Here is a 57,671-nt window from a genome sequence, read left to right as displayed (position 1 = left end):
GTGAGCATGATCTCGGCGATTTCCTTCACCTCGTCCTTCGTCAATTGACGGAAGACGATGATCTCGTCGAGACGGTTCAAGAACTCTGGGCGGAAGTATTGCTTCAGTTCTTCGTTCACCAGCGAACGAATGCGGGTGTATTGTGCCTCTGCTTCGCTCTCTTGAGTGTCCAAGAAGCCAAGCCCGGTTCCACCTTTCTCAATCACCTTAGAACCGATGTTGGAGGTAAGAATCAACAGCGTGTTCTTGAAGTCTACCGTGCGTCCCTTGGCATCGGTCAGGCGACCGTCTTCCAAGATTTGCAGCAGCATATTGAATACATCTGGGTGGGCTTTTTCGATTTCGTCGAATAGCACCACGGTGTAAGGACGACGACGCACTGCTTCGGTGAGCTGACCGCCTTCGTTGTAACCGACATACCCTGGAGGCGAACCAATCAGTTTGGAAACGGTGTGGCGCTCCATGTATTCGGACATATCCAAGCGAATCATCGCGTCTTCCGAACCGAAGAAGTAAGCAGCTAAAGACTTTGCGAGTTCTGTCTTACCTACGCCCGTCGGTCCTGAGAAGACAAAGCTGGCAATCGGTCGGTTGGGGTTCTTTAAGCCGACCCGTGCCCGACGAATGGCTCTGGAAACTGCTTTGACGGCTTCTTCTTGACCGATGAGCCGATTATGCAGGGTGTCTTCCATGTGCAGCAGCTTCTCGGATTCGGATTCGGTGAGCTTGTTCACCGGCACCCCAGTCCAAGAGGCGACAATGTGGGCAATATCTTCCTCGGTGACGACGGGGGAAACATCATCGCGTTTGTCTGATTCGGTCTTTTTGGTTTGAGCGATCGCCCGAATTTCGGCTTTGATTTCCATTTCGCGATCGCGCAGTTCTCCTGCCCGGTCGAAGTCTTGACTCCGCACCGCGTCATCCTTATTCTTGAGAACCTGACGCAGTTCTTTATCCAATTCCTTCGCGGCGGGTGGCAACTGAGAGTTGAGCAGGCGCACACGGCTTCCGGCTTCATCAATCAGGTCAATCGCTTTATCCGGCAAGTAGCGGTCGGAAATATAACGATCTGAAAGTTTGGCAGCAGCTTCCACGGCTGTATCTGAGATTTTCAGTTTGTGGTGTTGCTCGTAGCGTTCGCGCAATCCGTACAAAATCTCAATGGTTTCGGCAACTGTCGGCTCACCCACCATCACCGGCTGGAATCTACGCTCTAGAGCGGCATCCCGTTCGATGTGCTTGCGGTACTCATCCAGCGTGGTTGCGCCGATGCACTGCAATTCCCCTCTCGCCAAGGCGGGTTTAAGGATATTTGCCGCGTCTATCGCACCTTCTGCGGCACCTGCACCAATCAGGGTGTGAACTTCGTCAATTACCAGGATGACATTTCCGGCGCTGCGGATTTCATCCATGATTTTCTTCAAGCGCTCTTCAAATTCACCCCGGTATTTAGTGCCCGCTACCAGCAAGCCAATATCCAGCGTAACTACGCGCTTTTCTTCTAGGATGTCGGGAACATCGTTGTTAGCGATGCGAGTCGCTAACCCTTCGGCTATAGCTGTCTTACCAACTCCGGGTTCCCCAATCAGTACTGGGTTGTTCTTCGTGCGGCGTCCCAGGATTTGGATTACCCGTTCAATTTCTTTCGCCCGACCGACTACTGGATCGAGTTTGCCTTCCCCTGCCATCTGGGTCAGGTTAGAGCCAAACTCATCTAATGTAGGTGTCTTGGTGCGCCCGCTACTTTGCCCCGCAGAGACTTCTGCCGTCTCTCCCAGCATTCTAATCACTTGCGTCCGCACTTTCGTGAGGTCAACACCTAAGTTTTCCAACACTCTGGCGGCGACTCCTTCTCCTTCCCGGATCAGACCCAGTAGCAGGTGTTCCGTCCCAATGTAGTTATGCCCTAGTTGGCGAGCTTCTTCTAGAGATAACTCCAGGACGCGCTTAGCTCTGGGGGTGAACGGAATTTCTACCGCCACAAAGCCAGAACCGCGACCGATAATTTTTTCCACCTCAATCCGAGCATCCTTGAGGTTGACGCCCATAGATTTCAGGACTTTGGCGGCGACGCCGGTTCCTTCTCCAATTAGACCCAGGAGGATCTGCTCCGTACCGACGAAGTTGTGTCCCAGGCGACGAGCTTCTTCCTGGGCCAGCATGATTACCTTAATGGCTTTTTCTGTGAAGCGTTCAAACATGGCGGATTTAGTTTCCCCTGCTGCGTGCCTGTAATGGTGATTCTAGCATAGGGTTTTTCTACGCCTGTCACATTGAAGATAGATGAAATCTATCCCGCGATATTTTTCTGACTTTGTTGGTAGACCTGAGCGATCGCTACTATCTAAAGTTAGAAAATTGGCGGGGCGAGAAAGCGAGTAAATTGACAGATTGGCAAAAAGCGCCAGTTGAACCACCATGTGCCCTTCAACCTTATAACCGAACCTGATAACCGTCAACCTTCTATCCTTTAAATTCATCGGCTTCTAATAACTGCCAGCCAGAGTAACCGAAGCGATCGCTAATTGTGGAATGCCAGTCGCTTAAGGTTTGCTGAAATTCGGGTGTTTGAAGACCGCTGCGCCACAAAATCAAAGCATCTTCGCCAGTGTCTTTGTAATAACGCCGACGCCTGCCGACTTCCTGAAACCCAAATTTCTCATAGAGAGACTGGGCAGGTCGATTCGATGCTCTCACCTCCAGCGTTGCCCACTCCAATCGGCGTTTCCAGGCTTTTTTGAGCAGGGCATAAAGCAGTGCCTGCCCCAAACCCTGACCCCGATAGTTTGGATGCACTCCCAAAATCGTAATGTGCGCCTCCTCCAAAATTGCCCAGAGGCATCCGATGCCCACCAGCGATCGCTCTAAAGGCGAATCCCCTTCCGTACTGAGTGCGGTAGGGGCGAAGTTTTCCCGCCCATACTGAGTGGATTGACTAATTACTCGCTCCTTGCCGCTAACTTCTTCTATAACCAGCAAGTCACTATTGGGACTTTCTAACTCTCGCTTGTAACCATCTAGAGTCCAGAGTTGACCAAAACACAGTTGGTCTAGTTCCACTACCGCCAAGAGCTGCTCTGCTGTCAGCGGCTGAAGTTGTAAAAAAGTCACAGTTTTCAATTGTAGACTGAAAAACGAGACGCATTCACGCCTGTTAAGCATCCAAGGACAACTATTAGATCATGCTATCGACTCAACCAGTCGGAGTTCAAAATTCTGGACGGCAATATTTACCGCCTACGCCTACAACCCGTACAGACGCAAATCATCGCGTCAGTGTAGAAACTCGCTCACCGAATCAGGAACTTTTACCCCTGACATCTGGGGTTAACAACCGCGACTGCCTGGAAATTGGTGGTTGTGACGTAACGAAACTCGTGCAGCAATTTGGTTCACCTCTCTATATTTTGGACGAAGAAACGCTGCGGACAGCTTGTCGTCAATATCGGGATGGTTTTAGCCGCTATTATGGCGGTGAGTCTCAGGTGCTGTATGCTTCTAAAGCCTGGAGTTGTCTAGCCGTTTGCGCGATCGCGGCGAGTGAAGGCTTGGGGATCGATGTCGTGTCTGGCTGCGAACTCTACACGGCGCTGCAAGCTGGCGTCAGTCCCGACAAAATTTATTTTCACGGCAATAACAAATCCCGTGAAGAACTGACTCTAGCTGTCGAAACCGGCTGCACGATTGTAGTAGACAACTGGCTAGAGTTACGCACCCTCGCTGATTTTGGATCGAGACAAGCGGGTAAGGAATCAGAGGTTATTGAGTCCCCAGAGCAATTTAATCATCCCAAATCCCAAATCCGGATCGTGCTGCGGTTCACCCCTGGCATCGAATGTCATACTCACGAATACATCCGCACCGGACACCTCGATAGCAAATTTGGCTTCGATCCTAACCAATTAGAGGAAGTCTTTGCCTTGCTCGGCCAGCAGTCAACCTTGGATTGTATCGGGTTGCACGCCCACATCGGTTCCCAAATCTTTGAGAAGCAACCCCATCACGATCTCGCGGGGGTTTTGGTGGAGTGGTTTAAGAAAGCTGCAAACAAGGGATTACCCGTCAAAGAATTAAATGTGGGAGGTGGCTTAGGAATTCGTTACACCGAATCAGACGATCCACCCAGTATTGACGAGTGGGTAAAAACCGTCAGCGATGCCATCACCGAAGCCTGCCAATCCCAACAAATCCCCTTACCTAAATTATTGTGCGAACCAGGGCGATCGCTCATTGGGACTGCTTGCGTCACCGCCTACACCGTAGGCTCATCAAAAGTCGTTCCCGACATCCGCACCTACCTATCCGTTGATGGCGGAATGTCTGACAATCCCCGTCCTATCACCTACCAATCCCTCTATCGAGCCGTCGTTGCCAACCGGATGTCGGCACCTTTGACGGAAACCGTCACCCTTGCCGGTAAACACTGCGAATCTGGAGACATTCTGATTAAAGAAGCATCCCTGCCGAAAACTGAGCCGGGAGATATTCTCGTCGTCATGGGCACGGGTGCCTACAATTACAGCATGGCTTCTAATTACAATCGCCTGCCTCGTCCGGCAGCGGTTTTAGTAGGTCGAGGAGAAGCTAATCTGATTTTGCAGCGGGAAACCTACCAGGATTTAATTCGGCAGGATCGCCTACCTGAGCGATTAGTAGTTAGTTAGATGGGTAATTTTTTTATTTTGCACCAATGCCGTCAACTAAAATCCCTGCCCCTTAATCCCCCTTAATTCAAGGGCTACCGTGTACACACAAGTGGCTTATTTTGCAAGGGGCGCTCCCAGACAAGAGCAAGAACAGCCCTTTCCCGATTCTGGGAAGGGGAGCCATATTCAAAGCCCCTCTCCGTGTCGGAGAGGGGTTTGGGGATAGGTCTGCCGACTTGTGTGTACACGGTAGATTCAAGGGGGAGGGCACAAGCTTTCCCCTTTAAACGCGGGGAATACAGCGGCTGGCAATTGGGTGCCGTACATTCTGACCTCTCCCCAACGCCTCTCCTCTTAAAAGAGGGTTAGGGAGAGGTAGGGAAGGGGCCAGGGGGTTAGGTCTGTATTTCACTTAGATGAAAATCGCTATTATAGTCGATTGATGCAAGATGTCAGTAATCGGAACCCACGATTCACTATCTAATTAGCGACTACCCAAGGTGGCGCTTTAGCTAAAATCGAGCCTTAAGGGCAAAAGAAAGTAAAAAATAGAAACAGCAATTAGCGATTAACTGTTTAGGTGGGACGTAACCACAGGTACACTAGATTTAGACTCTAAACAGATAACTTAAAGTTAATAGCTAACCGCTCTCCTGGCTTTTTGCCTTTAAACTCGCCCGTATCCAGCAAACTTCAGCAAACCTGATAAAAGTTCAATGAATTCGGGTCCCGGTCAAGACCCTTCCGCAACTTCGACCTTGTTGCTTCAAAGCCTTGATATTGTTTTAGTTCTCATCCTCACGTATCTGGTGCTACTCTTTATCGGGGAGCGTCGCACATTGTGGATGGTACGGGGTTTGATTGTCTTAATGCTAGCCTCAGCGGTGAGTAATCGCCTGGGGCTAGTACTGTTGAGTTTTGTGCTGGAAAAGTTGGTAGTTGGCTCGGCTGTGGCGATGGCTGTCATTTTCCAGTCAGAATTTCGTCGGTTTCTAGAACAATTGGGCAGGGGAGAACTGATGCAGTTGCTGCAACCCTCCCGACGAGCAATTCCCAAAGCGGATAGTGTTATTGATGAGATTGTGGATGCGGTCAAAGAATTGTCCCAAAACCGCACGGGTGCGTTGATCGTACTGGAAACGACGGGACCAATTGATGAGCGGGATTTTTCCGTTCAAGGCGTCAAGTTAAATGCTGAGGTTTCTAAGGAACTCCTACAGACCATCTTTCAAACATCTACGCTACTGCACGACGGCGCAATATTCATTAGTGGCTCCCGCATTGTTGCCGCTGGGGTGATTCTGCCCCTTTCTGAGCGCACGGCGTCGCGGCAGCTGGGGACGCGGCACCGGGCGGCAATGGGAATTACGGAGCGAGTCGAAAATTGCCTATGTATCGTTGTATCTGAAGAAACAGGCTCTATTTCCTTGGCGGAGCGGGGGAGCCTGAATCGCCCCCTAACCAGCAGTAAACTGAAAGAACTCCTAGAGGCGCGATTCTCCACGTCAAGCGAAGAGAGAGCCGTCGCCCCCGGTCTACGCAGTTTGGGACGTCAGATTAGCGATCGGGGAAAGGCACTGGTTTCGCGTTTGCTTCGTCTTCCACCACCGGGTTCTCGTGACAAGAAATGACTTCAAAATCAACTGTCTTACAAAATTTGCCTGCTGACCTCGATCGAGACCGTCTGCCAAAGCATGTGGCAGTAATCATGGATGGAAATGGTCGATGGGCCAAACGCCAAGGGCTACCTCGAATTATGGGCCATCGGCGAGGGGTCTATGCGCTGAAGGATTTACTGCGCTGCTGTAAGGATTGGGGAATTCCAGCGCTGACTGCTTATGCGTTTTCTACGGAAAATTGGAAACGACCGCTGGAAGAGGTTGATTTTTTAATGACCTTGTTTGAGCGGGTGTTGCGGCAGGAACTCCGGGAAATGGTGCAGGAGAATGTGCGAATCAATTTTATGGGAAATTTAGCTGATTTACCGCGAAGTCTCCAGGCAGAAATTGAGCGGTCAATGGCTGAAACTCAGGACAATGCCAGCATTCAGTTTACTGTGGCAACTAATTATGGGGGACGCCAGGAAATTCTGCAAGCTTGCCGAGCGATCGCAACTCAGGTGCAGCAAGGTCTTTTACAGCCTGATGAAGTTGATGAAGCTTTGTTTTCACGCCACCTCTATACTGCCAAAGTTGGCGATCCCGACCTGCTGATTCGCACCAGTGGGGAAATGCGCCTCTCGAACTTCCTGCTGTGGCAATTAGCTTATGCGGAACTCTATATCACAGAGACGCTATGGCCCGATTTTGATCGGACGGAGTTTCACCGGGCATTGTGTACCTATCAACAGCGCGATCGCCGCTTTGGCAAAGTATGAATATTGCCAAAGTATGAATAAATTTTGTAGAGACGCGATATATCTGACATCTTGCACCATTCTCAGTAAGCCCAAATTCCGCCTTGAACTCAAGTTCAAGGCTCATAGCTCAAGTCCATTGAAATGGACTGAAATTCTTACTGAGTCTTCTCTTAGAAGACTTGATTCTGAAAGCCCAGGGGTTTAAATCCCTGGCGGGTAATGCGACTGGTGCAAGATGTGAGATACTATCGCGTCTCTGTTTTGAGGGATTTCTTGAACTCAAAACTCAAAACTTTTTCTAAGGGCCTGCAAAAACGGCGTCTTCTACATCTTGGCGAGTCAGGGAATATTTGAAGGAGCGCAGGATATCTCGTCCGCCTTCACCCGCTTCTAGATAGCGCACGGTTAGCTCCTCCACATCTAGAGACAGTTCTGCTTTCCAAAAAGGTCTAGCAATGTGCCAGCAGTGCAGCTGAGTTCGATCTTGTTGACATCCCATCTTTTTGAGCCACTGTTCAAGATCGGGCAAGGGATGGTTATAGAGGGGCGTATCAGCAGTGGGAAGAGTCATAGGTCGTTTTAAGTTGGCTAGGGGCGGATTTTCCCAGATTATCTGTCATCCGACCAGTAGATTGAATCAACCCGCCTGTTTTGAGGGATGAGTGGGGCAAGGCGCGACCCAGATGCCACGGGTTTAGATAGATGATGAGGATGAGGAGTCGCCTGCTGTTCGGCTGGTTGCAGGGTTTGTAGACCGGAAACCTGGAAAGCAGCTTCTCCCCGCGTTAAGCCAATGGCGATCGCTAACAGTAGGCAACCCACAAAGGTTAAACCCATGATGAATAGGGCAAAAACCTCTCCTGAAGAGAGGGGGCGGTCGGTTGGATCTAAGTAGGCTGAGGAGGAATATGCCTTTTTGGGTTGGGAAACCGGAGGATTCAAGTTTGGCGGTGCTTGAATTACGCTAATGCGGGAATAGCCAATTTTCAGGTCATAAGCCACTCGCCGTTGTGGGTTACTGAGGGTGGAATAGGCTTCATTTAGCTGCTGGAACTTAGCCGTTGCTGTTTTAGCGGGCAATTCTGTGGTATCGGGATGGTAGCGTTTGCTTAATTCTCGATATGCCCGCCGAATCTCGATCGGCGTCGCCGAGGGATGCAGCCCTAGCAAAGCGTAATGACTGGTCGCCAAGGTTGTTTCATATGGTATCCTGCGACCTTCATGATTCGGATTTTCCCTGTTTTGAGTCACCGCAGCTTCACTCTGCCTGGTTAAGAGTGGTTTTCAATTATTCTAAGCGATCGCATGGGACGCCCCACATTGTCTCGTAGCATCGAATGCTGGGGCTATTGCGTTTAAGCTTGCCTTCGCGGGGTATAGAGCAATCCTTTTTGAGTTGTGAGATGCCAGTGCTTCAGATCCCCGACTTCTTGGAGAAGTCGGGGATCTCGCCTTTATGAATCTGTTTAGGACTGCTATAAAAGCAACCCCTGTCAAGCCTATAGCAGCTATTGCGATAACCAATGATATTAATATTAGATATTTACAGGACTTACGCAACATCACCACATCTGAGGGCAACCACAGAGGGATTGAACCGACAAGAACGCTATATGTATAAGCTTTGCGTAAGTCCTGATTTAGTAACAAAACAGAGAATTTAGGGAAATTTCCAGAATGGCGCTCACCTTAAGGATAATATCTAGAAGTGTGGAAATGACTAACTTAAAGTAATATCGCAATCCTATTTGAGTTGTGAGCCAGCCCTTCAGATCCCCGACTTCGTAAGAGTTGCCCTAGGATCTCGCCTTCACGAATCATTTAGGACTGCTATAGCGATCGCTCTCTTTTGATAAACTACTCCACAAATCGCTGCGAAAAGCAACCATCCCAAGGTATTCACCCGTAAATCAAAGAGGGTCACGTCTACAGTATTAAATAAAGTACAGGCACCAAAAGCAACTAAATAACTGAATAGAATTAACCTATATTGTAGGGACGGGATTAATCGCGTTGCCAATACTAGGACAGCTTGAACCATCACCCAGCCAACTAAACCACAGAAGAAAATGGTTGCGGGGATGCCAGTTTCAGCAGTTAACATTAACAGCAAACTGTGAGGATGTCCCAGCCAAACTTTCATCTGTGCCTCGTAGAGTGGGGTAAAATTCCTTAAACCCCAGCCCGTCCAGGGACGTTGCTGAGTCATCGACCAAGCAAACTGCCACTGAGTTGTTCGTAACAGCGCCACAGGTCGATCTGGATACATTTGGTCGGTGAGTCGCGCCCAAAAGTAATAGGGGACAATCGTGCGAAGCCATTCTCGCACGGGTGAAGGGCCAAAAGCTGCCCAGAGGATGCTAGTAGCAATACCTGTAACTATGGCAACTAGCCAACGCCAACCTTGATAGAAGGCAAAGGTAAGACAGCTGAGAACGACAATCGCCCAAGCATTGCGGGAATTCGTCAAAATAAGTGCAGCTGCATTTCCAATTACCGCTACACTCAGAAACCCCATTCGCCAAGTAATAGGAGGAAAAATATATTTTCTTTTGCCTTGTGCTTCCCCGCTTTTCTCTAGCGTAGCGGCGCGTAAGCGAGAAGGTTGGGGCGATCGCTTTTTGCTTTCTTCAATCCACAATCCCAGCCCCAGAATAAACACAATTTGCAGATATCCTGCCAAAATGTTGGCATACATAAATACCGCAGCCATCCGCCCGATGGGATTGCCTTTGGGTTGCAGCGCCCAACCTAGGATACCTGGCAATGGCGCTGGACTCCCCCAACCCAAAAATAGCTGTCCCAAGCCAAGAATCACCACTGGTACGGAAGGCAGCACCAAAATCCAAGCTAACCGTCGTAGTTGTGCTGGTGTCTGAATAAGTTCGCTATAGGCAGCAAAAAAGATGAAAAAGGGGAAGAAATTAAACAATCCCAGCAAGGCTTCTAAAGGAAAAGGGGCGAAACCCGCTGAAATAATTATCCAGGCGCAAAAGATAGCGAATCCGCGATTGAGAGGGCGTCGGATAATCGTGGGATGTTTTTTTCTGTAGGTGCCGACTAATCCGATAAATATTCCTACAGCACCCAGAATTGGAATCAAGGGGAAAATCAGGAACCCCAGTTGAGCATAGTTCCAAGATGCTTGCAAGCTGGGGTCAGGATGCCGACTTAAAAATGGGAAATTAAAAATTAAAAACGGGGATTTCTTCATTTTTAATTTTTAACTTTTAATTCCTAAGCAGGTTCCCAGCATTCGGCACGAGTCAGGCGAATTTGCGCTAAGGCAACGATGATGGGGATAATCCGACCATAGTTGGTAGCGATCGCTCTCCAGCCCAAATCGGCAAAAAACCACGCCCACATCGCGGGTCCCACCAAGGCAAATACACTGCGGAGGGCACCATAACGGGCAGCACTCATTGCCATCCCCCGCTTAGCTGTTTGCATCACCACGTAATTTTGGAACTGTGCAGCAGCCGCAGCACTGCCTTGGATAACAGTTTCTTTGGCGACTTGATAGCTAGCAAAGTGAATCGCAAATTGACGGGCAAGTTGTTGTAGCAGCAGCGGTTGGACAATCGAACTGACGGCTAAGGCACTGCCCCCCTTAACGAGTAAAGCCATCGGGTCGTGCTGCAATTGTAATGGCAGGGGTTCGGAGAGTTGAGACTTCGCTAGCGATCGCTGTACTCTGGCGGTTAACGCTTTCTGTTCGTGTCGTGGCATTTGTTTCCACGCCCGACCCATCAGGTTGAGAAATACTTCTGCTTCTAAATCAGTCGTCGAAAGTTTTGCCGAATAGGGAATTTTCAGATATCGACAAACTTGGATCAAAATTTGGCGATAAGTTACTTCACCCGTGCGTCCTCGCAAAACCGTCACTCCATCCGCCGCTAAAAAGCGAAATCTCTGTTCGATAGCATCCAACCAAGCTTCGCGGTCTTGGCTTTGGATATCGATCGGGTCAGGTGTCTGAACGTAATCTAAGGGGTTAAACTTGCGGCGAAATAGAATATCTGTCAGTTGCTGTAACTCTTCTTCTGTGGCTAATTTCAGCGCGGCTCTCAGCTCGTCCAACTTCAATTCCTCCCAGACCCCAGATTCGGTGCTGTCCCTTATTCTACTTCTATATACTTGAAGACTGAGGGTTATCAGTAGTGTTTGATGTCGCCGTAATTGGTGCGGGTATCGCGGGACTGACCGTTGCTCAACAGTTGCACCAAGCTGGATATAAAGTGGTCGTCGTTGACAAATCTCGTGGTGTTGGGGGAAGGGTGGCAACGCGCCGATTGCAGGGTACTTGTGCCGATCATGGCTTGCGCTATTTAGAACCCCAAGGGCAGTTAATTGAGAAGTTTATTGATGTTTTGCGGGTGAAGCAAAGCGATTTTGAAGGAAATCGGGGGATTCTTCAAGTCTGGACGAATCCTGTTTACGAATGGGAACCCGCAAAGCTGAATTCATCCTCGATCCTTCCCCGTTATGTGGCACCAATGGGGATGAATGCGATCGCTAAATTTCTCGTCACAGGTTTAGAAATGCGGTTGAATCAACGGGTACAAGAAATTACCCCAACTGATGAGAAAGCTTGGCATCTTACTTTTGAGCAGACCGATAAATTAACTGCTAAGGCTGTCGTTGTGGCAATTCCAGCGCCTCAAGCTTTGATGCTACTGGAACCCTTAGCCAAAACCATACCAACTGAATTTCTGGATAGTTTACGCACTGTGGAGTTTGACCCCTGCCTCAGTGTAATGGCGGGTTATCCAGCTTCTCGACAGCAAGATTTAAGTAATGTAGAGACGGGAAATTTGCGGTTACAGCCAGATGTTACACGCGACTCTGACTTAGCGTGGATTGGCTTAGACAGCAGCAAACGCCCCAATCCCCAGATGCCTCTGTTCGTGCTACAAAGCACCGCTGAATTTGCCAAACGTTACCTGGACGCCGAAGATTTAAACCCAGCGGCAAGCCAGATGTTATCCCGTGCCGCACAGTTACTCATTCCGTGGCTGGATTCTCCCGAATGGTTTCAAATCCATCGCTGGCGCTATGCTTTCCCCAGTCGTCCTTTGGATCGAGATTGCCTAGACGCTGGGACACCATTGCCCCTAATTTGTTGTGGCGATTGGTGTGGAGGAAACTTGGTAGAAGGGGCGATGAATTCTGGATTAGCTGCTGCTGTCAAAATTAATCAACAGATGGAAATGCGATCGCTACCAGGAGAAAGTTTTTTAGAAGCGCTCGCTTAGCATTGCCCAATCTAATATTATAAAACCAAATACAACCCAGTTGTGGCAACTACGGAGCCAACTGCCCAAAGTTACTGATTTTCAAGGCGATCGCGTTCAGCGAACACAAGTATTTACATACTGTTTCATAATACTTCGGGGGGTTGAAATTGCCATCAACCCTACGCCCTGTATGAAGAAAGCCGATTCGTAGCCGTCCTAGATGGCGCGATCGCTGTATCGCATTATGTAAAATTTTATTTACATAATGTAAAGTTTTGTTATATCCTTTAAGACAGGAGACAAAGATTCGTAAACCAGAAGTTTCTGGATTAACACTTTTAACGAATCTAAATAATGCATCCATGACCTATACGATCGAGTCCGCACAAGGCATTTTCCCTGGAACTCAGATTGCTAATGCGGTTCCAGCTACCACGGAAGCTTTCGATAAGCTCAGCGTTGACGATCAACTGGCATTACTTTGGTTTGCCTACACCGAAATGGGTGTTTCAATTACTCGCGCCGCCACAGGAGCCGCCCGCATGATACTAGCGGAAGGTTTACTAGCCCAAATTAAGCAGATGCCAGCTGCCGCCCAAACGAAAGTTATGGAGGATCTTGCTAACCATGCCGACACTCCCATCAGCCGTTCCTATTCTTCTTTCAGTGTCAACACCAAGCTGGGTTTTTGGTATGAGTTAGGAGAGTTGATGGCAAAAGGCATCGTCGCTCCCATCCCCCCTGGCTATCAAATGACACCTGAAGCCTCAGCAGTGCTAGAAACCATCAAGAAACTCGATCCGGGTCAGCAAATCACAGTTTTGCGGAATACCGTAATTAACATGGGATTCGATCCGGCTCTCAACGATTACGCAAAACCCGAAGATCCCTTGATGTCACCCACCGAGCTAGCTTCTCGTCCGAAGGTCAGCATTGATGGCATCAGTGAGCCTACAGTGCTGAACTATATTCAAAACATGAACGCATTTGACTTTGAAGCTGCTGTGGCTCTATTTGCGGAAAAGGGAGCATTACAACCGCCCTTCCAGAAGCCAATTGTCGGTCGTGAAGCTATTTCTGCATATATGCGCGAAGAATGCCAGGGACTCAATATGATGCCACAGAAAGGCGTATCTGAGCGTATAGAAGATGGTTATACGCAGCATAAAGTCACAGGCAAAGTAGAAACTCCTTGGTTCGGTGCCAGCGTTGGGATGAACATTGCGTGGCGGTTCTTACTAGATCCCCAAGGCAAAATTTTCTTCGTGGCGGTTGACTTACTGGCATCCCCTAAAGAACTACTAAACCTAACTCGTCAGTAGAACGCTAAGTATAGTTGCTGAGATAAGATAAGGCATAAATAATCGGCTTAGCAACAAAAACTGTAGGGTGCTAGGATAAGCACCCTACATTACTGCTTGAGTCTGCAAGACATCAAATTTTTCACCCAAACCCCTCATAACTCCCAAAAAAGTGATGCAATTTTACCGCTCGTCAAGTAGTTGGGAAACTAATTTTATGGCTTCTGCGGGAGTGGAGATTTTACCTTCAGCCCGTGCCAGTCCAATAGCGGTGAGAAGTTTACCAACTTGTGGCCCAGATGGGAGATTGAAAGTTTGGATCAAATCTTTGCCAGTGACGAGGGGCGCGGGATGAGCAACTGGGTCGTCAGGAGTAAGATAGCGGTTAATGAGGGGTGTCAATTCTGCTACCGACACCCCAGATGCTACAGCCAGAACGAGGATGGCTGGAAAAACCTGTCCGGCTTCCCGAAAGAATAAATACTGCTCTCCTAAAGACATCTGAGATGATTGCAGCTGCGGCAACAATTTGAGTGCAGTGGTGATTGCGCGAACTTCAGCGCGACTGTACTTTAAATTCAATAATTCAGCCTCGGCTATTTCAGGCACGGGCGATAGTAGAGTTGCTAATTTCGCAATTCCCAACCAAGAAGTTTTTAAAGTATCGCCCACTAAGCTAGATAAAAAGATTGCTAATTCATGCCATGTTTCTCCCAGCACTACCGCTGAACGTTCAACCGCTGGCAAGATTGTAGAGAGATTTTTGGAACCTCTCCCCCAAACCCCCTCCCCGTCAACGGGGAGGGGGCTAAGAGGTGGGGTTATCGGCTGGTGGAAAATGGCAGATTCCCCCAATCCCTGTGGAAAAGGCGGGCTAAATCCCTCCAACCCCCCGATTGTTCCCTCTCCTTGCAGGGGAGGGTTAGGGAGAGGTTCAGGGCTAGTTGAGGCACTCTTAAACCAAGTTTGGAGTAAACCATCGTCAACGGCAGCAATAATCCAAGGAGTGCCTTTAGGAGTGTTAAGAAGATAGGCAAACTCTGCTTGCACTCGTTCTGCCGATACTTGCCCCAGCAAGGGCGCTAGTTGTCGAATCGCTGATTGGGTTTCCGGTTCAATGATAAAACCCAGCTGGGCGGCTTGTCGGTAGGCTCTTAATAGCCGTAAGGGGTCATCTTGGAGATTTTTGGGGGAAACCATACGAATGACGCCCTGTTGCAAGTCTGCATAGCCATTGAGGGGGTCGATGAGTTCGCCTGTGTGGGGATTGTAAGCGATCGCATTCATTGTATAGTCGCGCCGCTGCAAATCGATTTCTAGACTTGACCCTTCGGCTTGGGCAATATCAACAGTTGCCTGCTCAAATACGACTCTGGCAATCTGTCGCTGGGCATCTAACAACACAAACCCCGCTTTGTAGCGACTGGCAATCTTTCGCGCCGTTTTTACCGCATCCGCCAGTAAGACAAAATCTAGATCCCGGTACTCGCGGCGGCGTCCCAACAAGGCATCTCGCACGGCACCCCCCACCATATAAGCGGGTTGTGGGAGCAATTCCAGGCTAAAAGGCCAAGTTTTTGGCGATAGGGTAGAAGTTTCTGTGTTTAAGTGCATCTGTATACTTACCCCAGTTAGATAATTTTCTGAGTCCGCGCACAGGGACAAGCGTTTGTGTCGCTATGAATTTATTCGCCCCAACGACACATCGCCATAAAAATCAACCCAATAGGTAATTAATAGACGTGTTGACTGAGCTAGATTAACAGAAAAGCCTCTGGAGGCTGTGCTATGTGTATTTGTGTTAACTGCCAATACGTAGACCGCTGCACCACCTATCATGCGGTAGAAACGCAGCATCAGGTGCCTCACCTAACTGAAGACCCCGATTTTGAAGCCACTGAACCCACCATCAATGTCAATATCCGCACGCAGGGGGAAATGATTGAGATGGAGTGGGATGTTGTGGGTTGTCTCAGCTTTAAGCGGGAAACTGGCAAATGGGTTCGGTTGCGTCCCGGCGAGCTAGTGCCAACCTGAAAACATCTCGCGTCAGATGGCGCTAAGTTACACTGTTTTACCAAACTTTAACCCGACGGCTACTGCTACCTCAGTAGCCGTTTTGTTGCGTTTAGGTTAAAAAGAGGGAGAGTAGAGCGATCGCTTACCGGCAATTCAGGTGACTGCATAGAGTCAAACTTAGTCACGAAAAATATTGTGAATTACTAAGAAAAATTACTTGCTTCTTAATAGTTGATAACAATACAGACAACAAGAGTAACGATTGGCTAAGAATCTGCACTGTTTTAGAGTTTTTACAGTAATTAATAAACTAATGCTTTTTTTATCTGGTTGCGGCAACTATACCTAAGCAGGTAAGCAAAAATGAATATATCTGGTGGAGAAACTGGTGGAGATGGTAGTAGGGATTAGGCAAGCGATCGCTCTAAACCGCATTCCCTAATAATTAGCATAGTAATCTGAATTAATTTATGAAATATTAGCAACGATCGTTAGGAATTTTTAATAGCCCTTATCCCATTTTACTTTTGCGAGGATACACATTATCTTCCCCATTTCCCCGCGCTTACGCACTGCTACGCTTGAAAAAAGGGTAGCTAATAAGAAGCCTAATTTCTGAGTAAAGCGACTGGCTCTAACAGAATTTATCTAGCTTAATCTCACTCAAGAATACCAAGGCGGAGTTATGAATTTAAGCCATCATTTACCAAGAATAACACCGTTTTACGCCCGTAATAGAGCCGTCTTTGGACTGAGTCTTTTAATTGTCGCCGGATATTTAGGTAATTATTTCCGCTGGTCATTATTTTTCGATATTGATTTTCTATTTGGCAGCATTGCCGTTTGGATTGTAGTGTCTTTGTATGGCACAGGTTGGGGTACTTTTGCAGGCTTCATTTCTGGCATTTGTACCTATGTTATTTGGCATCATCCATACACGGTAATTACCTTTACTCTTGAAGCATTCTTTGTCAGTTTATTATTTCATCGTCTACGCCAGAATATCGTGCTGCTAGACGGAATTTTTTGGCTGTTGATCGGAATGCCTCTCATCTGGCTGTTTTATGCAATTATCTTGCACGTAGATACTACACAAGCGCTGATTATCCTGTTAAAGCAGCCTGTAAACGCGATTTTCAATGCTTTAATTGCTAGCTTAATGCTGACTCATTTACCGATTCATAAATGGCTAAGTCGTCCTCAAGCAGTTAGTACGCTTTCCTTGCAACAAACTGTATTTAATTTGTTAGTAGCTTTTGTTTTTTTTCCTACTTTAATTCTTATAATTTTAGACAGCCGCCGCGTAATTGACAACATCAAGACAACAGCTAATGCAGAACTCAAAGCAGCTTCTACAGATTTAGTTGTTGAAGTGCGTTCTTGGCATCAGCAACATCTAAAGATCGTTCAGGAATTCGCTCGGATTGCTGCTGACTCTGAGCTAACCCAATTGGATGCATTGCAGTCAAGTATAGAATTCGCTAAACGTACATTTCCGGATTTCCGTAATATTTATGTGGTCAATGCTGAAGGTAAAACAATTGCATCTTCCCCTAGCTTGAATGAAGCGGGAGAGTCCACTATTGGATTGAATCTCGCTGTTAAACCCTACTTCAAGGAAATAAATAATACTCTGCAACCTACTCTATCGGATGTATTAACCGGACAAAAAGTAGTTCTCAGTGTACCCCTACTGAGAGACAATCGCTTCCGTGGTTTAGTAATTGCAGAACTCGATTTGAACGGTATTGACGAACTCCTAAAATCAAATCTTGACGACCGGGGACTGCAAATTACTCTCGTCGATCGAAGAAAGTCTGTAATTGCTAGTACTCAGCCTGAGCGAGTAGCAATGCAAACATTTGATCGTCGTAAGGATGGCGAAATTCGTCTAATTGCGCCGATGACTTATCAGTGGCTACCGATAACTGGCAGTCGGCTTGTCATGGTGCGTTGGAACAATTCGTTCTTCGTGCAAGAGACTCCGATTGATAGCCAACTTCCGTGGACTCTAATTGCAGAATTGTCTGCGACACCATACGTCCGCCATATAGAGCGCGTTCATACTAATAGTTTAGCGATTTTGATGCTAATTTCAGCGATCGCGCTCATCTTCGCAACCCTTCTAAGTCGCAGCTTAGTTAGCCCTCTCTCAAAACTAGCCCAAGTGACGACAAACCTGCCTCATAAACTTCTAGAGCAAGAATTAATCGATTGGCCTAATAGTTCGGTGACAGAACTGGACGCTCTAGTTCGCAATTTCAAGTCAATGGCGGCGACGCTTAATCAAAAGTTTTCGGAAATCAAAAGCGTCAACGAAATACTTGAAGAGCGGGTGCAAGAACGTACCCAAAAATTATTAATTATTAATACAGAACTTGAAGCTGAAATTGCCGAACGAAAGCGAACCGAGGAAAAATTAAAAGCCTATACCTTCAAACTGGAACAAAGCAACCGGGAATTGCAAGACTTTGCCTTCGTCGCCTCCCACGACTTGCAAGAACCATTGCGGAAGATTCAAGCTTTTGGCGATCGCCTCAAACTCAAATACAGTGAATCCCTGACCAATGAGGGGAAAGACTACCTGGAGCGGATGCAAAAAGCGGCGCAACGGATGCAAACCCTGATTAATGACCTCCTAGCCTTCTCGCGGGTGACAAGCAAAGCTCAGCCTTTTACTCCCGTCAATATCACCAACGTGCTACAAGAGGTCTTGTCTGATTTGGAGGTGCATATCCATAAGGTAAGCGCACAAATAGAAATTGGCGATCTGCCAACGATTGATGCCGATCCGTCGCAGATGCGGCAATTATTACAAAATTTGATTAGCAATGCGCTGAAATTTCGGCGTGAGGAAGAAGCACCAGTCATCAAGATTTGGGGTCAGTTATTACAGGGGGACGAGCAGCTTTGGACACAAGAATTATCTGCTCGTCCGATGTGTCAAATTATGGTAGAAGATAATGGCATTGGTTTTGACGAGAAGTATCTGGATCGGATCTTCACAGTTTTCCAACGCCTACACGGTCGCAACGAGTATGAAGGAACGGGAGTTGGCTTAGCGATTTGCCGTAAAATAGTCGAGCGTCATGGTGGTAGTATCACCGCAAAAAGCATATTGGGGCAAGGAGTGACATTCATTGTCACGCTACCTGTTGAGCAATCTAAGTGAGAAATTTTATCATTTGAGATTTTATATTTTGGATGAAAAACCTTAGAAATTAACGCCATATGCAACTTTTTCTTAGCCCCCTTTTTCCAGGGGAGTTGGGGGATCGAAACTGATTGACTGACAAATCTCGGATGTGTAGGCTGAGTTTCGCGAACTCAACCCCACACTGGTGCAGTTTGTTGGGTAACGCGATCGCTCTACCATTCCCTACGATTTTTCTTAGCCCCCTTTTTCCAGGGGGGTTGGGGGGATCGAAATGTAAAGCCAATTTTGTCAGATTACCCCTAGCTTCCCTCACAAGGGGGAGAAATACACAAAGTTGCAAACTGCGTGAAATTAAGTCTCTTATAGGAATTGGAAATGATGCAACGATTCTGCAACTTGGTGTGAGTAAAACGCTGTGAATAAAGCTGGAAAATCAATTACTATCTTGATGGCTGACGATGATGAAGACGATCGTCTGCTAGCAAAGGATGCATTAGAAGAATGCCGACTCGCTAACGATCTGCACTTTGTTGTAGATGGTGAGGATCTGATGGATTATCTTTACCATCGGGGTAAGTATGCCCAGTTAATAAAGTCGCCCCGCCCAAGTTTAATCCTGCTGGATCTGAATATGCCTAAAAAGGATGGACGGGAGGCTCTCCAAGAAATTAAAGGCAACCCCGAACTGCGACCTATTCCAGTTATCGTGCTGACTACATCAAAGGCTGAGGAAGACATCTATCGCACTTACGATTTAGGTGCAAACTCTTACATTGCTAAGCCAGTCACATTTGAATCCCTCGTTTCCGTGATGAAAACTTTGGGAAAATACTGGTTTGAAATTGTTGAATTACCGCTAAATGAAGCGGGATAAACACTATAAAATAAAACTTTGCAGAATTAATAGGTTAGGGTTTGCGATTGCGAAACTCAATATTAAGCAATCCTAAATTTCGGTAATTTAATCAGGGCAAATGACCTAACCCAATACTTCTTGGATAAGCGACAATTTGAAACCACGTAGGTTGGGTTAAGGTATCGAAACCCAACGCTAATATTAGGTTGGTTGGGTTTCACTCGCGCTCAACCCAACCTACAATTTTTCCTAGCTAACTCCCTAACCCAAGACTTCTTGGATAAGCAACAATTTGAAACCACGTAGGTTGGGTTGAGGTAACGAAACCCAACGCTAATATTAGGTTGGTTGGGTTTCACTCGCGCTCAACCCAACCTACAATTTTTCCTAGCTAACTCCCTAACCCAAGACTTCTCGGATAAGCGACAATTTGAAACCACGTAGGTTGGGTTGAGGTATCGAAACCCAACGCTAATATTAGGTTGGTTGGGTTTCAACAATTTTTCCTAACTAAATTTCGGTAATTTAATCATGGAAAGCGAGTAATTATTTTTTACCCATTCCCGATTACCCAAAATTATTGTGGCTTTACAAAGCTTGAGGCAAAACAATTAAAATCGGTGGTGAGCTGCTGTGCTGTAACAATTAATTCTTCTGCTTCCTCTTGAGTTAAGGGTTTAGAGAAAAAATATCCTTGCCCATATTCGCATTCCATTTCTCTGAGTTGCGAGAGTTGCTCGACTGTTTCCACCCCTTCTGCTGTCACATTCAGCTCTAAAGTATGAGCCAGGGTCACGATGGCGCGGACAATTTCTAAACTGTCGTCTTTGACCCCCATTCTGCTAATAAAAGAACGGTCAATCTTTAACTGATCGATGGGGAACCGATGCAGATAACTTAAGGATGAATAGCCAGTGCCGAAGTCATCAATATGCAGATGTACGCCCAAAGCTTTTAATTGGAAAAGCATTTTAATTGCCGATTCGGCGTTTTCCATGACTGCACTTTCAGTAATTTCTAACTTCAAACTTCGTGCATCCAGGCGGGTTTCCTGCAAAATTTGGTCGATTTGCTTAACTAAATCTGGTTGTAAAAACTGTTTACTGGAAAGATTAACACTGATCGTTAATAGTAACTCTGGAGAAAATTGCTGCTGCCAATCATGCATTTGGTAACACGCTTTGCAGAGTACCCACAGTCCGATGGGAACGATCAAACCTGTTTCTTCGGCAATTGGAATAAATTCCGCTGGAGAGATCAAACCGCGCTCTGGATGCTGCCAGCGTACAAGCGCCTCGAACCCGTCAAGTCTGCCAGTTGTCAATGACACAATGGGTTGATAGTGAAGCTGAAATTCATGCCGCTCGATCGCACGCCGCAAGTCGTTTTCCAGTTGCAAGAGTGCCACCGCGCGGGTGTGCATGGTGGTATCAAAGACTTCATGACGCGCTCTACCCATCGATTTGGCACGATACATGGCGGTGTCAGCATCGCGCAGGAGATTTTCCGGACAGTCATATCCGATTGCTGGGGCACTTTGCGAACCGCCCCCGATGGCAATGCCGATGCTTGCTGTCGAGAATACCTCTTGTTCGTTGAGGTTGAAAGGATACATGAGTTCTAAGTGGATGCGCTCGGCAATGTCAGTGGCATTGTTGATATTTCTGATATCTTCGAGCAGGATGGTGAATTCATCTCCGCCTAGCCGCGCGACTGTATCGCCACCCCGCAGGCAAGTTTTCAACCGCTGCGCGATCGCTACCAGCAATTGATCGCCTATCATGTGTCCCAAACTGTCATTAATCACCTTGAAGCGGTCAATATCTATAAAAAGGACGGCGAAGAAATAGTTACTGGTTCGTTTTGACCGTTCAATTGCCTGTCCCAACCGATCGATAAACAAGGCTCGGTTTGGCAAGCCAGTCAACACGTCATGAAAAGCATCATGGAGGAGTTGTTTCTCAACTTGCTTGCGCTCGGTGATGTCAGTCTGAGAACCAGCCATGCGAGAGGCTTTCCCATTAGTGTCTCGTACAGCCATCCCCCGAATTAGCATCCAAAGGTATGTTCCATCTTTGTGTAGTATGCGATGTTCGTTCTCGAAATGGGGGGTCAGCTCTTCGAGATGTAAAGAAATCTGCGCTTTCAACCGCTCTATATCCTCAGGATGGACTCGCTCAAACCAAGCATCCGGAGTATTGCTAATTTCGTTCTCCTCGCAGCCCAGCATGGATTTCCAGCGGGGAGAAAAATAAATTTCGTTGGTTTTTAAATTCCAGTCCCAAAGTCCGTCGTTAGCACCAGAAACGGCGAGTTCATAACGTTCTTGACTCTCACGCAATGCCTCCTGGGTTTGGGCAGCCGCAAGGGCAGCCTTTACGCGCTCGGTAATATCTTGGAAGGTAACGACTGCACCCACCAACTGACCATTTTCTCGAATGGGGGTGCTGATGTACTCAACGGGAAAACTCGTGCCGTCTTTTCGCCAAAAGACTTCTTCGTCTATTTGTTGAACTTTGCCATCGTGAAAGGCTGTATAAATTGGACACGCTTCTCGCGGATAGGGAGCGCCATCGGCTTTTGAATAATGGCAGATAAAATGTAAGGGCTTGCCAATGAGTTCTTCAACTTCCCATCCCAGCATTCTCGCAGCAGCTGGATTGACAAAGGTGGCATTTCCATGAAGATCCAAACCATAAATTCCTTCACCTGCTGAGTTGAGAATCAGTTCGTTTTGGTGGCGCAGTCGTTCAATTGCCTCTTCGGTTTGCTTGCGAACCGTGATATCGTTCTGCAACCCGATGAAGTTGATGAGTTTCCCTTCGTTATCAAAAACCGGGTTGATGGTGAGTTCATTCCAAAACGGTGTCCCATCTTTGCAGTAGTTCAGCAGTACACAGATAATAGGTTGCTTTGAGGCGATCGCTTCTCGCATCACTTTCACAACAGCGCGATCGCTATCTTTTCCTTGTAGGAAGCGGCAATTACGACCCATCACTTCCGCCGCCGAGTAGCCGGTGATGGCAGAAAAAGCCGGATTGACGAAGATAATGGGATTGTCAGGTAAAGTTGGATCTGTGATCGCTACTCCAGTTGTCAGGTTAGCGATCGCCGCAGCTAGCTGGCTGTTTTCGCGCATGGCTGCCCGGAGGGCTTCTTCTGCCTGCTTGCGTTTGGTAATATCGGCAGCCAAACCATCGATTCGGATGACATTCCCATTGGCATCACGCCCTAGATGAGCGCGATTGCGAATCCAACGCTCTTCCCCGTCAGGTCGGAAAATGCGATACTCTTCGTCTGTTGCACCGACTTGTGGTAAAGCTTGCGTCACAGCTTTCAATCGTTCTCGATCGTCTGGGTGAATCACCTCCAGCCAAAGGTTCGGGCGCTCGAAGAACTGGGAGACTGGACGACCATAAATTTCCGCCGCCGCCGGACTGATGTAAATCGGCTCCCAGGTGGTGGCTGAAACCGACCACACGCTGTCTTCGAGTGAGCCAAGGATGCTCTCCAGCCGCGATTCGCTCTCCCGCAGCGCCTCTGACGTTTTGACTCGCTCGATTGAGTAGCGGATCGCCCGCTCTAATAGCGGTGCATCCATCTTCCCCTTGACTAAGTAATCGGCGGCTCCCGCTTTCATCGCCGCAACGTCTACTTCCCGATCCCCTTGCCCCGTCAGCAAGATGAGCGGCGCTTTACAATTATTTAAAATTGCTTCTTTTAACAATTCCAAGCCGTTGTGCGCGCCAAGACGATAGTCTACTAAATAGACATCATGTTGATGCATCTGAATCTTTTCTAAAGCAGCATCATAACTGTCTACCCATTCCAGTTCAAACTTTTCTCTCTCAATTTCTGAGAGGAGATCGCGAGTAAGAACATAGTCATCCTCGTCATCCTCAATTAAAAGCACTTTTATGAAGTCTTTAGACATAAAATAATATTAGAAGCGAAATATCTCTATCTTAGAGTTCCTATCTCCACGGGTAAAGCTAGAGAAGTCGTCTCTCAGCCAGAGTTGCAAATTCAGTCACAACTGGTTTTTGGCTTGAGTCCTTACGCTCGTCACTCTTTAACAGTCTTAAGCATAACCAAATTTTAATTTGGCATCTGTCCGCAGGAGGAACTGCTGAAAATGCTTTTTAAAACTAAACAGCCAGTATAAATAAAACTGCTGGCGGCAAAACCCTCTCTACTAGCCGTCTCGATAACAATCTCAAGATTTGCCGCCCTGATTGACACCCTGAGCGGATCGAGCCACTATGATAGAAGTATGAATCTATGTAAAGACCCAGATAAATGTCTTTAGAATTTGTATCTGTGGAAAATATCAAAGAAATTGCCCACCACTACGGTTACTGGGCAGTTTTTTTGGGGATTTTGCTAGAGAATCTTGGCATTCCCATCCCTGGTGAAACGATTACGCTCGCCGGGGGTTTCTTGGCTGGTAGTAAGGAACTGAATTACTGGTTCGTGCTAGGGAGCGCGATCGCGGGTGCAGTTGTCGGCGGTACTTGCGGTTACTGGATTGGCAGAAAAGGCGGCTGGCCACTCCTTGTGAAAATTGGGGGATTTTTCCGCATCCGCGAAGAAAAACTCTTACAACTAAAGCAACAGGTTAGCGAGAACGCCGGAAAAACCGTATTTCTCGGTCGTTTCCTTGCCCTGCTGCGAATTGTAGCCAGTCCCCTAGCTGGAATTGCCCAAATGCCCTTCCTCAAGTTTATGGCTTATAACTTAGCTGGGGCAGCCGCCTGGGCATCGGTGATGGTTACGTTGTCCTTTTTTGCAGGGCGACTCGTACCCCTGGAACAATTAGTTGTGTGGGTTGCACAATTTGGTTTAATCGCGTTATTCCTGCTAATTGCCTGGATTGTCGTTCCTCTCTGGCTAGAAGCCCGCGAAGCCAAGCGCCAAGCCGGGGGATAGAATTGAATTTTTAACGCTCTCGGTACGCAAAGGTAATCGCAAAGTTTCGCCAAGGATGACCGATAACTTTGCGTACTTTGCGCCATCGTTTGCGTACCTTTGGGTTAAAAAATTGACTGTTTTATTGGCGAGCTTTTTGCGACCAAACGCGAGTCGGTAATCCCCAAACGTAGATAAATCCTTCAGCAGCTTTATGGTCAAACTGGTCTTCAGCCCCATAAGTTGCTAAGGTTGGGCTGTAAAGGGACTTGTCAGACTGACGCCCCACAGTCATCGCGTTGCCTTTAAAGAGTTTAATCCGCACGGTTCCCGATACCCGCTCCTGTGTTTGTTGAATGAAGGCATCCAGAGCAGCTTTGAGCGGACTATACCAAAGACCGTTATAAACTAGCTGAGTGTAAGTTTCTTCGATACCGCGCTTGTAGTGGGTCACATCTGCGGTTAAGGTGAGGCTTTCTAAGTCGCGGTGGGCATGAATTAAAACCATTAAAGCTGGGGCTTCGTAAATTTCCCGCGATTTGATACCCACTAGGCGGTTTTCGATCATATCGATCCGCCCAACGCCATGATTTCCAGCAATTTCGTTGAGTTTCGCAATCAGTGCCACTGGCGGCAAAGCTTCACCGTTGAGGGTGATGGGGATGCCTTTTTCAAAGCCAATTTCAACGTATTCTGGCTCATTGGGTGTGTCAGCGATCGCTTTGGTCATTACATAGATTTCTTCTAGCGGTTCTGTCCAAGGATCTTCCAGGGGTCCTGCTTCAATGCTACGACCAAATAAATTGCGATCGATACTGTAGGGAGATTTCTTTTTCACTGGCGAAGGAATCCCATAACGCTCACCGTAAGCGATCGTTTCCTCTCGGCTCATCCCCCACTCCCGCGCCGGTGCTAGAATCTTCAAATTCGGGTTAAGTGCGCCAATCGACACATCAAAGCGAACCTGGTCGTTACCCTTACCCGTGCAACCGTGAGCGATCGCATCCGCACCGTATTTTTCAGCCGCTTCCACTAAAAGTTTGGCAATCAGCGGACGTGCCAAAGCAGTCTGAAGGGGATAGCGATTTTCATAGAGAGCGTTCGCTTGAATCGCTGGAAACGCATAATCTTTGACAAAACTTTCTGTAGCATCGGCAACTAGCGATTCGCTAGCACCCGATTTTAACGCTTTTTCCCGGACTGGCTCCAGTTCGTCTCCCTGTCCTAAATCCGCCGCCAGGGTAATTACCTCTTCAACTCCCCACTCCTCTTTCAGGTATGGGATGCAGACGGAGGTATCGACTCCACCTGAATATGCCAGCACAACTTTGGTAGCACGACCCATTGATCTCTCACTTCCGCAAAACAACGAGTTCTTATTATGCAACTAATCTATACCAAGTCTTGTGAGCAATGGCACAGATTAATCTACAGCCATAGCCATTTGGGGCACTAGGAGATAGATGAAAATGCTTTGTGTTCATTGGCTTACAGTTCTTTGAGAGATACTAAAAGTGTTGTAATCTGGGGGAAATCGTGTTTTTTAGTGTTGTCATTCCAACTTATAATCGCAAACCGATTCTAGAGAAATGCCTGAGGGCGATAGAAAATCAGCACTTAGTTGAGAGTAGCGTCGTCAGCGGCTATGAAGTGGTGCTGGTGGATGATGGTTCGACGGATGGCACGTTGGAGTGGTTAGCTCAACACGCAGCTGAATTTCCTCATGTGCGATCGCTCTTGCAAGACCATCAAGGGCCAGCCGCCGCCCGTAATCTGGGAGTAGAACAGGCTCAGGGTGATACGATTATCTTTATTGATAGCGATTTAGTCGTTACCGAGCATTTTCTCCAAGCACACGCCGATGCTTTAGTTGAGGGAGAAAAGAATCTAGGAAGCGATCGCCTCTTTACTTACGGTTGGGTGATCAATACCAATAACTTCGATAATCCCACCTCCGAACCCTACAAAATCACGGATTTTTCCGCCGCTTACTTTGCCACGGGGAATGTAGCGATCGCTCGTAAATGGCTCACAAAAGCTGGATTATTTGACACTCGCTTTCAACTTTACGGCTGGGAAGATTTAGAACTCGGCATCAGACTCAAACAACTGGGTTTAAAACTGATTAAATGTCCAGCCGCAGTCGGCTATCACTGGCATCCCCCCTTTGCCTTAGAACAAATTCCCCCCATGATTGATAGAGAAATTCAACGGGGACGCATGGGCGTTTTATTCTATCAAAAGCACCCTACCTGGGATGTCAAAATGATGATTCAAATGACCCTACTTCACCGCATCCTCTGGGGTTTTCTTTCCCTCGGTGGCAGACTCAACGAGCGCACAATGGCACCTTTTTTGCAATGGCTAATTAATCAAGGTAAACCCCAATTAGCCTTAGAAATTGCCCGAATTTTCCTCAATTGGTACAACGTTCAAGGTGTTTATGCAGCCTACGCTGAAGCCAAGCAAAAAGCATAATTTACACGATTGTACTGCTAAGGATGCGAGTGGGCGATTTGTTTTGCGATCGCTAATCTTTTAATATTTTTATTGCCAAATATCCAGAAATAGGGTATCACAACTGTGCTAGCCTATTTTTCAATGTTTTTCCATCAAGTTTTTCCATCAAAGCCCTTATAACTCTGATAAACTGGAAGAGTTGTCTCAAATTCGCACATTCAGGATTTCGGGTGTTTCCGTTGGAAATACACCTGGATGGAGGATTAACCCGAAAGGAAAAAAATATGTCAGTTGTTTCTTTGGCTCAGATGATGGAGTCAGGTGTTCACTTTGGGCACCAGACCCGTCGGTGGAACCCGAAAATGGCTCCATACATCTATACATCCCGCAATGGCGTCCACATCATCGATTTGGTGCAGACTGCCCAACTGATGGAAGATGCCTACATCTATATGCGAACCGCAGCGGAACAGGGCAAGAAGGTTCTCTTCATCGGTACCAAGCGTCAAGCCGCAGGAATTGTGGCTCAAGAAGCTACTCGTTGTGGTTCTTATTACATCAACCAACGTTGGTTGGGGGGAATGCTCACCAACTGGACGACAATTAAGACGCGGGTAGAGCGCCTAAAGGACTTGGAACGCCGGGAAGAAACCGGAGTCCTCGACTTGCTGCCTAAGAAAGAAGCTTCGATGCTGCGCCGGGAAATGACTAAATTGCAGAAATACCTCGGCGGTATTAAGCAGATGCGGAAAGTTCCCGACATTGTGCTGATCGTGGATCAACGTCGGGAATATAATGCAGTTCAAGAATGCCAGAAACTGGGGATTCCCATCGTAGCGCTGCTGGATACAAACTGCGACCCGGATGTAGTGGATATTCCCGTTCCAGCCAATGACGATGCCATCCGCTCGATTAAGCTAATAGTGGGTAAGTTGGCAGACGCCATCTATGAAGGTCGTCACGGTCAGCTAGACGCAGAAGCAGAAGAAGATTACGAAGATTACGAAGGCGCTGAAGACGATTTGGAATATGAGGAAACCGAGTCGGTTATTCCTGAAGAAGAGGAAGAAGAAACCGAGGGATAATTCAGCGTTAGAAACATCAATTCTTAGTTAGGAACTGAGGAAATGGCGGAAATATCTGCAAAACTCGTTAACGAGCTGCGCCAAAAAACTGGTGTCGGCATGATGGACTGCAAAAAAGCGCTAAAAGAAACCGATGGCGATATGACCAAAGCTATGGAATGGCTGCGGCAAAAGGGAATGGTTAGCGCTGGGAAAAAAGGCGATCGCCAAGCCTCAGAAGGACTCGTCGGCAGCTACATCCATACTGGAGGTCGAGTCGGCGTCCTGGTGGAAGTGAACTGCGAGACAGACTTTGTCGCCCGCAACGAAGCCTTCCAAACTCTGGTGCGAAACATAGCCATGCAGATTGCAGCTTGCCCCAACGTTGAATACGTGAAGGTTGGCGACATTCCCTCTCAAGTCGTTGAGAAGGAAAAAGAAATCGAAATGGGGCGGGATGACCTGGGAAACAAGCCACAGAACATCAAAGAAAAGATTGTTCAGGGTCGGATTGACAAACGCCTGCAAGAGCTGAGCTTGCTCGATCAGCCATACATTCGTGACCAAAGTATCACGGTGGAAGAGTTGGTAAAGCAACATATTGCGACTCTGGGTGAAAATATCCAAGTCCGTCGCTTCGTCCGATTTATTTTGGGTGAAGGACTGGAAAAGAAAGAGAGCAATTTTGCTGAGGAAGTTGCGGCTCAAATGGGTAGCAATACATAAGTGAGCTTTTTCACTGGTAATTAGAGAAGACAGGTTTCGCCTTCAGGCTGACCTGTCTTTTATTATGAGTCGTTAGTTCTTAGGCATTAAGTAGGTGGAATTAATTATTTGTAGTAGTGGTTAGCGATCGCGTAACCCATGCAAGTGTTGGGTTTCCTACGTCAAACGCCACGTCGCGCTAGGGCAGGGGAACCCCCACTTTTCGTGTGGCTCCCATTCCCGACGATAAATCTTCAATTTAATTGCATCCGCCTACTTAGTCAGTAGCAACGGACTAATGGCGAATGACTAATGGTTATGGGTCGGTATTCTAAACTAGGGAAGTACATCTGTACGCCCGTACCGTCCCGATGGACAGATGTAAGTAGCAATGGCGAGAACAGTAGAGGAAATAAAGCGGGATATGGCAGCGCTGGAAGAAGCAATCAAAGCGATCGCTATAGAATTCCACGATACCTACAACGATTACCTGACTGCGTTGGGACAAGCCATGCGGCAGCAGTTGATCGTGGCGAGTTATTATCTTTGCACCCAAGTCTATCCAGAAGCGTTTCTGAGTCTGGCTCTCAGAGAACGACAACAATTGCAACAGAACCTTCAGCAACTGGCAAGGCTTGCTCAACCACAACTGCGAAACCTCGAAAGAAGTCGTTCCTCTGGGACATCGCACTGGGACTCATCTCAAGAAGAGGGTTTCCCCGCCCCGACTGATGACTTAGCCATCGAGATGCCAGCGCCACAAGACATTCCCGACACCCTAAACCTCAATAGCGACTCAACCAGTCGCTTTACCTTTTCTAACATCCCGACAAACAACCCAGAGGATTTGGCTCAATGGCAGGAAGAGGTGGAAAACGCCATCAGCGCAACGTTGCTCGCCGTTTCTTGCCAAAGCAATCGTCTATTACAGGAAGTGGGGATCTTACCGAAAAACTTTCCGGAAGCTGTTCTGGAAGCTGCTGTCAGATCGGAGCCATCTGGTGAGCCTGTGGTGGGACGTGCCAATCTTTTAAAATTTGTGGTTCAAATGGAAAATGAGCCGGTAGAAACGTCAAATCTCCCGACTTTACAAAATCCTACCTTGATGCCGATTATCGCCATCCATCTGCGGTTATCTGAGATTGAATTTGCTGATTCAACGGTAATGGCTGGGCGCAACCAGATTCGGAACCTCAGCGCACGGCTTAGCACGCTGCGCCGAGAATTTCAGAAAAAGCAACGAGAGCGTACCGTGGCTGCGGCAGAAGCGGCTTGGCGTGCTTGTTGGTTTGAAGAATAATGGGAATCGTCGTGAAGATCGACCATATCCGGGTGAGGACGGCTATTGGCTAATGGTTAATCGCGAATTGTCAGCAGAATTGGGCAATCAGCCATTCGCTATTAGCAATTAACAAAAAAGGGGAGAGAAGATGCAAATAGAATCACCGGATTGGCTGCGATTGCAGAAAGCCCTTTCAGTCGAGGCAGAACGGGGCTTTACGGACTTAATAGGGAAACAATATCGCTTCAGTGAATTCTTAAGCCTGGAGTTCGGCAAAACTCCATCTTTTTTGCCGCTGATAGAGCGACATCGGTGGCAGGAGATGGCGTCTCAGTTTGCCCGTTACCCGAACCTCACCCTCTCCCAGCGACAACATTTAGTCTTGGAAACGCGGCGATTTCTCCACCAGATGCAACAAGTCATGGAGAGGCAGCGATCGCGCTTGCATCAGCGAAATGAAGACAATCAGCAAGAAGTAGAGACAAGTTCAACGCCCCCATCCCCTGATACTCAAGCTCCGCGCACCACGCCCCTCGTCCAGTCCAACTCAGCGATTTCTCTTGACCAACCGCTGACCAGTTTGCCAGACGTGGGAATCAGAAAAGGCGGGTATTTAGCCAAGCTGGATCTACATACGGTGCGGGATATCCTCTTCTATTACCCCCGCGACCACATTGACTATGCACGTCAGGTGAATATCTCTGAGCTGGAATCGGGCGAAACGGTGACGCTGGTGGGAACGGTGAAGCGCTGTACCTGCTTTAGTAGCCCAAAGAACAAGAAATTAACCATATTACAGGTGGTGCTGAAAGATCGCACGGGTCAAATCAGCCTCAGCCGCTTTTTTGCCGGTTCTCGCTACAGCAATCGCGGCTGGCAAGAAGGGATCAAGAATCGGTATCCCCAAGGTGCAGTCGTGGCGGCTTCTGGCTTGGTGAAAAAAAGTCAATATGGTCTGACTTTGGAAGATCCACAACTGGAAGTTTTGGCACACCCTGGAGACCCGATTGACTCCCACACAATTGGTCGAGTCGTGCCGGTGTATCCCCTAACCGAAGGCGTGGCGGCAGATATGGTGAGACAGGCGGTAATTGCGGCTCTCCCCGCCGCCGCCCAGCTGAAAGATCCTTTACCCACGGTTTTACGGGATGGGTATGGATTGATGAAGTTGTCGGATGCGATCGCAAATATCCATTTTCCCACCGACAGCGCCGCCAAGGAAGCCGCCCGTCGCCGTTTAGTCTTCGATGAGTTTTTCTACCTTCAGTTGGGTTTCCTGATGCGTCGCCAAGCCCAGCGGCAAAAGCAGTCCAGCGCTATCTTGGCTCCCAGAGGGAAGCTGATTGAACAATTCCACCAAGTTTTGCCCTTTCGATTAACGGGTGCCCAGCAGCGGGTACTGAACGACATCCTCAACGATTTGCAATCATCCAACCCGATGAATCGGTTGGTGCAAGGCGATGTCGGTTCTGGTAAAACTGTTGTGGCAGTCATTGCCATCCTCGCCGCAATTCAATCCGGCTACCAAGCGGCGCTGATGGCTCCCACAGAAGTTTTGGCAGAACAGCACTATCGCAAGTTAGTCAGTTGGTTCAATCTTCTGTACTTGCCCGTAGAACTGCTGACAGGTTCCACCAAAACTGCCAAACGCCGCCAAATCCATGCCCATCTAGAAACGGGCGAACTACCTTTATTAGTGGGGACTCATGCTCTGATTCAAGAGAAAGTCAATTTTCATAAGCTGGGGTTAGTGGTGATTGACGAACAGCACCGTTTTGGAGTAGAACAACGGGCGCTGTTGCAGCAAAAAGGCGAACAACCCCATGTATTAACCATGACAGCTACACCAATTCCCCGCACCCTAGCGCTGACGGTGCATGGGGATTTGGATGTGAGTCAGATTGATGAGATGCCACCCGGTCGGCAAGCAATTCATACGACCGTACTAACCGGCAAAGAACGCACTAATGCCTACGATCTTATCTGCCGCGAAGTTGCTCAAGGGCGTCAAGCGTATATCGTCTTGCCCCTGATTGAAGAATCGGAAAAGTTGGATGTGCGTTCGGCAGTTGAGGAGCATCAGCGCCTGTGTGAAAGTATTTTCCCTCAGTTCCAAGTAGGATTGCTGCACGGGCGCATGACTTCAGCGGAAAAAGATGAGGCAATTACCCGATTCCGCGATAACCAGACTCAAATCATTGTCTCCACCACCGTGATTGAAGTGGGTGTGGATGTGCCGAATGCCACGGTGATGATGATCGAGAATGCCGAACGCTTTGGCTTATCGCAGTTGCACCAGTTGCGGGGGCGCGTTGGTCGCGGTGCCCATCAATCTTACTGCCTGCTGATGAGCAGCACCAAAACCGCAGATGCTCGTTACCGGCTCAATGTATTAGAACAATCCCAAGACGGCTTTTTTATTGCTGAGATGGATATGCGGCTGCGGGGTCCCGGTCAAGTGCTGGGAACTCGCCAGTCGGGGGTGCCAGATTTTGCCTTGGCGAGTTTGGTGGAAGATCAGGAAGTTTTGAATATAGCGCGGGATGCCGCCGAGAGAGCGATCGCACAAGATGTCAACTTAGAGCGATCGCCCTTATTAAAAGCTGAGTTAGACTATCGTTACCAGCGCTTAATGGGTGGGGCAATCTTAACATGATTGACCACGACCGCTTATTCAAGGAACTGCTCACCGAGTTCTTTATAGAATTTATAGAGTTATTTTTTCCAGAAATTGTTGCCTATCTAGAACCCGATTCCATCAAGTTTCAAGACAAAGAAATATTTACAGATGTCACGGCTGGGGAAAAATATGAAGCTGATTTATTGGTAGACGTTAAATTTAGAGACCAAGAAACATACTTTCTAATTCACCTAGAACATCAAGCGCAACCACAAGCGAATTTTGGCAGGCGGATGTTTCGCTATTTTGCCCGTTTGTATGAAAAGTTTGCCAAACCTGTATATCCAATTGCTATTTTTTCCTATAATGCCCCGAAACTTCCACAGCCCAACTATCACCGCGTAGAATTCCCCGATAAAGTTGTATTGGACTTTAACTATCAGCTAATTCAGCTAAATCGCCTGAATTGGCGGGATTTTCTGCAACAACACAATCCAGTAGCTAGTGCGCTCATGGCTAAAATGAACATAGCGCCTGAAGACCGTCCCAGAGTCAAATCTGAGTGTCTGCGTCTGCTAGCAACGTTGCGAGTAAATTCCGCCAGAATGAGGATGATTTCTGGGTTTGTTGACACTTATCTCCAGCTAAATGCAGTAGAAGAAGAGATTTTTCAGGCGGAAATAGCCAAGTTTGAACCAGCACAACAGGAGGTAGTTATGGAAATCGTCACCAGTTGGATGCAGCAAGGTATAGAACGAGGGTTGCAACAAGGAAGACAAGAAGGAGAATTGGCAGTGATTATGCGTCAACTCAATCGCCGAATCGGTACAGTTGAGCCGGAGTTGCAAGAGCGAATTCGCCAGTTATCTCTCACCCAGTTAGAAGATTTAGCTGAGGCGTTGTTAGATTTTTCGGATGTAGCAGATTTGGCTGCTTGGTTAGAAAGCCAAGGAGAGGGTTAAAGGCTAGAATTTTAACAAATTTGAGATATGCTCTGGTTCGCGCGATCGCTCTTGTTGCCGAGATCAAGCGATCGCTCCTATTAAAATCAGATATGAGATTATCGTGACCAGTGACTGATAGAAGGTGAAATTTTGACGGAATTAGCTTTGAAACCTTCTTTAAGAAATATAAAGTCATTTTCTATAATGTTTGCTAATAAATTCAATAAATAAAACTAATATTTTTAATAAAATGCTTGCTACTCAATAAATCCTCTCTTAAAAAATAATAATTTCGACACAAATACGAAATAACAGTTATTATAAATAACAATTCAAATACTCCTATAAAACCAGATATGTCGAGTGCAAGCAAGATTCTTCCATCAACTCGTAAAAGAGGATCGGTATTTGATCTAGAACTATCTATCCTTACCTATACATTAATATTCTTCTTCTGTTCATTACTTCAAACAGGATATGCCGTTTATGTCCAAAACCAAGCGCTCCAGCTCCCCCTTGTTCATCTCCTAAACAATCCTTCTCTTTACCCAAACGACCCATTTGGTGCCACTCTACCCTATTACTCTTCCACACTTTGGTATGGAGTGGCGCTGCTTCATCGCTTTATCCCACTGGAACCCGTACTGCTGACGCTATTTTTATTTGAAAGAATTTTAGTTATCTACGCAGCAGGGCAACTCGCTCAAGCTTTTGCACCCCAATCTAAACTAGCGGTTGGTGGTACAATGGCACTGTTTGCATTAGCAATCAGTCCGATTATTGGTTCGGGCACCATAGTTGAAGACTACTTTGAACAAACTGGCTTTTTTATACCTTTTTTCTTATTAGCAACAGCTTCATTTTATAAAGAGCGACCCCTGCCGTGTGCTATTTGGCTAGCCATCGGATTTAACCTGAATAGTATGTATGGAGTTTACGCCCTAACATACTTGGGAGCAGTGTTTCTACTTGACTCTACTTACCGGAGAGCCTGGAAAAAATGGATGTTATTTTTCGGTTTGTTCCTCTTGTTAGCTTCACCAGCTATATATCTTACTGCTGCTGCCTTTGGTCGAGAAGCCGTTGATAAACAATTGTGGCTGGCAGCAAGCAAATTTCGTTTTCCCCATCATCTTTATCCGCTTACTTGGAGCAGCCAAAGCTTTGCTCACTTTGCAATATTGATTGTATTACTGTTGGTTATCCTCTATCAGAATAAACAGAGGATAGAAAAGCTTTTCAAGCATGGTGTAATTTGGGCTGGAATGAGCATTCTTTGGGTGTTTTATGCATTTGTGGCTGCTTACATTGCTAAATCACCTTCAATGATAATCATGCACCCTGCAAGAGCTACTGACTTGTGGTATTGCTTTGCTGAAATAGCATTAATTTCAGTATGTGCGATTCAACTGGAAGCAAGTAGAGGCAAAGCAAGGTGGATTCTCGCCGCAGTAGTCTTCGCCTCAAGCATTCTGATTTGGCATCAACCTGTTGGAACCTACATCATTGCAGTTTGTTTGATTGCCCTTACTTTCCGACCCGTGTGGTACTACATTCTTGGTCGGGGAAGTACTAACCGTGTGGCTTTATTGCTAACACTGGTGGTTTTTGTGATGGGAGTTAAGAGCTTTCGATATCGCATATCACAGACTGGAAGTTTTGATGCAGCTTTGATCAGACGACCTTCATCTTCTATGGAAGAAGTTATTAACTGGACAAGTGCCAATACTCCTTTAGATGCACAATTCCTAGTAGAGTTGTTCTCCGACCCGCGCTTGCCAGGTTGGGAAGAGTTTCGGGGTCTGGCAAAGCGCCCGGTTTTCGTAACTTGGAAAGATGGTTCAGCGATACTTTGGGATCGACCGTATGTACAAGCCTGGGCAGAACGCCTGAAGGCGCTCGGTTTTGATATTACTAAAGAAGAGTCCACTAATGCTATAAATAAGCTCAAAAGTCTGTATAAAAAACTTCGGGATGAGGATATTAAACGGCTTCAATCCCGCTTTATAATTAACTATTGGATTGTTCCAGCGAATCACCCTTCTACGTTTCCTGTCGCTTTTCAAAATCGGTCTTACAAGGTACTGAAACTCCAATAACCAGTACTACTAAATAGGTGGGTTTTACAGGGTGATGATGCGGAATCTGAAGTAAAAAGTTTCGTTTATATAGAGAGGCATGAGCATCCATCTCTACAGGTGGCGAGGATAAGTAGGCTTCCCTCGACAGCAAATATGTCGGCGATTTGAGGCAACACTTGATTGAATGATGTAATTAAGGTTGTCATCTTGGGTTCGGCGCTCATCCCGCTCAAAAATCGATTGCAGCTTTGAACCTCAGTAGCGTCTGGTTGCAAGGTATCGTCAGATGCGATGCGATCGCTATTTGCAACTGAGTCAGAATTCCTGGATTTCAGGTTACTTGCAGATTACTCGGCACTTCCTTTCTCTAAAAGGGTTGTTGGCTGTGAATGCCTGTGATACACTTAAAAACCTAGGGCGATTAGCACAGTGGTAGCGCACTTCCTTCACACGGAAGGGGTCACTGGTTCAAATCCAGTATCGCCCACTTACATTCTTGCTGCTATCCAATCCCAGGTAGCATAAGGTTTTCAGACTTGAGTCGATTTTTTCTAGCCAAAGTTATCAAAGAAGCATCGGCACAAGTTAACCTAGTCAACCCAGCCCCTACCACTACAACACTCATCATTGATTCAACAGTCGCAGCAAGTCTAGCGTATCTTGTTGAAAAACCGTGGGCGGAGGCTTAGGAAAGCGAGAGTATTTTAATATTCTAGCAGCAGCGACACGAACATATTAAGTAGTCGTGCGTCTACAGATAGGTTGCGAAAGCGCGTGCCTTAATCATTGATTTATCTGGTATTGGGGTAAATTCTCACCATGAAATACGGGCGTGAAACGCTAGCAGTTTGCCAGCGAATTTTGATTGAATTGTTACGACGGCGACGCAGCCTGATTTTTTGGTGTATTTTTCCAGTTTCTGTTTTGCTGATTAATGGGGTAATTCTGGCAGAAAATGCCAAGCTGTCTATGGCTCAGGCTTTTGAAAAGGCTGCTCCCTCAACACTGGTGGGTGCTGCACTATTTTTCAGTTGCTTGGGTGGTAGTGTAGCAACCGTGGTGGCGGAGCGAGAACAGCAAACGCTCAAACGTCTTTTTATCTCACCGCTCAGTGGAACGTCTTATTTCTTAGGAATTTTTCTAGCTCACAGCTGTATTGGTGTCGGTCAAGCCCTTTTAGTTTACACGATTGCTGCCTTTTGGAATGCTCAGTTTCAGGGTTCTATTGTGCTAGGAATACTGATTATTTTTCTAAGTATTATTTCCTATGTTGGGGTAGGATTTATTCTCGGTACGCAGTTTGCTCGTCGCACTGAGGATGTCAATGCTTTAGTGGCAGCATTTGGGGTGCCATTATTAATTTTAGGAGGCGCATTTTTACCGACCTCGCTATTTTCCAAGACGCTGCTAGAACTTGCTAAGTTTAATCCAATTTATCACATGAATGAAGCCTTGATAGGTGTTTCTGCTGACGGCAGCGGACTGGGAGAAATTGCATCTCACTTTTGGTTTTTATGCGTGTTTGCAATTTTGATGGTTGCAGGAGGATGGCTATCCTACCAGCGGATGCTGAGTGTTGAAAGGAGGCTTTGATAGGTTAAGAATGGGGATGTCAATATAGTTTTTTAACGCAAAGTTACGCGAAGTTTTACGCAAAGGTCAGCAAAGTTTAATTTTATTCTTGGCATACTTTGCGGTTCTCTTGCCGTACCTCTGTGGGTTAAAAATATCGTTCAGCCTGCAATCAATTAGGAAATATTGTGCTGCGAATTGAGAAGCTAAATAAATCTTACGGAACGCGACCTGTTTTACAGGAGTTAACGCTGCATATTCCACCCGGAGAAATTTACGGTTTACTAGGGCCAAATGGAGCGGGGAAAACCACAACGATTAATATCATTTGTAATTTACTGCGGGCGGATAGTGGAGAAATTAAGATTAATAACCAACCCGTCTCGAAGGCGACAAAAAAGCTGATTGGTGTGGCACCACAAGAAAATTTACTTTATAAAACCCTAAGTTGTGAGGAAAATCTCCATTTCTTTGCTCGGATTTATGGCTTAACGAATCAGCAGCGGCGTCAACAGGTAGAAGCAAGTTTGGCGGCTGTCAATTTATTAGATAGAGCGAAAAGTCCGGTGGAAACGTTGAGTGGTGGAATGCAGCGGCGGTTAAATATTGCTGTTGCTTTGGTACATCAGCCTAAGTTGATCGTTCTGGATGAACCTACGACTGGGTTGGATATTGAAGCGCGTTACGAAATTTGGGAGTTAATTCGGCATCTGAAAAATCAGGGGATTACGATTCTGCTCACGACTCATTTGTTAGATGAAGCCGAACGCCTTTGTCAAAAAATCGGGATTCTTAAAGGGGGTAGTATTTTAGCGGAGGGAAGTTTAACAGAACTGCGGAAATTAGTGCCAGCAGTGGAAGTTGTGGTGGTGGAGACGCCGGAGGAGGAACAAGCGATCGCTCGTGCTAAAAAATATAATTTTACTCCTCGGCGTTATGGTAATGACTTAGCTTTTTGGCTACCAGAACATCTAGAACTGAAGGAAATTATCTCCTGTTTTGATGGGATTCCTCTCGATTCGATTTCTCGGCAACCTGTACGGTTAGAGCATATTTATGTTGAAGTGACGCAGGGTTAAGAATTTGAACGGCGAGACAACAGAAGGCAAAGAGAAGGAGAGTTTTGCTGACTCATTTAATCATGAGGGGAAGAATTGCGCGATCGCAATATCTCTCCGTAGCAGACAGACCAAAAATAAAGTGCAATATTGATTTCGCTGAACAACTTTGGGACACCCTCTAGCAAGACAGAAACTCCATCACCGCTTAACTTTAGCGAATCTACAGCGATCGCGCTGAACAATAAACCGATACCACTCAGTAGTAGAATGTAGGGCGTTGATTTTATTTTGCGCCTGAAGGCTAATCCGTATCCCAAGGTAGTCATGGCATATACGACTATGGTTATCAACTTGGGAATCCCTGCTCTTAAAAGAATAATGTGAATCCGAAAAATTTCATTGACGAGAAAACCTCCGGTTATGATTGCTGAATACAGGATAAATAAATTTCCTTTTTGTTGTGGTTGAATCGTTCTCAGCAAGGCAAAACTAAAGGTGCAAACAATGGGCGGTACAGCACATAATAATTGGAACGTATGAGTTAACAAACCCGCATTCGGATCTGGTGGGGCAAGTGGCGGCTCGAATAATATTCCTGCTGAGGCACCAAACAATTTGGTATAGACAATCAAAGAAATAACCACTAGGAAAGATAAACTATTGACCCAAATAGCAGATCGGTAACTTGCCATAACTCAACCAGAAACACTTTCTCTTCAATAGGGATACACGATTCGCGCCAGCCGTTACGAATTATTGCCGCCCGAATAAGCTGATGGTGCGCCACTAGCAATTTGCTATTGTTAAATCTGCTAATTAAATAGGAGAAAGTTGCCGCGATCGCTATTGTTGTATTTTACCGATACAGCGCTTTCACGGCTTACTCCCTGAAATTCTGAAACGATAATTTCTCTGCGTTCTGATTACCAATTCCACATGATAGGACTATCATCTAGACAATCGGTGACAATCCGCCCAATTGCGTCAATTTCCGGCAATTCATCAGCCGATAGTTTAATATCACCCGCCTTGGCGTTGTCTACGGCTTGTTGAGCATTTCTCGCACCAGCGATCGCATTCGCTTGGGGTTGGGCAATTAACCACGCCAATGCCAGTTGAGCAAGGCTACACTGATGGCGTTCGGCAATTGGACGCAGTTTGTCTAAAGCTTGCTGGGCGCGTTCGTAGTTCTCCCCTTGAAAGAGCTTATTTTTCGCGCGATTATCTGCTGGATCGAATTGATGAGCGGAACCGAATTTGCCAGTTAATAAACCTTGAGCTAGAGAAGAATAGGCAATGATTGAAATATTGTTTGCAACGCAGTAAGGTGTTAAATCTTTTTCCACCCAACGCCAAAATAGGGAATAAGGCGGTTGCAAACTATCAATGCGTCCATACTGGGCGGCTTCTTCTAACTGGGCGCGGGAGAAATTAGAAACGCCTATTGCCCGAATTTTACCTTGTTCTTTCAGATGGTTGAGGGCGCTCATGGTTTCTTCAATTGGGACTATTTCAGTCTTGAACACTCCAGAAGGCCAGTGAATTTGGTATAGGTCGATATAGTCGGTTTTCAAGTTTTTGAGAGAGCGATCGCACGCTTCAATCACTTGGTCATACTTGAGATGATTGGCAAACACTTTAGTTGCATAAATCGCTTGGTCGCGCACATCTGATAGCGCTTGTGTGACAATCTGCTCAGAGTGCCCCTCACCGTAGACTTCAGCTGTGTCAACTGTGGTGATACCGGCATCAAATGCCGCCCGGATTGCTTTGATTATCTCGGTGTCTTCAATTCCCACCCACATCTTTTTGCCAGCTTGCCATGTACCCATGACAATCGGAGAGATTTGGATGTCGGAAGTACCTAAGTGTCGCTTTTCCATGCGTAAATCCTGGTTGATAGGGTTCTGCCTTCATATTACGCAACACTTGGGGGGAAGGGATGCGATCGCTTCCTTGGTTCCCAGCATCAAAGTAACGATGTTAACTGACCTATGGGGCGATCGCCGTTACCCTGGAATTAGAATACCCGATACTTATGCAATCCACGACCACTACAACCACAACCCACGCCCTCAAAGAATGGGCGGTTGCTGTCGATGCCTTAGAACAAGGCAAAACGATTATGCTGCTACGCAAAGGCGGCATCCGCGAGGAAAACAACCGCTTCACAGTTGCCGAAAAAGAAGTTTTGCTTTATCCGACTTATGAACATCAACAGCCAGATTTATTGAAAGCAGAATATTCCAATTTGGTGACACCAGTACCCTCCGGTTGGCATCCAGAAACCATCCGAATCGGTGCTTGGGCGGAAATTACTGATATTTTGCCTGTGAGTGAAGAATCAGCGGTGAGAGGGCTGCTACCGTACCATATTTGGAACGAGCAATTTGTAAGCGATCGCCTCAAATGGAAGCCGCGTCAGCCGATTTATGTGCTGCTACTACGCACTTACAGACTTCCCCAAGCGCAGATCATCGCTTACCGCACGGAATACGGAGGTTGTAAGTCGTGGATCGATATTGCGATCGCGATCGCAATTGAGGAAGCAAAACCTGTTTTAGATGATGCAGAATACGCCCAGCAAGTAACAACAATTCGGCAAATTGCTACTTCAGGACTTATGTACTGAAAGCTTGAAACCTAGATCCTCCCTAACCGGAAAATTCCCCCAATTTATCGGGGGATTTAGGGGTATCTCTGCGTAAACGTAAGTCCTATAATTGCTAATTGACGCGATGTGCGACTTTTCTTAGCCCCCTTGACAAGGGGGAGAAATACAGAAAGTTGCACACCGCGTTAATTGGTGCTTGGTATCCCATTACTCATCACCAGACATTGGATGTGTCAGAGGTAACTCCAGAGTAAACGTTGTCTCATCAGAAGCACTCCTGACTCGAAGAATGCCGCCTAAATGTTGGGTGAGTTTCTGCACCAGCGCTAATCCTAAACCAGTTCCGCCCTGCTTCCAGCGATCGGCACGGGGAATGCGGTAGAACTTGTCAAAAATGCGGGGTAGCTCATCAGGCGGAATCTCTACACCAAAATTGCTCACCTTGATTTGCATCATTGCCGAAGAAGCACGAACTGTCACCGTAATGCGTTCTCCCGGTGGGGTATACTTGCAGGCATTATTGAGCAATTCTGTCAAGATACGCTCCAGACTGGCTAATTCAGAGACCAGGCTGGGCAAGTCCGAGGGAATATCAACCTGTAAGATTTGTTCGCGTTCCTGGATGCGGGAGCGAAATGACTCAACAATATTAGGCAACCACTCTGGTAGGTCGATTGCCGTGGCAAGAAAGCTGGGATAAGACGCAGCTGCTAGCCGTTGCAAGTCTAGAAGGTCATTGATTAGCTCAGTTTCTCGGTTGCACTCTGCTTGCAATATTTGTAGATAGCGCTGAGTGCGATCGCCTGTCGGAGAAACTTTGAGCATTTGGATCGCCATTTTCATATTGGCGATGGGAGTCCGCAATTCGTGGGAAACGGTGCTGAGGAAGTCATCTTTGAGTTGATTGAGTTTTTCCAGTTCCTGCACTTGGGCAAGCGATGCTTGATAAAGTCGGGCTTGACGAATGGCGATCGCGCATTGAGTTGCGACCTGCTTGACTAGCCGGATCTCTAGTTTTTTGAAGGTATAGTCTGGACGATGGAATAACCACAAATCCCCCAGGACTCCTTGATCGTCGAACATCGGACAAGCTAACATAGCCGCCTGACCGTGGATCGAGTTGGCAGCGAAGGAACACAATTGAAAATGTTTTCCTTGCCGGAGGGGTTGGTAAATCTCTGGGAAAGAAGTCATTTGCAATACGCGACCCTTCGAGGAAGGCATTGAGGCGACATACTCGTAGCAAATGGTAGCAGTTTCTTGTTCTAGGTTGTAGAGCGAAGCATGGCAGCTGCTCATGTTGAGAGATAGCCCTAACTCCCGAACCGCTGCTTGCAAAATTTGGCTTTCGTCCAAACTATCGCGGACTTTGTCTGTGATGCGTTTCAGTACCGCATCAAAGCCAAGCGCTTTTTGCAGTTGGGTGGTTCGTTGTTGTACTTGGCGTTCCAGACTGGAGTTCATCTGTTGCACCTGCTTAAACAGTGCCGATTGCTCAATGGCGATCGCTAACTGATTCGCCAATGAAGTGAGCAAGTCAATTTCTAATTGCTGCCACTGTCGGGTTTCCGAACAATGATGGGCACACAGCAACCCCCACAATACCGGCGTGGGGGTGGCGGTGCAAAGTACGGCATTCGCTCCCGTATTTTGCCCGACTGTGAAGACTTCCTCCCTGCCTCTTTGCAAAATCGGGACTACCAAATTAGCCCTAACTTGAATCTCAGCCATGAGGTCAAGATAAGTCCGATCTATATCTGCTGTATAAATATCTTCTATAGCTGCGATTTGCCCTTTTTGGTAGCGCTGGACATAGGTTTCCCCCAATGGGGTAGAGATGAGTCTTCCCTGGAGAGACATCCAACCAGAACCGACCGATTCCATCATCACGACTCCACTCAAGTCTGGCTCGAAACGGTAAATGATGACCCGGTCAATCTGGAGAAATTCCCGGACTTCAGTGACGGTCGTATTCAGAATCTCGTCTAAGTCTAGAGATTGGCGAATGTGTTGAGCGATCGCTGCCACCAACCGCTGTCGCTCAGTCTGTTGCGTTAAGGCGAATTGTGCTAGCTTCTGTTTGGTAATATCCAGCGTAGTTCCAATCATCCGCACCGCTCTACCCGTTTCGTCGCACAGCAACTGGCTTTTTGTCATCATCCAACGAATGCTGCCATCAGGGCAGACAATGCGAAATTCCTGTTCGTAACCCCGGTTTTCTTCCAAGGCACGAATCGCTGCTTGCTGTACGGATTGGCGGTTTTCTGGATGAATGTATCCGAGAAAGGCGTCATAGGTTTTCTCAAAGCTACCTGGAGCTAGACCAAATAGCTTTTCATTGTTGTCAGTCCAGGTCATTTGATTCGTGAGGATGTTCCAGTCCCAAATGCCCATTTGTGCAGCTTCCAGGGCTAGTCTCAATCGCTCCTCACTTTGTCGCAGTGCCTCTTCTGCTTGCTTGCGTTTCGTGATATCGAATCGAATTGCTAAATATTGGAAGGGTTTTCCTTGGTCGTTTATAAATGGCACAATGGTGGTATCGACCCAGTAACCAGTGCCATCTTTCGCTCTATTTTTAATTTCACCTTGCCAAACTTTTCCGCTAGAAATAGTTGTCCAAAGGTTTTGGAAGAATTCTTTTGAATGAAATCCAGAATTGATCAAGCGATGAGTTTTACCTATCAATTCTTCCCTGGCGTATTTAGAAATCTGACAGAATTTATCATTAACATAGTTAATAATTCCTTTCTCGTCAGTTGCCACTGCGATCGCAGCTTTATCTAAAGCAAACTTGATGTCTGATAATTCCTTCAACGATTGTTCTAATGCCTCTTCAGCTTGCTTGCGTTCATCAATGTTTTCAAGCACCGAAATGAAATACTTCGGCTCACCCGTTGGTTCTCGTACCAGCGATACAGTCAAATTAATCCAAACTTGAGAACCATCTTTGCGGATGTAGCGCTTCTCTATTGAGTAGGTCTGAATCTCTGACGCCAACATTTGGCGGACGTGTTCAAGATCCGCATTCAAATCGTCGGGGTGGGTTATATCCTGAAAAGTCCGCTCTCGCAGTTCCTCTGGCGTATAACCCACAATCTCGCAGAGTTTTTGGTTAACCAGTAACCACTGTCCGTCGATGCTGACGTGAGCGATGCCGACAGCAGCTTGGTTGAATGTAGCCTGGAATAACCTTTCGCTTTTTATGTGTGCCTCTTGCGCTTGCCTGCGGTTGGTTATATCCGTGAATATGCTGATTAATCCCTGAAATTGACCTTCTTCGTCGAGAATTGGATTGTTTCTAGCGAATACCCACAGTTCTCGATCGTTTTTGCAACGCCAACGCCAGTCATGCTGTTCTTGGGTCCCCTGCTGCATCCGCTGGTAATAAGACTGTGCTTCAGCTAAGTCTTCCTCAAAGAGGAAATCAAATGCAGAACGACCGAGAATTTCCTCAGTCGGATAGCCGAGGATTTCGGCGGTTCGCTGGTTGACGTATGTCGTTTTTCCCTCAGCGTCGATTATCCAAATGCCTTCACCCGTAGCATCCACAATGCGGCGATACATCTGTTCGTTTTGGCGCAGCACTGCCTCCGTTTGTTGGCGCTGATTGATTTCACGTTGCAATTGTTCGTTGGCTTGCGCCAGTTCCGCAGTCCGGTCTTTTACCCGCTTTTCTAACTCTTCATGAGCTTCGTGCAACGCCGCCTCTGTTTGCTGGCACTGGGTTAATGCAGCTTGCAACGCTTCTTTGGCTTTGAGAAGCTTTGGAGTTTGTGCTTTAAGTCGTATTTCAAACTCTCTAGACATTCTGCGCTTGAATCTGCTCATCATAACTAGCCGCGTTGCCAAGTACAGTGCTACGATTAGCCAACTGATTAGCTTCTTGTTCAGTACGAATGCGATCGCTCACAAGTTTTCTTGATAGAAGAGCTTTAAGAAGCTGTTTACGATCCCCATTTTCCTGCTTCTTCGAGCCAACTGCCAGCGAGAAGCCGCCTATAGCGGTATAGACTACGCAATGGCGATCGCATACACACAAGATACCAGCTACGTTGATATGCTCTATTCCTGGCGTCAAACAAGGACAGACCACGTCAAACTAGCTTAAATCGGTAACTTCGTCTCCTTCGGTAAGCTTGGTTTTGTGCCTAGATTCATTAGATACTGTATAGCTTCAGTAGAGCTGCACATTCTAGCTTTTCCGAATTCCGCAATAAATATGCAGGATTATTTGATTATTTCATCCCGATCTTAGGCTTTGGGTTTTATTGAATACATCTTACTTGTTGTATATTTCCTCCGAGTAGGGAAGTCGCTCCAATTCGCTGGTGCTACCAAGTGAAAGGTAACTCACCCGATTGGATGAGACTCAACTGCTCTACCTAAATAATGTTTCACCAAAAAAAGCGACTGGCAACGACCTTTGAGCAAAAGTAATTATAGCGATAGGTCAAAGGTATTGGGTGAGAGGGGCGAAGAATTCCTCTCAATCGGTTCGGCGTCAAAGCGATCGCTTTGATGTCGAGTTAAGAATGAATGCTACTAGACAACTTATTCCACAATTTGCACTATATACAACTAGGCTGAATAACCGATTTCTATATTCATTTTGCATAATTTGTCAAGAAACAAGTGATAATTTTTATAAATAAATCGCCAAAGATTGATTGGTGCAAGAATTTTGTGAGTTCTTTAAAGGTATGTTATTGTAAACGATCAACAAATCTAACTTTCCTTGGAGCAGCAGTTCATCTTAAGAGCTTTTCAGGATCAAATCAAGCCGATCGACCTTGAGCCGTCTCAGCAACTCTTGGTTGAGCTGTATAGACAGCTATTGTTAAGGGAAGCTTACTGCAAGCATTTACTCCAAGAAAATCTGCTCAAGGGTTCATCCCCTTTGTTTTGAGAAAGGAGTTTTCTGATGCCTAAACAAATGTCTTGGTTGCCTAAGTCTGCGACGGATGATGAGAAGATTTTGTATTTGCAAAACCAACCGAATGAACCCTGGCGACCTTACACAGCCTTTCCGCAATACGCTGTACCCGACTACCGCGAACCAGGAATTTCTAAGGGTTGGGCAACTTACCAAAAGCTAATCCGGACAGGCTGGACTTTGGTTCCCAGTGCAAAGGCACAGGAATTTTCTTGTATAAATTCAGAGCAAAGCTGATAAAACCTAACCATTATGCAAAGCAAATTAACAATGCCAAGTGTAGAAATGCCTGCTACACATAAGTGGCTGGAGACCGTTCTTGCTAATGCAGCGTTGATTGATATCTAGGACATTTCTTAGCTCCCAATTCCTGATAAATTGGGGGCTAAGAAAAAGTTGCAGATGGCGTTAATTTCTTAATTGCTTTAATTGTTTGCGGAGTAGGGCGATTTCGGTACTGTTACCGTTTTCTTCGCCCATTTTAAATAACTGAAATTTCTTTTGAGCCAACTCGGCTGCGGTTTGAATGAAAGCGCGTTTTTGTTTGGGTGCTACCCGCAACCGCGCTAGGGTGTTGGAGAGCCGGTTACACAGTGCCTCGTAGTCAGCATCTGAAATTACAGTTGGCACTTCGTCGCTGAGGTAAGTTTTGAGCATTTTGCGATCGCTCTCGGCAGCAACAAACCCTAAAACAATCATTAAGGCTGCCAGAAACCCGTAATTCCACAAAGCGATCGCTAGGGTCGCACCACCGCTGGCTTTTGCTAAAATCAGTGCGCCATTGTGGATTAAATGGGCACTCATCGCCGCAATCAACCCGCCAGAGATTAACAATATTTTCGTAAGCAGGTTATGCCGATGGCGTGCCAAACCAAAACCTATCCCGGTGAGGGCTGTCCAAAAGCCGTGCATGAAGCCCAAAACGATGACACGCAGCAGCAGCAGCTGTCCCCATTCTTCCCACGTCTTTGTGCCCAGCAAGTACAGGATATTTTCTACATAGGCAAATCCGAAACCCGCCATCGCCCCGTAGACGATACCATCTACCCAGCCATCAAATTCTCTGCGATACCACAGGTAAATAATTGCTACGGCAGTGCCTTTGAGGATTTCTTCGGTCACTGGTGCATTGACAGCAGTGGTGATAAATTGACCCCCAAGACTTTCTGCACCAAATATTAGTTGTATGGGTACGTTTAAAATTAATTGCACAATGATGCCACCAATCACTGCTGGCAGCGCCCCCCACAAAAATGCTGCAATCAGGTAGCGTGTCGGTTCTTTTTCAAACCGATCGATGCTAATAACGATGCGGATGTAAATAAATGTGGGAATCGCTATTAGAATGGCTGTGATTAGGAATCTATCCATAGGGAGAGCTTTAATTTATTCGTTTATAACTTATTGCTCAGTCACTTGTCTGGTGATGTTATCCAAAAGTAATCAGCGATCGCTTTATCAGTTGGTGCTGGATCTTCTACAGTAGGATTAAATAAAATCGAGCGTTGGACTATTTTATTGCCCAAGCGTCGAGCAACACGACTGGGAATTCCGTAGCCGTAGACTATATGAGCTTGTCCAGCCAGCACGACGACTTGATAATCTGGATGGATTTTTAGAAACTGCGCGATCGCATCTGCCATTGTTTCATCCCACAGCACTTGCGCGGTGAAAAATCGTTCAAAGTTGGCACTGCTATGACCCGCTACTTGATGTTGTTGAAAAGTCTGTTGTACCATTTGGCGATATTCAGTATTATCGGTACGAATTTCAGCATCTGGTGGAATATAGCGTCGTTCCTCTGGTGTTAGGCTTTCTAATCCTTTTCGGGCAACTTTGCGGGTGACTTCGCTGGGAGTATTCAAAGCTAAGACAGGCAGTTTCTTTTCCTTGGCAAAACCCAGAATTGGGGCGTAATATTCCCAAGAAAAACCCCAGCGTTTTTCATATTCACTTTGTTCGATTAACTGAGTTTCTGTTATCTTTCCCGCCAGATATCGATCGAGTACGCCTTGATAGGGACGCTGGAACATTTCCATAGCGATCGCTACTTTCCGATTGCGCCGATAGAGTTCCTGAATTATCTCCAGTTGAGCTTGGTGATCTTCAGGGCTATCGTGGGTTTCCCCTAAATAAATGACGTTTACCCTTGCGAGTTGTTGCAAAACTTCGGGTGTAGTATAGCTTTGCTGCGTTTGAGGGCTGGATATTTTTTGGGAATAAGCAGGCAAAACGCAGAGGAGGAAAATAAACAGCGACCAAGCGCAGAGTTTGGTGAATGAGTATTTTTGCATAAAGCATAAAGATATTGTGGCTTGCGATCGCATTCTCCAAGAAGCTTAAGCTATCTACAAAGTCCTATAGCTTCTGGCAGAATAGTTGTAAGTGCCCACCTGATTCTTTCCCCGATGGCATAATTGCAAGCATAAGCCTATGACTATTGTTACACCCGAAGAAATTGCGAAGTTTCGGACTGAACTGGCAGATAACCCAGAAGCCCTGGAAGCTCTAGATGTGCTTGAGGAGTGTGAAGGTAATTTAGAATATGCAGCCGAAACCATAGCAATAGAGTCAGGAGAATTACAGAACGATCTGGGTGACAAAGACCCGAATGAGCCTAGCTGGTTAGAAAAGTCGATCCAGAAATTGCGTCCTCATATTTGTACGCAAGCCTTTAAAGAAGCCTTAAATCAAGGTTTCGCTGGTGCAGTAGGTTGGCTAATAGCTATCGCTGCGTACCCAGCAGTACCAGTAACACTGGTAGTTATTTACATAAGTAGAAAAAATCTGGACGAGTTTTGTAAGGATTGCTAAACGCCGATCGCGGTGAAGCCAGCCCAGTAATGAGGTTCAGCAAAGGGAAACGGCTTACGACTAAGTGGGCTATTCAAAGGAGCATCAATATAACGTCTGCGTTCTTTTGGGGGTAGTTGGTCAAAGATTTGATCGATTTGGGGTTAGAGGCGTTCCAATTCGGCTTCAAGCTTCTCTGATGTCAGATTCCGCAGCCATTGCTGTGCCTCGCTGAAAGCAGTAATAGTTGACGGAGTTTCCAGGTTTTCATGGAACCGGATCAGTAACAAAGTGCTGGCGAGTTGATCCACTTTCCAGAGGGTGCTGACCATACTGGGGCTACCTGCCAACAAGAAGCCGAAAGGTAAACCAATATATTCATCGGTGGTGCTAGATTCTGTCAATCCAGTTTCGCAGGCGGAGAGGGTGACAAGGCGGCATTGACTGAGGTTGAGAGCTAAAATTTCCAGCAGTGTCAAACGTTCCTTATTTGCCAAGATGAGGGCTGATTCTAGAGGCGAGTCAGGGTTAAACTCACCGTGACAGCCGAAATGGACGCAGTTAGTAAGGCTGAGTTGTTGGTTTTGAATTGCTTTTTTGTTAGCATCATCTTTCGCCAAAGAATGCTCAGACTTGAATCGGTGACGGATGTTTGCGGCTTGAAGCTCAAGTAAGTAGCGGTCTTTGGTGGGATTGGCAATGGCGAACAGGTGAGAAAATTCAGGACGATCGCGTTTTTGGGCAAGTTGTAGGAGTTGGCAACTGGGGGCATAACGCACGCCATTGGGGAAGCAGTCTAGAAGACGATATCCATCTGGAGGGCGATCGCCTAGTTCGCTGTTTTCGGGTATGAGTCGGCGCGATCGCACTACAGCATCCCCAACTGGCAAAGCATGGAGAGGAAACAGGTGCAACCAACGATGAGGTATTAAAATTAATTGGGTGATGTGTGGTGGAATCAGTTCAATAATCTCATCGATATGCAGTATTTTTGACAGTTCTGCTAGTTGAGTGTTCAATTCACTACGCCATTGCTCTTTTTTCTTTGTGTAGCTATGCCGATAGTTATTTGCCCATCTTTCTAGTTCTTTTCTGCCTGTGTCGGATGAATAGCAAACAATGGGCTGTGGGTGGTTGCGAGTGATGATGAAGGTACGGAAGAATGGATCGCTGATGTACCACTCTACAATTGCCGTGTAGTCATCTAACAGATCTTGGATTTCAGAAAATTGGATAGGTTTAACCTTTTGAGTAATGCTGAACTCTGGATCGTAGAGTTTTATTTGCTCTAAAATTTCAGCTAACTGTTGCTGTAATGTGTTGAGGTAGCTTTGAGTTGGATTTAGCTCTGTTGACAAACTGGTAAAGAGTTGATTTCTTGCTTGAATATCATTAGTTATAACTTGCTCACTAGCCAAATTTCCAATTTCTTCAGAGTTCTCTTGTGGCTGCATCGCTAGCATTTGGCGGCGTAAGCGATCGAGTTCAATCAAAATTTCTGATGGGACTTCTCCTTGTGGGTAAACATCTCGATTTACCAAAAGTTCGACTAAGTTCCGAGCTTTGCTGCGCTCAGCGTATTCTACTGCTTTCTCTGGTTGACCAATCAACAGACAGGCAGCGATGATTAGCTCATAAATTTTAATCGCATTTTCTAATATTTCTTGCTTGCTTTTTTGGTAGACTGCCCAAGCTTGGCTCTGTTCTACACCTTGAATCGCATAGTCTAACCCCTGAATAGCTGTTGCCCAGTCTCCTATCTCAAAAGCTGCCAAACCGAGGCTTCGCCCAGTTTGGAGGCAATTTATGGGAAAAGTAGCAGGTGTGTAGATTTCTAGGGCTAACTGGAAACTCTCCATCGCCTTAGTAATCTCTTCCATTTCAAAATAAACATTACCTATATTGTGTTGAATCTGCGCCCATTCTTTCTGGAAAGGGTCACGAGTGTATACCTGCAAAGCAGCCTTGAAACAATCGATAGCCTTTTCTAAATTATCTCCTCGTTCTTCCCTGCTAAGACTACAATAGGCAGCACCCAAATTATGTTGGAGCTTAGCCCATTGGTAGGGATAAGTTTGATAAGTGGCTACCTCCAAAGCATCTGAGAGACATTTGATTGCTGCTTTTGAATGAGCTACCCGTGGCTCCCCGGTGTGCCTCGCATAAGCACCACCCAAAGCGATTTGGATATCTGTCCATTGTTGGGGAAAGTCTTGGCGGGTAAATACTCCCAAGGCATTTGAGTGATAGTTGATCCCTATTTCCAAGTTCTTTGTTTGCTCCCCCCGGATACGATAAAAGTAGGCACTACCCAGATTTGCTTGAGTTCTAGCCCACTCGAAGGGCAAGGCTTCGCGGCTATTTACCTGCAAAGCAGCTACAAAACAGCCAATTGCGGTTTCTAAATTCTTCGCCCGCTCTCCAAGAATGCGATGACTGTAGGCAATATCCATATTATTTTGGATATTTGCCCATTCCTTTGCGAAACCTTCCCGATTGAATACCTGCAAAGCGTTTGAGAAACAGCCAATGGCAATTTCTAAATTCTCCGCCCGTTCTCCTCGACTACGCTCGCAATAGGCATCACCCAAACCGTTCTGGATCATTGCCCACATTTCAGGGATTACTTGGGGAGTGAAGACTGTCGCAGCTACCTCATAACCTGCAATGGCAATTTCTAAATTGTTAGCCTGGTTCTCCAAAGGGAACTGCTTAATCATAGCCGTGAAAAGGAGAATATTGCCTGCCAAGCTTTGCGCTTCCTTTAGCTCTGCTTTCGGTAGGGTAGCTGTCGCTCTAGTTCGCAACAGTTCAGCAAAGTTATCATCAAGTAATTTTAGGTTATCTTGGAGCAGCGAGTACAAAGCTTGCGGGTTGTCTTCGCTCTCAGAGGCTAACTGCAATGCCTGGAAAAGGAAAATAAGTTGGGAGTCGCGAGTTGTAGGTGGCGAAAAAGTAGAAGTTGATAATGATATTCCCAAGGAAGCAGCCATTTGACGGGCAATTTTAATTAAAAAATCAGCAACTTGACGACAGAGAAGTTTCACCTCTGGAGACTCACTCCTTTGCGCCCACTCTTCTGCCACTTCTACCATCGTCTGCACTAAGCCTTCATCAAGCAAGTGTGAGTTGGCGATCAAAATCTCCTGTCCCTGACTGGAGTTGCTAAGTAAGTCTCTGATGAGTTGGTGATAAGCTTTGATGCGTTCTTGGGTCATAGGGCTATGTAGCTATCGCAGGATAGGTTATTATGACGCTTATCCATAAAAGAGGGTGGACATTGCCCACCCTACTACTTACTGGTAGATTAGATTACGATTTAATGCCCTCGGCTTCAGCCACAATGAGGAGTGTCTTTAGCACGGTGTCGGGATTGAGGCTGATTGAATCGATACCTTGCTCAACCAAGAAACGGGCGAATTCAGGGTAATCGCTGGGGGCTTGACCGCAGATACCAATTTTGCGACCATTCCTTTTAGCAGCTGCAATAGCCATCTGGATCATCCGTTTCACGGCTTCGTTACGTTCATCAAATAAATGAGAAACCAAAGCCGAATCCCGGTCTAATCCCAAGGTTAGCTGAGTTAGGTCATTAGAACCGATCGAGAACCCATCAAATACCTCGCTAAACTCATCAGCCAAAATAACATTACTGGGTAACTCGCACATTACGTAAACTTCTAACCCATTTTTGCCCTGTTCCAGACCATTTTCTGCCATTTCAGCTAACACCTTGCGTCCTTCGGCAGGGGTGCGGCAGAAAGGCCCCATCAGGATAACATTGGTCAACCCCATCACGTCCCGCACCTTTTTCATTGCGTGACATTCCAAAGCAAATGCGTCCCTGTATTTCTCATCATAATAACGAGACGCCCCGCGCCAACCAAGCATCGGGTTTTCTTCTTTGGGTTCAAATTGCCGACCGCCCAAAAGATTGGCATATTCATTACTTTTGAAATCGCTCATCCGCACTATCACTGGTTTGGGATAAAATGCCGCAGCAATTCTCGCTACCCCTTGGGCTAATTTATCCACAAAGTACTGCGGTTTCTCTTCATAAAGTGCGGTCATTTGGGCAATCTTTACTTGTGCAGATTCATCTTGCAGCTTGTCGAAGTGAATCAAGGCTAAAGGATGCACTTTGATGTGATTGGCAATAATAAATTCTAACCGCGCTAAACCAACACCATCGCAGGGAAGATGGGAAAGACCAAACGCTTCTTCTGGATTCCCCACATTCATCATTATTTTGGTGCGGGTGCGAGGTAAATTTTCTAGCGCTACTTCTTTGACATCAAAAGGTAGCAACCCAGAATAAACTCGTCCTTCTTCACCTTCCGCACAAGAAACTGTTACTTCTTGACCTGTTTTCAAGATATCAGTAGCATCGCCAGATCCGACAATTGCGGGAATACCCATTTCGCGAGCAATAATTGCGGCATGACAGTTACAAACAATAACAGGCGTGTATTTGCGAGTGAATACGACATAATTATGATGTTCCGCAACGGTAATATTGAAGACATCACCATAACTTTCTTCACCAGTTGACACGACTCGCAGCATCCGGATATCTCCCGCCAAGAGTTCGTCAAACTTGCCAGACGGTCGAATTTCTCGCTCTGAGATGAGTAAATTATTATCTTTTCTCATCTTAATTTGCCCTAAAGCATCTTCGCCAAAGAGTTGGTTAGTGGCAAAGAAGCGTGTTTGGATTGTTCTTGGGGCAACATTTCCTTTGACTCGTTTGGTATGAAGGAAGATTTCGTTCAGCTTCTCTACGATTTGGACATTATAAATGTTTCGGTTTCTTGTTACTTGGGGAACGGTATTTATCTTCAAACAAGCGACAATAATGGCTTGCAGCAGAAGCTCTTCACTGACGTAGATATTGATGCGATTGTTGAAGTAACTCCCATCCCCGTCGATGACTCCCGCTAGGAACTGATAGCAGACTTCGGGACTGCTGTTGAGCAGGGTACTAACGATGTTTTGCTCTCGCTGATGTAATTCGTATGCGATCGCTTTAGAGTAGAGTCTGTAAGCGGTTGCTTGTCCTACAACCTGTTGTCCCCGAATATAACCGACAGATTCTTTTTTGGGGGAAGGGGTAAAAGACTTACCATAAAGAGTGCTGATACTCTCATTCATGGCAGCGATAAATGCTTGTTTTTCCGGGATATCTTTCTGAATGAATTGTACTTCCCCATGAGTGCGGCTTCGGTAAATAGAACCGTCTGTAAGCAGTCCGCCTAATAGGTAAGCCGTGTTTTGTTGTTCTTTGGTGCTGTGATTCAATTCTGGAATGTGTTGGCTGATGACAACCATTTCCTTTTGAGCTAGCATTTCTTGGATTTCAGTTTTGACATATTGACCCCCACGGATGTTGATCATTTTATGATCGGGAGTGAGGCGAAGGGTGTTGTCAGTAACTTTTCCTGTCTGAGACACACTGATATCAATCATTTTTGAGCGCCTTTTCATCGAGTCAATAATAGGTTTCCACTCGATTTTGTGTGTCTGGGTGTTTAAGGCGAGGGTTAATAATCCTTCATAACCTTGCTCGTGAATTTGTTGCAAGGTCATGAAGCCTTTGTTGGTTAAAATTCTAGTGTCGCCGTCAAAGCAGGTGCGCCCCCCTTTATTCGTAATAATGGCGCTAGCTTTTTTCATGATCGGTTCCCAGTCGGGGTCAGTTTTATCAGTTACTAAAACTTCCCCGGCTTGGAACAAATCAATTTTGTTAGCATTGAGAATTACCCTGGCTTTGCCCTGCCCGATCGCCTCTCCAACGCTACGCCCTGTTAGCAAAGGCACCTGCTGCGCCCCTACTAGATGATAGCTACGCAGGACTGTTTTACTCTTTTGAGATTGCACCGTTTCTGGACGAGCTTGTACAATGAAAAGTTCATTGGTAACGCCATCTTTTGCCCACTCAATATCCATCGGCATATCCTTGCCGTGGACATCACTGTAGTGATTTTCAATCAAACAAGCCCACTTAGCGAGTTGCAAAATTTCGTCATCGTTGAGGGCAAATTTCTGTTGATCGCTTAAGGGAACTCGCTCATTTTTAGTAATTTTGCAGCCCCCAACATCACACACTAATTTGAATTCTTTGCTGCCCAGCCGTTTGTCAATAATCGGGCGGAATCCATCTTTTAAAGTGGGCTTGAAAACTAGATATTCATCGGGGTTGACTGCCCCTTGAACCACATTTTCCCCTAACCCATAGGCGGCTGTAATTAAGGCGGCATTTTTAAAGCCAGTTTCGGTGTCAATCGAGAACATAACACCAGAGGAGGCTAAATCCGAACGCACCATTTTTTGCACGCCGACGGAGAGCGCAACATCAAAATGGTCGAAGTTCTTGATGTGGCGGTAAGAAATCGCACGGTCGGTAAATAGGGAGGCAAAGCATCGATGACAAGCTGCCAAAACTCCGGGAACGGTTTGAACGTTTAGGAAGGTTTCTTGTTGACCGGCAAAACTAGCATCGGGCAAATCTTCAGCGGTGGCAGAGGAGCGAACGGCTACATCCATGTCTGAGCCATAAAGCTTGCACATCTGTTGGTAAGCTGCGGTAATTGCTGTCCGTAGTTCCTCAGGGAAAGGCGTATGCATTAGCAATGCTCGTGCCTTTTTCCCCCGTTCCCGCAGGTTTTTGAGGTCTTCAACATCCAAGTCAGAAAATAGCGATCGCAGCTTGTCTTCTAATCCCGCTGACTGAATGAAATAGCGGTAAGCATACGCCGTTGTAGCAAACCCGTTGGGAACATTGACTCCCTGGCGCGTTAGCTGCTGAATCATTTCCCCTAAGGAAGCATTTTTGCCGCCTACCAAAGGGACATCGATAATCCCAACTTCATCGAACCAGAGAATTAGCGATCGCTCTTTGGATAAGTGCAATGACCTTTCTGTCGCCGCTGTAACCATAGCTTTTTCTCCTTTTGTAGCTTTAGTCTAGCGATGGCGAGGCTAAGAATGGGTAAATTAGATCACTTCTTCATTAATTTTGTAATTTCTTTGGGATCGCTGCAAAGTCAGCCGGTTTTGGTTATAATTTCCAGAGATTAAAGCTGCCAATTGGCAAAGAGGCGATCGGTAACTGGTCGGGATAAACCCTAAAGAATTCAGGGTAAATACTTAGGGATCGAGGTTAAAGGTAAACAGAGTTTGTGTACTTCACCCTTTTCTTTTCAGGCTTTTTTGCAGTTTTATTAACCTATTCTCCGTTTCCAGCCAAGTCCTGGTAGGCTGGAATTGCGCTCATTATTCCTTGCCAAGCTACAAGCAAAACGATAAAAGCCTCTATATCTTCTTGCACGCACAACAAAATAGCAGACCCAATGAAAAAATTACCCCAACTTTGTGAAGTTCGGGGGGGCAAGGGAGGAGCTGTTGTAGAGCAATAAAAAAGGGTAGGTCATCAGTTTGGGGAGCATCCCAATGAATTGCGCCCACACCCTGATGAAGGGTGTGGGCGTGTATTTGCAATTCACGGGATGCTCCCATCAGTTTGTGATAGGAAATTGAGAAGTGACCAGTTCCCTATCACCCAAGTAACACGTTTCTACTCTTTAGACACTTGTATGAAACTTTATATCCCAACCGCCTTACTTTCCATTTGGCGATTGCTTGATTGAACAGCGATCGAACCATTCTTGGTAAGTTGCCTGATGCTCTGCATCTTCTAGAATGATTTCCACTCGCACTTTGGCGCACCCATGATGACGCTGATGAGCGATCGCATCTAAAATTCGACTTGCTGTTCTTGGTGAATCAAATTCACCTCTGACTGTTGGCTGAGTGTCAATTGTAGATTTAGTGTCGAAACTAGCCGTTTCAATCAGCTCAAGACCAGGAATTTCTCCTTGTCCTAAATCAATTTCTGCAAGTTTTTTGTGTTCGGGGCTGACTTGTTCAACAATTAGAATCTCTCGGCGGACTGGCACCTCTACCATGCGGGTTTCGATTTCTTTGCGAACGATCACTTCGCCGACTTTATGTTTGCTACTGTCAATGATTAATCGCTCTTCTAGCAACCGAAAGATTTCTTCCTCGACAACTTCTGACTCTGTACTAAAAGTATTAGAAGCATCTTCTGGCATACTATCTCGCTCCAATTCTTCGGGGTGACTATTTAATTCATCTGGCGTTGGTATGACGGAGGCAGTCGAGGCATCTGTTACTTCCCGTGCAGTTGTCCTTGACATTTGTGTAGTTTCTAAAAGCTCCACATCCGTCGTTTGTTCTGATAGTACATATTCAGGCAAATACTGGGTTTCCGCTTTGCTAACGTCTACAAAAAGCGTTTTCCTGGGCGAGTCAACCTGCTGAATATGCTTGCTTCTGATGAGAAATAGAGGGGCATTTTTAGTCAACCCATCTTGAGATATAACTAGGTTTAGCTGACGCTCTGGATCGAGATTTACATCCTTCACATTTCCTAACAGCAAGTTCTCCCGATCTCTGACTGCAAAATCTTTTAGTTTATTCTGCAATTTATTTAGCAAGACATTAATCCGGATATCGTTTCGCCTTGCTCCTTGCCCTTGTGCCAACGTTTGATTGTTCATTTTACAAACTTCCTAAATGATCTTGAAGCAATCGTCTTTACTTCCATTTATGAACGGGTGTTTATAAAGATAAAAAGCCAGCCCCGATCCCAGTTTGAATTTTAGATTTGGGATTTAGCATGGGGAAAGGGAATCGCCGCCGGGAGCATATCCGTTTTGCAAGCAACAAATCTTCAGATGGGTTGAGCGACTAAGCGTTACCCAACCAAATAGACCAGAATGTTGGCGCGGACAACAACCCAACCTATCAAGATACAAAGGTAATATGGTTCCCTCTGTGTCAGTGTTTCAAAATTTACATTCCTTTCCCCAAACTCAAAGAGTATCTAGGAAGAATTGACTAATAAACACCCGATATGCTTAAGCGTTTTATTGAAAATTAGGTGGTTGTATAATTTTCATCCATCCAACAGCGAGGTAGGCTTTCTCCAGAAGGAAAAATTAAGTCTTTCTTATCAAAAGAAGCTTCCTCCTGTTCCT

42 protein-coding genes and 1 tRNA gene (2 of these 43 running past the window's edge) are annotated in these 57,671 nt (G+C 46.4%); 23 read left to right on the top strand and 20 right to left on the bottom strand.

Annotation, left to right across the window (positions count from 1 at the left end):
* On the bottom strand, positions 1-2,201 hold the 5' portion of the coding sequence (locus tag AC2VDX_RS04410) for an ATP-dependent Clp protease ATP-binding subunit (RefSeq protein ID WP_378176287.1). 280 nt of this gene lie to the left of the window's left edge; the window shows 2,201 of its 2,481 coding nt (coding positions 1-2,201); the start codon lies at positions 2,199-2,201; its stop codon lies beyond the left edge, outside the window.
* A 262-nt stretch (positions 2,202-2,463) separates the two neighbouring features.
* A complete protein-coding gene (gene rimI / locus AC2VDX_RS04405) occupies positions 2,464-3,111 on the bottom strand; it encodes a ribosomal protein S18-alanine N-acetyltransferase (protein ID WP_378176284.1) in 648 nt (215 codons plus the stop codon).
* A 71-nt stretch (positions 3,112-3,182) separates the two neighbouring features.
* Here rimI and lysA point away from each other — a divergent pair, with 71 nt between their 5' ends.
* From lysA to uppS, 3 genes are all read left to right on the top strand, one after another.
* Complete coding sequence (gene lysA, locus AC2VDX_RS04400; RefSeq protein ID WP_378176281.1) at positions 3,183-4,664, top strand: diaminopimelate decarboxylase; 1,482 nt, start codon at positions 3,183-3,185, stop codon at positions 4,662-4,664.
* Between the two features lie 698 nt (positions 4,665-5,362).
* On the top strand, positions 5,363-6,277 hold the full coding sequence (gene cdaA / locus AC2VDX_RS04395) for a diadenylate cyclase CdaA (protein WP_378176278.1): 915 nt from the start codon (positions 5,363-5,365) through the stop codon (positions 6,275-6,277).
* Positions 6,274-7,023 carry an undecaprenyl pyrophosphate synthase gene (uppS, locus tag AC2VDX_RS04390; RefSeq protein ID WP_378176275.1) on the top strand — a complete coding sequence of 250 codons (750 nt, stop codon included), beginning with the start codon at positions 6,274-6,276 and terminating at the stop codon, positions 7,021-7,023. The genes cdaA and uppS overlap by 4 nt, the downstream gene beginning before the upstream one ends.
* A gap of 280 nt (positions 7,024-7,303) precedes the next feature.
* Here the strand turns inward: uppS and AC2VDX_RS04385 are convergent, their stop codons facing one another.
* From AC2VDX_RS04385 to AC2VDX_RS04370, 4 genes are all read right to left on the bottom strand, one after another.
* The gene (locus tag AC2VDX_RS04385) at positions 7,304-7,576 is read right to left on the bottom strand and encodes a DUF3143 domain-containing protein (RefSeq protein WP_378176272.1); all 273 of its coding nucleotides are present in this window, start codon (positions 7,574-7,576) and stop codon (positions 7,304-7,306) included.
* Between the two features lie 38 nt (positions 7,577-7,614).
* Complete coding sequence (locus AC2VDX_RS04380; RefSeq protein WP_378176369.1) at positions 7,615-8,214, bottom strand: J domain-containing protein; 600 nt, start codon at positions 8,212-8,214, stop codon at positions 7,615-7,617.
* Between the two features lie 601 nt (positions 8,215-8,815).
* Positions 8,816-10,219, bottom strand: coding sequence for an O-antigen ligase family protein (locus AC2VDX_RS04375; RefSeq protein WP_378176269.1), 1,404 nt, complete (start codon positions 10,217-10,219; stop codon positions 8,816-8,818).
* 23 nt (positions 10,220-10,242) lie between these two features.
* Positions 10,243-11,085 carry a YaaW family protein gene (locus tag AC2VDX_RS04370; RefSeq protein ID WP_378176266.1) on the bottom strand — a complete coding sequence of 281 codons (843 nt, stop codon included), beginning with the start codon at positions 11,083-11,085 and terminating at the stop codon, positions 10,243-10,245.
* Positions 11,086-11,165: 80 nt separating this feature from the next.
* On the opposite strand from AC2VDX_RS04370, the gene AC2VDX_RS04365 reads away from it, so the two are divergent.
* Entirely contained in the window at positions 11,166-12,260 is a 1,095-nt protein-coding gene (locus AC2VDX_RS04365) for an NAD(P)/FAD-dependent oxidoreductase (protein WP_378176263.1), read from the top strand.
* A gap of 49 nt (positions 12,261-12,309) precedes the next feature.
* On the opposite strand, the gene AC2VDX_RS04360 is transcribed toward AC2VDX_RS04365, so the two are convergent.
* Positions 12,310-12,606 carry a hypothetical protein gene (locus AC2VDX_RS04360; protein WP_378176260.1) on the bottom strand — a complete coding sequence of 99 codons (297 nt, stop codon included), beginning with the start codon at positions 12,604-12,606 and terminating at the stop codon, positions 12,310-12,312.
* On the opposite strand from AC2VDX_RS04360, the gene AC2VDX_RS04355 reads away from it, so the two are divergent.
* On the top strand, positions 12,605-13,564 hold the full coding sequence (locus AC2VDX_RS04355) for an orange carotenoid protein N-terminal domain-containing protein (RefSeq protein WP_378176257.1): 960 nt from the start codon (positions 12,605-12,607) through the stop codon (positions 13,562-13,564). The genes AC2VDX_RS04360 and AC2VDX_RS04355 overlap by 2 nt on opposite strands.
* A 162-nt stretch (positions 13,565-13,726) precedes the next feature.
* Here the strand turns inward: AC2VDX_RS04355 and AC2VDX_RS04350 are convergent, their stop codons facing one another.
* A complete protein-coding gene (locus AC2VDX_RS04350; RefSeq protein WP_378176254.1) occupies positions 13,727-15,157 on the bottom strand; it encodes a CCA tRNA nucleotidyltransferase in 1,431 nt (476 codons plus the stop codon).
* Positions 15,158-15,331: 174 nt separating this feature from the next.
* Between AC2VDX_RS04350 and AC2VDX_RS04345 the strand changes: the two genes are divergently transcribed.
* From AC2VDX_RS04345 to AC2VDX_RS04335, 3 genes are all read left to right on the top strand, one after another.
* Complete coding sequence (locus AC2VDX_RS04345) at positions 15,332-15,580, top strand: Ycf34 family protein (protein WP_378176251.1); 249 nt, start codon at positions 15,332-15,334, stop codon at positions 15,578-15,580.
* Between the two features lie 667 nt (positions 15,581-16,247).
* On the top strand, positions 16,248-18,734 hold the full coding sequence (locus tag AC2VDX_RS04340; RefSeq protein WP_378176247.1) for an ATP-binding protein: 2,487 nt from the start codon (positions 16,248-16,250) through the stop codon (positions 18,732-18,734).
* A gap of 433 nt (positions 18,735-19,167) precedes the next feature.
* Positions 19,168-19,593 carry a response regulator gene (locus AC2VDX_RS04335; protein ID WP_378176366.1) on the top strand — a complete coding sequence of 142 codons (426 nt, stop codon included), beginning with the start codon at positions 19,168-19,170 and terminating at the stop codon, positions 19,591-19,593.
* A gap of 559 nt (positions 19,594-20,152) precedes the next feature.
* Here AC2VDX_RS04335 and AC2VDX_RS04330 read toward each other — a convergent pair.
* Positions 20,153-23,509 carry an EAL domain-containing protein gene (locus AC2VDX_RS04330; RefSeq protein WP_378176244.1) on the bottom strand — a complete coding sequence of 1,119 codons (3,357 nt, stop codon included), beginning with the start codon at positions 23,507-23,509 and terminating at the stop codon, positions 20,153-20,155.
* 365 nt (positions 23,510-23,874) lie between these two features.
* Here AC2VDX_RS04330 and AC2VDX_RS04325 point away from each other — a divergent pair, with 365 nt between their 5' ends.
* On the top strand, positions 23,875-24,504 hold the full coding sequence (locus tag AC2VDX_RS04325) for a DedA family protein (RefSeq protein WP_378176241.1): 630 nt from the start codon (positions 23,875-23,877) through the stop codon (positions 24,502-24,504).
* A gap of 121 nt (positions 24,505-24,625) precedes the next feature.
* Here AC2VDX_RS04325 and AC2VDX_RS04320 read toward each other — a convergent pair whose 3' ends face one another.
* Positions 24,626-25,828, bottom strand: coding sequence for an argininosuccinate synthase (locus AC2VDX_RS04320; RefSeq protein ID WP_378176238.1), 1,203 nt, complete (start codon positions 25,826-25,828; stop codon positions 24,626-24,628).
* A gap of 191 nt (positions 25,829-26,019) precedes the next feature.
* On the opposite strand from AC2VDX_RS04320, the gene AC2VDX_RS04315 reads away from it, so the two are divergent.
* The 10 genes from AC2VDX_RS04315 (at position 26,020) to AC2VDX_RS04270 (ending at position 38,290) form a co-directional block, all read left to right on the top strand.
* Positions 26,020-26,961 (top strand): glycosyltransferase family 2 protein, encoded by a 942-nt coding sequence (locus AC2VDX_RS04315; protein ID WP_378176235.1) that lies wholly within the window; start codon positions 26,020-26,022, stop codon positions 26,959-26,961.
* Positions 26,962-27,227: 266 nt separating this feature from the next.
* Entirely contained in the window at positions 27,228-28,028 is an 801-nt protein-coding gene (gene rpsB, locus AC2VDX_RS04310) for a 30S ribosomal protein S2 (protein ID WP_378176228.1), read from the top strand.
* A gap of 42 nt (positions 28,029-28,070) precedes the next feature.
* Complete coding sequence (gene tsf, locus AC2VDX_RS04305; RefSeq protein WP_378176225.1) at positions 28,071-28,733, top strand: translation elongation factor Ts; 663 nt, start codon at positions 28,071-28,073, stop codon at positions 28,731-28,733.
* A 370-nt stretch (positions 28,734-29,103) separates the two neighbouring features.
* Entirely contained in the window at positions 29,104-30,012 is a 909-nt protein-coding gene (locus tag AC2VDX_RS04300; protein WP_378176222.1) for a hypothetical protein, read from the top strand.
* 130 nt (positions 30,013-30,142) lie between these two features.
* Positions 30,143-32,650, top strand: a complete 2,508-nt coding sequence (gene recG, locus AC2VDX_RS04295) for an ATP-dependent DNA helicase RecG (protein ID WP_378176219.1) — start codon at positions 30,143-30,145, stop codon at positions 32,648-32,650.
* A complete protein-coding gene (locus AC2VDX_RS04290; RefSeq protein WP_378176216.1) occupies positions 32,647-33,576 on the top strand; it encodes a DUF4351 domain-containing protein in 930 nt (309 codons plus the stop codon). Before recG ends, AC2VDX_RS04290 begins: the two co-directional genes overlap by 4 nt.
* 338 nt (positions 33,577-33,914) lie before the next feature.
* Complete coding sequence (locus AC2VDX_RS04285) at positions 33,915-35,657, top strand: DUF6798 domain-containing protein (RefSeq protein WP_486928103.1); 1,743 nt, start codon at positions 33,915-33,917, stop codon at positions 35,655-35,657.
* Positions 35,658-36,054: 397 nt separating this feature from the next.
* Positions 36,055-36,126, top strand: a tRNA-Val gene (locus tag AC2VDX_RS04280).
* Positions 36,127-36,458: 332 nt separating this feature from the next.
* Entirely contained in the window at positions 36,459-37,232 is a 774-nt protein-coding gene (locus tag AC2VDX_RS04275) for an ABC transporter permease (RefSeq protein WP_378176210.1), read from the top strand.
* A 167-nt stretch (positions 37,233-37,399) separates the two neighbouring features.
* Positions 37,400-38,290 (top strand): ABC transporter ATP-binding protein, encoded by an 891-nt coding sequence (locus AC2VDX_RS04270; RefSeq protein ID WP_378176207.1) that lies wholly within the window; start codon positions 37,400-37,402, stop codon positions 38,288-38,290.
* A gap of 56 nt (positions 38,291-38,346) precedes the next feature.
* Here the strand turns inward: AC2VDX_RS04270 and AC2VDX_RS04265 are convergent, their stop codons facing one another.
* Positions 38,347-38,964 (bottom strand): hypothetical protein, encoded by a 618-nt coding sequence (locus tag AC2VDX_RS04265; RefSeq protein ID WP_378176204.1) that lies wholly within the window; start codon positions 38,962-38,964, stop codon positions 38,347-38,349.
* A 231-nt stretch (positions 38,965-39,195) separates the two neighbouring features.
* Positions 39,196-40,155 (bottom strand): aldo/keto reductase, encoded by a 960-nt coding sequence (locus AC2VDX_RS04260; protein WP_378176201.1) that lies wholly within the window; start codon positions 40,153-40,155, stop codon positions 39,196-39,198.
* Positions 40,156-40,310: 155 nt separating this feature from the next.
* Between AC2VDX_RS04260 and AC2VDX_RS04255 the strand changes: the two genes are divergently transcribed.
* Positions 40,311-40,904 carry a DUF1802 family protein gene (locus AC2VDX_RS04255; RefSeq protein ID WP_378176198.1) on the top strand — a complete coding sequence of 198 codons (594 nt, stop codon included), beginning with the start codon at positions 40,311-40,313 and terminating at the stop codon, positions 40,902-40,904.
* Positions 40,905-41,093: 189 nt separating this feature from the next.
* On the opposite strand, the gene AC2VDX_RS04250 is transcribed toward AC2VDX_RS04255, so the two are convergent.
* Both AC2VDX_RS04250 and AC2VDX_RS04245 read right to left on the bottom strand, forming a co-directional pair.
* Complete coding sequence (locus AC2VDX_RS04250) at positions 41,094-44,693, bottom strand: PAS domain S-box protein (RefSeq protein WP_378176195.1); 3,600 nt, start codon at positions 44,691-44,693, stop codon at positions 41,094-41,096.
* Positions 44,686-44,979 carry a hypothetical protein gene (locus tag AC2VDX_RS04245; RefSeq protein WP_378176191.1) on the bottom strand — a complete coding sequence of 98 codons (294 nt, stop codon included), beginning with the start codon at positions 44,977-44,979 and terminating at the stop codon, positions 44,686-44,688. Before AC2VDX_RS04245 ends, AC2VDX_RS04250 begins: the two co-directional genes overlap by 8 nt.
* Before the next feature lie 642 nt (positions 44,980-45,621).
* Here AC2VDX_RS04245 and AC2VDX_RS04240 point away from each other — a divergent pair.
* A complete protein-coding gene (locus tag AC2VDX_RS04240; protein ID WP_378176188.1) occupies positions 45,622-45,792 on the top strand; it encodes a hypothetical protein in 171 nt (56 codons plus the stop codon).
* 15 nt (positions 45,793-45,807) lie between these two features.
* A complete protein-coding gene (locus tag AC2VDX_RS04235; protein ID WP_378176185.1) occupies positions 45,808-46,056 on the top strand; it encodes a hypothetical protein in 249 nt (82 codons plus the stop codon).
* Positions 46,057-46,227: 171 nt separating this feature from the next.
* On the opposite strand, the gene AC2VDX_RS04230 is transcribed toward AC2VDX_RS04235, so the two are convergent.
* Both AC2VDX_RS04230 and AC2VDX_RS04225 read right to left on the bottom strand, forming a co-directional pair.
* Entirely contained in the window at positions 46,228-47,190 is a 963-nt protein-coding gene (locus AC2VDX_RS04230) for a PrsW family intramembrane metalloprotease (RefSeq protein WP_378176182.1), read from the bottom strand.
* A gap of 41 nt (positions 47,191-47,231) precedes the next feature.
* On the bottom strand, positions 47,232-48,113 hold the full coding sequence (locus AC2VDX_RS04225; protein WP_378176179.1) for a ChaN family lipoprotein: 882 nt from the start codon (positions 48,111-48,113) through the stop codon (positions 47,232-47,234).
* Between the two features lie 139 nt (positions 48,114-48,252).
* Here AC2VDX_RS04225 and AC2VDX_RS04220 point away from each other — a divergent pair, with 139 nt between their 5' ends.
* A complete protein-coding gene (locus AC2VDX_RS04220; RefSeq protein ID WP_378176176.1) occupies positions 48,253-48,633 on the top strand; it encodes a hypothetical protein in 381 nt (126 codons plus the stop codon).
* Between the two features lie 143 nt (positions 48,634-48,776).
* On the opposite strand, the gene AC2VDX_RS04215 is transcribed toward AC2VDX_RS04220, so the two are convergent.
* From AC2VDX_RS04215 to AC2VDX_RS04200, 4 genes are all read right to left on the bottom strand, one after another.
* Positions 48,777-51,830: a CHAT domain-containing protein gene (locus AC2VDX_RS04215; protein ID WP_378176173.1), complete on the bottom strand. Its 3,054-nt coding sequence runs from the start codon at positions 51,828-51,830 to the stop codon at positions 48,777-48,779.
* A gap of 94 nt (positions 51,831-51,924) precedes the next feature.
* The gene (gene ppsA, locus AC2VDX_RS04210) at positions 51,925-55,548 is read right to left on the bottom strand and encodes a phosphoenolpyruvate synthase (protein WP_378176170.1); all 3,624 of its coding nucleotides are present in this window, start codon (positions 55,546-55,548) and stop codon (positions 51,925-51,927) included.
* 680 nt (positions 55,549-56,228) lie between these two features.
* Complete coding sequence (locus tag AC2VDX_RS04205) at positions 56,229-57,191, bottom strand: DUF2382 domain-containing protein (RefSeq protein ID WP_378176167.1); 963 nt, start codon at positions 57,189-57,191, stop codon at positions 56,229-56,231.
* 379 nt (positions 57,192-57,570) lie between these two features.
* A protein-coding gene (locus AC2VDX_RS04200) for an acetyltransferase (RefSeq protein WP_378176164.1) crosses the window boundary here: on the bottom strand, positions 57,571-57,671 show its final stretch. It continues 109 nt past the right edge of the window; the window shows 101 of its 210 coding nt (coding positions 110-210); the start codon falls outside the window, past its right edge — the gene reads right to left on this strand; it ends in the stop codon at positions 57,571-57,573.

This window comes from Coleofasciculus sp. H7-1 (genome assembly GCF_057473865.1).
This window is presented reverse-complemented; position numbering and strand designations above follow the sequence as displayed.

Excerpts from the sequence above, each read along its gene's own strand:
- lysA (WP_378176281.1), top strand. The coding sequence starts at position 3,183 with ATGCTATCGACTCAACCAGTCGGAGTTCAAAATTCTGGACGGCAATAT.
- cdaA (WP_378176278.1), top strand. The coding sequence starts at position 5,363 with ATGAATTCGGGTCCCGGTCAAGACCCTTCCGCAACTTCGACCTTGTTG.
- uppS (WP_378176275.1), top strand. The coding sequence starts at position 6,274 with ATGACTTCAAAATCAACTGTCTTACAAAATTTGCCTGCTGACCTCGAT.
- AC2VDX_RS04385 (WP_378176272.1), bottom strand. The coding sequence starts at position 7,576 with ATGACTCTTCCCACTGCTGATACGCCCCTCTATAACCATCCCTTGCCC.
- AC2VDX_RS04375 (WP_378176269.1), bottom strand. The coding sequence starts at position 10,219 with ATGAAGAAATCCCCGTTTTTAATTTTTAATTTCCCATTTTTAAGTCGG.
- AC2VDX_RS04355 (WP_378176257.1), top strand. The coding sequence starts at position 12,605 with ATGACCTATACGATCGAGTCCGCACAAGGCATTTTCCCTGGAACTCAG.
- AC2VDX_RS04360 (WP_378176260.1), bottom strand. The coding sequence starts at position 12,606 with ATGGATGCATTATTTAGATTCGTTAAAAGTGTTAATCCAGAAACTTCT.
- AC2VDX_RS04350 (WP_378176254.1), bottom strand. The coding sequence starts at position 15,157 with ATGCACTTAAACACAGAAACTTCTACCCTATCGCCAAAAACTTGGCCT.
- AC2VDX_RS04345 (WP_378176251.1), top strand. The coding sequence starts at position 15,332 with ATGTGTATTTGTGTTAACTGCCAATACGTAGACCGCTGCACCACCTAT.
- AC2VDX_RS04340 (WP_378176247.1), top strand. The coding sequence starts at position 16,248 with ATGAATTTAAGCCATCATTTACCAAGAATAACACCGTTTTACGCCCGT.
- AC2VDX_RS04335 (WP_378176366.1), top strand. The coding sequence starts at position 19,168 with ATGGCTGACGATGATGAAGACGATCGTCTGCTAGCAAAGGATGCATTA.
- AC2VDX_RS04330 (WP_378176244.1), bottom strand. The coding sequence starts at position 23,509 with ATGTCTAAAGACTTCATAAAAGTGCTTTTAATTGAGGATGACGAGGAT.
- AC2VDX_RS04325 (WP_378176241.1), top strand. The coding sequence starts at position 23,875 with ATGTCTTTAGAATTTGTATCTGTGGAAAATATCAAAGAAATTGCCCAC.
- AC2VDX_RS04320 (WP_378176238.1), bottom strand. The coding sequence starts at position 25,828 with ATGGGTCGTGCTACCAAAGTTGTGCTGGCATATTCAGGTGGAGTCGAT.
- rpsB (WP_378176228.1), top strand. The coding sequence starts at position 27,228 with ATGTCAGTTGTTTCTTTGGCTCAGATGATGGAGTCAGGTGTTCACTTT.
- tsf (WP_378176225.1), top strand. The coding sequence starts at position 28,071 with ATGGCGGAAATATCTGCAAAACTCGTTAACGAGCTGCGCCAAAAAACT.
- AC2VDX_RS04300 (WP_378176222.1), top strand. The coding sequence starts at position 29,104 with ATGGCGAGAACAGTAGAGGAAATAAAGCGGGATATGGCAGCGCTGGAA.
- recG (WP_378176219.1), top strand. The coding sequence starts at position 30,143 with ATGCAAATAGAATCACCGGATTGGCTGCGATTGCAGAAAGCCCTTTCA.
- AC2VDX_RS04290 (WP_378176216.1), top strand. The coding sequence starts at position 32,647 with ATGATTGACCACGACCGCTTATTCAAGGAACTGCTCACCGAGTTCTTT.
- AC2VDX_RS04285 (WP_486928103.1), top strand. The coding sequence starts at position 33,915 with ATGTCGAGTGCAAGCAAGATTCTTCCATCAACTCGTAAAAGAGGATCG.
- AC2VDX_RS04275 (WP_378176210.1), top strand. The coding sequence starts at position 36,459 with ATGAAATACGGGCGTGAAACGCTAGCAGTTTGCCAGCGAATTTTGATT.
- AC2VDX_RS04265 (WP_378176204.1), bottom strand. The coding sequence starts at position 38,964 with ATGGCAAGTTACCGATCTGCTATTTGGGTCAATAGTTTATCTTTCCTA.
- AC2VDX_RS04260 (WP_378176201.1), bottom strand. The coding sequence starts at position 40,155 with ATGGAAAAGCGACACTTAGGTACTTCCGACATCCAAATCTCTCCGATT.
- AC2VDX_RS04255 (WP_378176198.1), top strand. The coding sequence starts at position 40,311 with ATGCAATCCACGACCACTACAACCACAACCCACGCCCTCAAAGAATGG.
- AC2VDX_RS04250 (WP_378176195.1), bottom strand. The coding sequence starts at position 44,693 with ATGTCTAGAGAGTTTGAAATACGACTTAAAGCACAAACTCCAAAGCTT.
- AC2VDX_RS04235 (WP_378176185.1), top strand. The coding sequence starts at position 45,808 with ATGCCTAAACAAATGTCTTGGTTGCCTAAGTCTGCGACGGATGATGAG.
- AC2VDX_RS04230 (WP_378176182.1), bottom strand. The coding sequence starts at position 47,190 with ATGGATAGATTCCTAATCACAGCCATTCTAATAGCGATTCCCACATTT.
- AC2VDX_RS04225 (WP_378176179.1), bottom strand. The coding sequence starts at position 48,113 with ATGCAAAAATACTCATTCACCAAACTCTGCGCTTGGTCGCTGTTTATT.
- AC2VDX_RS04220 (WP_378176176.1), top strand. The coding sequence starts at position 48,253 with ATGACTATTGTTACACCCGAAGAAATTGCGAAGTTTCGGACTGAACTG.
- AC2VDX_RS04215 (WP_378176173.1), bottom strand. The coding sequence starts at position 51,830 with ATGACCCAAGAACGCATCAAAGCTTATCACCAACTCATCAGAGACTTA.
- ppsA (WP_378176170.1), bottom strand. The coding sequence starts at position 55,548 with ATGGTTACAGCGGCGACAGAAAGGTCATTGCACTTATCCAAAGAGCGA.
- AC2VDX_RS04205 (WP_378176167.1), bottom strand. The coding sequence starts at position 57,191 with ATGAACAATCAAACGTTGGCACAAGGGCAAGGAGCAAGGCGAAACGAT.